This window comes from Ruminiclostridium cellobioparum subsp. termitidis CT1112 (assembly GCF_000350485.1).
Lineage (GTDB): Bacteria > Bacillota > Clostridia > Acetivibrionales > DSM-1351 > Ruminiclostridium > Ruminiclostridium termitidis.
Window position 1 is genome coordinate 57,672 of record NZ_AORV01000058.1, and the last position, 57,671, is coordinate 115,342.

Consider the following 57,671-nt stretch of genomic DNA (forward strand, 5'->3'; position numbering starts at 1 on the left):
CCTTTTGGGGCCTGGATGTCCTGGGGCATGACCAGCAGCACCAGATCTCCTTCCCTGACAAGGTGTGATGTAATGCTCTTGGCCTCAAAATCTTCAGGCACTGCCCTTACCAGCTCTTCTCTCACTCTGTCCAGACCTGTCTTTTCCTTTGCGCTTATAATTATCGGGGAAAATCCGAGAGCTTCCTTGGCGGCATCGGCAATTTCGGCTGAATTGACAATGACATCGGCTTTGTTGATAACCGGTATTATGGGAATCTTTCTTTTCCTTAACTCGGCAACCCATTCCTTTTCATAGGAAAATTCGGTGCCGCAGAAAAATACTATTGCAACATCGGTCTTATCAACCGCTTTCCTTGTTTTCCCGATCCGCATTTCTCCCAGAGTTCCCTCATCGTCAAATCCGGCCGTATCAATAAACATGACCGGACCGACGGGGTGCAGCTCCATAGCCTTGTAAACCGGATCGGTAGTGGTTCCGGCTATTTCTGATACCAATGCAATATCCTGTCCGGTTATTGCATTTATTAATGAAGATTTACCGCTGTTTCTTCTTCCAAACAGGGCAATGTGGAGCCTGTTTGCTCCCGGCGTGCTGGTAAGACTCATATTAACCTCCATGAGCCGCATAGCGGCCACAAAATGTAATGAAAACTTATATCCTTTATCGCAATGTGGCGAATAAAGGAGGTTAATTGGCCATGTGCGCTTTCAAAGTATTGGTAAATACTTTGAATATTTCGCACGGCCATAAATTCACAGGTTAGTTTGGAATACGAGCATTGGCGAAGTCTTTCAAGCTAACCTCCTAAGCCATTGAGCCGCTAAGCGGCTACAAACTGTAATGAAATTTGTTCAAATACTTAAAATCTGAAATCTCTCTTGCCTTCTCTAAGCTCGCTTAAATGCTCCCTGACTATCCTTTTCACATCAGGATTCCTCAAAGTCTCAACCTCGTCGCTTATCATCCTCTCACCGTGGTTTTTGGTATCTTCGGAGGCGTAATCCTCAAGGTATTCCTTTAGAGTCATCAAGGCGTTAGGCTGACAGACATTTGCTATGGCACCGCTTTTTACAAGTCTCATAAACCTGTCTCCGGTCCTCCCCTCACGGTAGCAGGCAGTGCAGAAGCTTGGAAGATACCCCAGCTTTATGAGCCAGTTGACGATTTCATCCAGTGTCCTGGTGTCGTTGACTTCAAATTGGGCGGTATTTTCCTCTTCCTTTTCCACATAGCCTCCCACACTGGTGGATGAGCCTCCGCTGATTTGGGAAACACCCAGTTTGAGACATTCCGCACGGGTCTTTTCCGATTCCCTGGTAGACATGATAATTCCTGTGTATGGTACGGCAATACGGAGTATTGCTACGATTTTTTCAAATATCTCATCAGGAATGGCGTTGGAGTATTCATTGAGGTCCACGTCATCGGCAGGCCGTATTCTCGGAACACTTATGGTATGAGGACCAACGCCCCTTGCATCCTCAAGATGCCGGGCATGCATCAGCAAGCCGACAAAATCATACTTGTAAAGATTTAACCCGAACAATACGCCCAGCCCTACATCATCAATCCCTGCTTCCATGGCTCTGTCCATGGCCTCGGTATGATATGCGTAATTGTGCTTGGGCCCTTTTGGATGAAGGTACTCATAGGTCGGCTTGTGGTAGGTTTCCTGGAACAGGATATAAGTGCCTATTCCCGCCTCCTTAAGCTTTTTGTAGTTCTCGGCTGTCGTGGCGGCAATATTTACATTGACCCTCCTGATGGCTCCATTTTTATGCTTGATGCTGTAAATGGTTTTTATGCTCTCAAGAACATATTCGATAGGACAGTTTTCGGGATCTTCACCGGTTTCCAGAGCCAGGCGCTTATGTCCCATATCCTGGAGAGCTATAACTTCCTTTACTATATCCTCCTGGGATAACTGCTTTCGTGCAATATGCCTGTTGGAACCGTGGTAGGGACAGTAGCGGCACTCATTTATACAGTAATTTGAAAGATAAAGCGGTGCAAACATTACTATACGGTTTCCGTAGAATTTTTTCTTTATATGTTCTGCCAGAGAAAACACACTGTTTTTTACATCCTCCAGCTCACATTCAAGAAGCACCGCGGCATCTCTGTAACTAAGTCCTTTAAACTGTCCCGCCTTTTCCAGAATTTCCTCCAGCAAAACTCTGTTTTCCCTGTTCCGGCTTGCAAATTCAAGCGTTGCCAGAATTTCTTCATCATCAATAAATTCTGTTGCCATATTTGATTTACTGTTATACATACAAAGCTCCAATCCGCTGCATGCAGCGACAATTAATAATAAAATAAAGACTAAACCTTGGAATATACGGTTTTTATATTGACACCGGGAACCATTCCCAGTTTACCTGAAAGCGAGCTGATTACATCATTGGGTGCATCTACGACAATGCTTATTATACATACAGCCTTTTCCCGGTATGGAATCCCCATTCTGCCTATTATGTATTTACCGAAATCGTGCAGTATGCTGTTGAGCTTGTCGGTGGATGAAACATCATCTACAATAATACCTATTAATGCAATTCTGGTTTCCATAAACATGCCTCCTTTTTGTTCAAATACCAAAAATATGACAGTATTAACCTTTCGTACCGATTGACGCCATTAGCCTTTCGGACAACAAAAAAACCTGTGTCCGGAATGGCACAGGGCTGCTTTCAATTCCTGCTTCCAGGCATGCAACGTTGAGAATTTCACATAATCCTTAAATGAAATCACACACTGCAAAAAACGCCTCAAGAAGCTGTCTAATAGCACCGTCTTACCATTCGGGACTAACCCTCATGCAAATCAGAACGATTGATTGTAATTATTCTTCGCTCTCAGCCTGTTGGCTTTGAACTTGGAATAGGCGGAATGGCTTGTGTATAAGTCAGTCCGTTATATTGATAATATTTTAACATACTTCGGTATAAAATTCAAGAATTTAAACCTCATTAAATTTATTATACCTGATATCAATATCTATGAATTTATTATGAATTTTTTAAAGTAGTCTTGAAATTTTGTTGCAGCAAAACTAAAATTAAATAAAATGTATTAATAGCTGGTTTGAATGAGTATAATTACACCGGGTTCAATAATTTTTTTAAATACTTTAAATACTATACTTAAGTTTCGGAGGGCGGTTTATGAATTGGTTCAGAAGGTTTATGCTGGGTAGGTACGGAGTTGATCAGCTGTCGGTGGGACTGCTGTTTCTTTCTTTTTTACTCTCCATAATATTTTATATTTTTCCGGTCGGCATATTGAATTATTTAGTTTATGTTCCCTTCCTTGTGTTTCTGTTCAGAGCGCTTTCTAAAAATCATATTATGAGGAGAAAGGAAAACACTGCTTTTTTAAAGCTGTGGAATCCGGTCGCAGGCTGGTTTTACAAGAAACGCAGCAGAATAAGCGCCCATAAAACCCACAGCTACTTTAAATGCCCCGGTTGCAAGCAGGAAGTCCGGGTTCCCAAAGGAAAAGGCAAGATACGCATTACCTGCCCCAAGTGCAAGCTGGAATTTATTAAAAAGACTTAGAATAAAGGCACTGCCGGACTCCGGCAATGCCTTTTATTGTTTGCTCCAATTTTCCTCTATCGTATAAAATTAGTCCAAACACGCTTTTCTATCTGGGGCAGTGCTACATGCTCCCTGCTGTATTCAAGGGATTTCATCAGCCAGGCCATTTTCTGACCCAGTGTCTGCATGATTTGCACGCCTTCCCGGTCCTGCATTACCTCTTCGGCATTTGAACCGTGGATCACATTCCAGTAATGTGAAGGTGTTGTTATAACATTGGCAAGGTTAAAGTAGTTGTTCATCTGATGAAAGGTATCCACACCGCCGGAACGCCTTAATGAAACCAGGGCCGTTCCCACTTTGTACTGCAGATGTGCTCCCGAATAGAACAATCTGTCCAGGAAGGATTTCATCGTACCTGCAATGCCCGAATAATAAACGGGTGAACCTATGATTATCCCATCTATCTCTTTTGTTTTTTCGATAACCTCATTTACTATGTCATCATTGAAAATACACTTTTTGTCGGCAGACCTTGAACAGGAATTACAGGCTGTACAGCCTCTGATGATCTGATTTCCCACATGAAGTATCTCGACTTCAATGCCTTCCTTTTCAAGCTGTTCGGCCATCAGCCTTATAGCTGTATATGTACATCCGTTCTTATGCGGACTTCCGTTGATAGCCAATACTTTCATACTTAATTTCCCCTTCCTGAATTGAGTACATATAATTAATACTAGCTTTTGAACAATTTTCTGAGACCTGTCTTTTCCCGTTTGCAGTAAGGCAGGTATTTGGGATTGACCGTATGATACTCCACACACTCTTTACATTTGCCATGGCGGGGACAGGCTTCCTTTTTACAGTTGCAATTTTCCAAACCATTCTCAAGCAGCATGAATTACATTCCTCCATATAAATATAAAATAATTATATCAGGAAAAGATAAAAAAATCACTTGTATCTGGTAGTCTGTAACATCTAAATTCATATATTGCCGTCGGTTAAATTTCCTCAGGATTTGATTCCCGTCATCACAATACCTTCAAGTATGTATTTCTGCCCAAACATAAATACCACCAGGCAGGGCAGGACCACTATGGTAGAAGCGGCCATTATTATATGCCAGGCCGACACATATTGCCCCTGCAGCTGCTGCAGGCCGATTGCAAGTGTGTACTTTGTATCGTCGCTCAAATATATCAGAGGATTAAAAAAATCATTCCAATGAAACATGAATGAGAATATAGCAACCACTACTATGGCCGATTTACTCAGGGGAAGGATTATCCGGGAGTAAATACTTGCATACGAAGCACCGTCCATTACGGCCGCTTCATCAAGCTCGGCAGGTATTGACATAAAGAATTGCCTGAACAGGAATATGTTAAAAGCTCCTCCTCCCAGAAAACTTGGAGCGATAAGCGGAACAAACGTATTATAAAACCCCAGTGTCTTCCAGCCAATAAATTGTGGTATCAGTGTAACCACGCCCGGCAGCATCATTCCGCTGAGTATAACACTGAAAACCAAATCCCGACCCTTCCATTTCAGTCTTGAGAAACCAAAGGCGGCCATTGTGGCTGTGAGTATTGTGCCAAATGTGCCAAACACCAAAATTATTACGGTATTGAGCGCATATAATCCAAACGGAGCCATTGTTGCAGCTTCAATGTAATTATTCAGTGTGAAGGGATTTGGAATCCATTCGGGAGGCAGGATAAAAATCTGAGCAATGTCCATAAATGAACTTCTGATCATCCACACCAGCGGCAGTATGAAGGTTATCCCCAAACCGCATAAAATAATATATACTGAAATATTTCCAATAGTCTTTTTCATTTTCAGGCTTTCTCCCCCTCATAATATACCCACTTGTTCTGTGTTTTCAAAATGATGGCTGAAAATACAACAATTATAATAAAAAGAATCCATGCAAGGGCAGATGCATATCCCATATTGGATCTTTGAAACGCCTCACGGTATAAGTAAAATACAAAGAATAAACTTGCATCATTTGGTCCGCCGTTAGTCATTATGTATGCCTGCGTAAAAATCTGGAATGAGCCTATAATGGCCATAATGGCATTAAAAAAAATTGTTGGAGTCATTAACGGTATGGTAATGTTGAATAACTTATGAAATGAATTTCCCCCATCGACATCAATAGCTTCGTAATAATGCTTCGGTATGTCCTGAAGCCCTGCAAGAAATATCACCATAGTTCCTCCGGTACCCCAGAGTCCGATAAGTACTATTGTGGGAATTACACTTTTTTCATCAAAGAGCCAAGAGCTCACCGGAAGCCCCAATTTCATTAAAAGGGTGTTGACCAGTCCGAAATCGGGATTTAATATCCACAGCCAAATTACTGCCGTTGCTACCGCCGGTACGATAGTCGGTATGTAAAATACCGTTCTGAAGAATGCTCTGAACTTTATATCGCTATTCAATAACAGCGCAATAGCGAATGAGAATATGATGGATGCAGGTACACTGAGTAATGTATAATATGCCGTCGCCTTTAAGGATTTATAGAAAAACAGATCCTCTCCCGAAAACATCTTTTGATAATTTGCCAGGCCTGTAAATTTGGGCATGTTGAATCCGCTGTAATCGGTGAAGCTGAGAAACAGGCTTACTATCATAGGTATCAAGGTTAAGGCAATAAATCCTGTTATTGCAGGAGCGGTAAACAATATTCCATGTATAGCGTCACTTTTTAGCCTTCTGCCGGATTTTATATGGGTTTCATAGTCTGTCGTCATTGTAATATTCTCCTAAATAAGTTGAGCAATGACCGATAGACATGCTAACCGGCCATTTGCTCAATAAAATCTCACTATTTATATCACCTTATATCAGCGTTCTCTCTTACCCTGCACCAGCGGCTGGGCTTTGGCTTCTGCGGCCTTCATTGCCTCTTGGGCAGTCTGCTGTCCAAGCCATACCTTGTCAAGAGCGGGATTTACAATATCTATTATTTTATTGAAGTTTTTGACCGTACCTGTAGGAGTTGGAACACTGTAATTCAGAAGCATGCCTACAATTCCCTGGACATATCCGTCGGGGCGTGCGGTAGTATTGGTGGTCCACTGGTCCAGCTTATCCTTTTCGGTAAGCCATGGTTTTGTAACAGGCATCAGATTGCCGTTTTTGTAAAGTGTAATATCCTGTCCCGGGTCAACCAGATAGGTTGCCAGCTTCCAGCTTGCTTCCGGATTTTTGGTATTGGCATAAATGGAGAGCATCCCTGTAACAGCTTGAGTTTTCAGTTCCTTCATTTTCGGCAGTACTCCGCTGCCAAAGTTAAATTTTGCCGAATCTATAGGCAGATGCACCCACTGGCCATCTATTGCCATTGCCACTTTTTTTGTCTGAAGGGCGATTTCGGTCCCCGGCAGTCCCTTCTCGGCAGTTGGGGTCGGAGCCACATGGTGAACATTGATCAAATCCGCCAGTTTTTGAAGCGCTTCCACGGCCTCCGGCTGACTCAGCCCGAACTTGCCGTCCTGGGTTACGTAATCCCCGCCATTTGAATAGATAAAGTTACCCCACAACCCCCACCATTTAGGAAAGGATATACCGTATTGGACGATCTTTTTGGGGTCAAAGGACGGATCCAGAGCATTTTTACCATTTTTGTCCACTGTAAGCTTTTTAGCGGTTTCCACAAACTGGTCCCAAGTCCAGGCCTTTTCGGGATCGGTTGGAGGAGTCTCAACGCCTGCAGCCTGTATCATGTCCTTGTTATAGAAAAGATTAAAAACCTCAAGCCCGTTTCCCACTCCGATTATTGTATCTTTATCGAGATAGAATAAATCCTCGGGTACGAAATCGGACAACGGTGTTTCAGAATTTTCGGCTATTGTTTTCAAATTCATCAGTTTCCCCTGTTCGGCAAGAGGATATGCTATGGTGGCCGATTCCAGCTGTGAGATATCAAGGGGCTCATTAGCCGCAACCATTGTGGTTATTTTAGTGTCATAGTTGGCATTGGGTATAACCATTGTTTTTACTTTGATCCAGCTGTTTTCCTGCTCAAATTTTGCAATGGTGGCTTCGGTGGCTTTCTTTTCGGTAGCCGAACCCCAGCAGGTATACACAATTTCCACAGGTTCCTTGGGTTCTTTCTTCTGAGCCTGCTGAGTACCCGAAGACACCTCTGATGCGGTGCCGCCCGACGTGGTGTCACTGCTCACGGTATCCGAAGTGCTGCCGCAGCCAAACAGAGCAGTCGCTAACATCAGGCCTGTTAAAATAACTGCTGTTATTTTAGAATAATTTTTCATTGAATGTCCCTCCAAATTATTAATAATCTGATCATCGATGACATTTTTATTATAGCTGCAAAAAATCCACCATAGAATTCTAACATTTACCGAATGGTGGATTCTGTTTCAAACATTTAATTTAACACGTTGTGCTAATTAAAACTTTGTGCTTTGCAGATAGATTTATTAATCAGCACAATCCGTTAAATTAACGGCAGTGTGATCTCAACCTGTGTTCCGCTCCCTATGACAGATGTGATATTCACCCCGTACTCACTTCCAAACAGCAGCTTTATCCTCTGATCAACATTTGAAATACCTATTGAATCGGAAGTTCTTTGGCCGGTATAACTCACAGTATCGGTACTCATACCTTTTCCGTTGTCAATTACCCTGAAATAACTTATGCCGTTTTTCGCCAACCCCTCTATTTTTATTTTCCCACCCTGTACGATGTCTTCAAACCCATGGATAATTGCATTCTCCACAAAGGGCTGCAGAAAAAGCTTGGGAACTTTTGTAAGGTTCAGCTCCTCAGCAATATTGTATTCCACCGAAAATTTGTCGGTATACCTTGCTGACATTATAAAAACATAGCATTCCAGCCAGTGCAGATCATCCTTGAAATTCACCATGTCCTGCTTATTTTTAACGGTATAGACCAACATATGGCATAAATTCATTATGATATCACTTATTTTATCGTTCCCTTCCTTAATGGCCATCCAATTGATTATATTCAGCGTATTATAGAGGAAGTGCGGGTTCAGCTGCAGGTTAAGAGCCATTATCTGAGTTTCCTTCTCTCTGATTTTCACAGCGTAGTTCTCTTCAATCAGATTCTCTATCTGTTCCCTCATTTCATTGAATTTGAGAACCAGATAACCAAATTCGTCTGCCGAGTCAATTGGTACTATACTTCTGAAATCACCTTTGGCCATATTTTTCATAGCCTTTGTCAGCCTGTTGATAGGTCTTGTAATCATGGCGGAAATTACCAGGGAGAGAACTATGGCCGTAATGATAAAAATAGTTGATAATGTAATTATGGAGTAGACAATCGACGGTACAAAAGTACTTGCTATTTCGGCCGTGGGTATTTCCGCAACAGTCATCCAGTCGGTCACAGTCGATTGATCGAAACATATAAGAGTATTATTGATATTCATGGTTCCGGTTTTCCTTGCAAATACCTCATCCAGCCAATCCGGTTCATATGTGCTTCCGATCAATTCCCTATCGTTATCCGACACTATTTTTCCCCTGCTGTCAATGATATAGTATTTAGCTCCCTTTATTGGTATGGAGTCCCGGAATATTTCATCTATAAAATCCTCTTTAAAATAAATGGTAAGGATGGGTTTTTCAACGCTGTCATCAAGTACCTTTAAAAGGCTCTCATCTATATAAAAACTATTTATGACTCTGGACGCGGAGAAAACATTTTGAACCTCAAAGTCAAATTCCTTTAACTCATCATGTCCAAACATTGACAAATAGTTATATGTGGGCTCCCAATTCATCTTACCGTTTAAATTTACGGTGTCCCTGTACAATTTTGACTTTACATAGCTTTCTCCATCCAGCATTGTAAAATTATTTCCGAAAATAAAATAGGAGGTAGCTATTTGAGCGCCGTATACATAGTTAATAAGAGAAAAATTATCATTGATTATCCGGGTTACCTTTCTGTCCATGGACAGTACATTGCTTTTGTTTGTATTTATGTCATTGAATATCTCAAATAGTTCACTGTTTCTTATTAAGGCCAGGCTGTTCTCCTCTATTTTTGATAGCTTGATATCCAATATGTTGTTTTTGCTTTTAATGATTTCATATGTATTTTTGGTTGTAAGCTCCGAAGTGAAATTAAGACTTGAGGTATAATAGTGTACTTCAAAAACAAGCACACTGATAGTCAAAAGCAGGATATATGAAATAATCAATTTCGTTTTGAATTTAATACTTTTGATTCTGAATATTATATTTTTCATAAGTTGATTCTCCAAGGTTAGATATCAAAGTTCACCTGTATCTACAGCAATTTGTTTGCAACGAATTTTCTGAACTCATCCGGAGACATTCCATATGTTTTCTTAAAGACCCTTATAAAGTATTTCACATCCTTGTATCCTATCTTTTCTGATATTTCGTATATCTTCAGCCTGTTATTTTTCAGATACTCCTTTGCTTTTTTCATACGGACGCTGAAAATATATTCCGACAGATTCATATTTGAATAATTTTTAAACAAGGTGCTGAAATAATTTGAATTAAAATTAAATTTATCAGCCAGATCATCCAATTTCAAATCCTCCATGTAATGCTTATTAATATATTCCTTACAGTCAACAAATATTTTTTCGTACCTCAAAGCTTTGTTGGAACCCATTATGTCAACAAATTTCTTCAAATAATCATCTGCCAGTGCCTGCAGCCCGGTAAAGCTCTGTACTCTATGTATGTCTTCCTTTATTGAATTGATTAATAAACTATATTCATCCTCTCTTATAAAACTTTGACACAATCTGGAGGAATTATATAAAATAAAAACCACTATTTCCTTGAGACTTTCAGGATCGGCAAACTGCTCCCGGGTAAACCTCTTCAGAATATTCCCAAGGGCGGCCGACGCCGTCATGTAATCGACTTTCTTTATTGCATCGTACATTTCGTTCTCTTCAACATATTTGCCAAAGGCGTTTGAGAACCGCACAGGCTCAATTTGCCCCGAAGCCAGTATTGTGGAATTCTCAAAGAAAAATGCATAATTTACCGTCTTTACGGAATCCATATATGAGTTTATTATGCTCTGTGAATCAATATTGAACCTGCTGCCTATTCCAATTGTTATGTCTAAACTGAATTGTTCTTTCAGCTGTCGGGCAAAAGGCTCCAATAGGTCCAATAGGTTGGAAATCAACATATCCTCAATTCTATTTGAGACAGTGCTGTCTTCCTTTGTCAAAATAGTAACCATAATATTCTCATTGTCCTGGTCAAAAAACGATATGGAATGAAAAACCGGATCCAAAGCGGTCTTTAAGAGATATTTAATGTCGGCTCTGCAGGAATCTGTTTCGTCACTGCTGAAACGGCTGTAGTTTTTTATTTTTGTCGTAATGACAAAGCCAGTTTTATATTGCTCAAATAATTCCAGAAGTTCCTGGCATTCAGCTTTTTTCAAACGGCCCTTTACAAATTTATTCAACTGGTATTCCAGATAAAACGGAAATGAAATGCTATAGAGCTTGCTCTCCTCTTCAGCTCTTTTGGCTTCATCAATTTTCTTTTCGGCCCTGGTTAATAACTCATCAACTTTTGCTTCATTAACAGGCTTGAGTATATAGTCAAAAGCTCCAAGGCTGATGGCCCTGTGCGCATATTCAAAGTCCGCATATCCGCTCAGCATGATCACTTGCATTTTGGATAACATATTGCCGTGAATCTCCTCAAGGAAGGACAACCCATCCTTGACCGGCATTCTTATATCTGTAATGGTTATATCTATATCCCTGCCGTTTACAATATCCAATGCCTCCCTGCCGTTGTTTGCCGGAATTATTTCGGCAGCAGGCCTGAGTTTTCCAATCATTGCTATAAGTCCGTCCCTGTGAATCGGTTCATCATCTACAACTAAGATTCTATTTGACACTGTATTCAACCTCCAAAGAAATCAAGCATAGATTTTAAAAAATAAATTATTTATGACAATGTGGAGTTGCCGGAACACGAAGTGTGCAATCATAAATCATACCGAATTTATAATATCATAAATCAAATGTCACATATATTCCACTCTTTTATAAATGGTGGAATATATTCGGAGGTTTTATTTCATTTGCCTGAATTTTTTAGGGGACATACCCGTCTTTGCCTTAAACCTGTTTGAAAAATAGTGTTCATCGGTAAAATTCAATTTAAAGGCAATTTCCTTTACCATTAAATTTGTATTCTTCAGCAGCAGTTTAGCGGTTTGAATCCTCTTTTCCAGCAGATATTCATAGGGGGTCTTGCCGAATTCTCTTTTAAACAGGCGTATTACCTGGGCCGGGGATCTGAATATTTGCCTGCCCAGATCCTGAAGGCTGATATCATCCTCCAGATGCAGATCCAAAAAATGTTTTATTTTGAAAGCCTCGCTGCTTTTTACAGCTTTATTCTGGTTTACCCACAGGTGTATTTGCTGGATTATTTCATGGAACAGGACAGCGGCTCTGGACAGCAGCTCTTCACTGCCGCCCTTTTTTGATTGTATTACCCGGTACATTTCATTGAACAGCAGCTCCAGATTGAGCCCTTCAATGTGATTGACACTGCCCAGTTCATAGGCCTCAATCAAATGTTTTATCAGGCGTCCCCTGGCATTGAACCAGATCTTGACCCATGGATCCTCCCTGTCTGAATAATAGACATGATTGCTCCCCCGATGCAGTATGTATATATCACCTGCCGCGGGGTGAAATATTTCTGAATTGTACACTACCGTCCCCTGACCGCTTAGAATAAATTCAAAAACATAAACACTTGAATTTGTCCTCTTGATTTTGTAGGTTCCGTCACAATACGATATACCGGCCATTTCTATATGGAACAGGCAATTGTCATTATCATTATCATTTAACGGTAAACTTACTATTTCTTCTTTGATGTTAATATACCTCACTTATTTGATCATTTTGTGCATTTATAGCTCTGTTTATTATCATTATAATACAATTAATAAACTTTGTGTATGTGGAGGTATTTGCTATGAAAAATAATTTCAGACCGGCTGCTGTTCCTCTTGTGACAGTTGATCCATATTACAGCGTATGGTCCATGTCGGACAATCTTATGTACGACCACACCAGACATTGGACTACAGCGCCCAACGGAATGGTGGGAATGATCAATATTGACGGAAAAGTGTGGAAGTTCATGGGGAGACTGGAGCCCGACGCCAAACTCTATGAAACCAAAACAGACCCCGATGGTATGGAGCAAAAATCCCTGTCGGTCAGTCCCCTTACGACAACATATGTTTTTGAAGCGGCAGGTGTCGGTCTGACGGTTAAATTTACCACGCCCCTGCTGCCCGATGATCTGCAGCTCCTGTCCAGGCCTGCGTCCTATATAAATTTTTCAGTTTATTCAACCGATAACCGCACTCACCAGGTAAAAATTTATTTTGATGTAACAGGAGAATGGTGTGTGAATACTGCCGATCAAAAAGTAGTATGGTCGGGTGAAAGACATGCTGATATTGAAATATTGAGGATGGGCACTGAAGAACAAAAAGTCCTGAACCGTTCGGGAGACGACCTCAGAATCGACTGGGGCCACTTATATCTGGCTGTTCCCGGCAGCAGCGCCTCCTCCTTTATGAAACCGTATACCGTAAGAAAAGAATTTGCCGGAACAGGCACAGTGAAGAGGGACAGCGAAAACTGCATCCCGGGGAAAGTCAGCGACAGCATGCCGGTAATAGGCACCGTTCTGGATTTTGGAACAGTCGGCGAACACCCTGGTAACCGGTTTGTTCTTCTGGCATATGATGATGTATTTTCAATCGAATATTTTAACAGACCTTTAAAAGCATACTGGAAAAAGGATGGACTTACGGTGCAGGATATAATTGCCCAGGCAGTATCCGGTTTTGATAAAATCATTGCCAGGTGTGCCCAATTCGATGAAAAGGTCATTACGGCCGCCACACGGGCCGGCGGAGAAAAGTATGCACAGCTCCTTGCTCTCTCCTACAGACAGGTAATTGCGGCACACAAGCTGGTCCTGGATGAAAAAGGTGAAATTCTGTTTATATCCAAGGAGTGCTTCAGCAACGGATGTATGGCTACAGTCGATGTGAGCTACCCCTCAATTCCCATGTTTCTGCTGTACAATCCCGAGTTGGTTGAAGGAATGCTGAGGCCCATTTTTGAGTATTCCCGCAAAGAGGAGTGGATTTTTGACTTTGCACCCCACGACATAGGCACATATCCGCTGGCAAACGGTCAAAAGTACAGTCATGACGGTAAAAAACTCATAGATACCTATCAGATGCCTTTGGAGGAATGCGGCAATATGCTCATAATGACGGCTGCCGTTTCCCTTGTACGGAATGATTTCCAGCTGGCACGGGAAAACATGGACCTCCTTGAGAAATGGGCCCGCTACCTTCTGGAATACGGAATGGATCCGGGTGAACAGCTCTGTACCGATGACTTTGCAGGCAAGCTGGCACACAACACCAACCTGTCCATTAAGGCAATAATCGGCATAGGGTGTTACGCTTTGCTGCTCAGTCAAATGGGGAGGAAGGCAGAAAGTTCGGAATACATGCAAAAAGCCGGAGAAATGGCTATAAAATGGGAGGTAATGGCCTCCGAAGAGGATCATTACAAGCTTGCCTTTGATACTGCCGGCTCATGGAGTTTAAAATACAACCTGGTCTGGGATAAATTGCTGGGATTAAATCTGTTCGATGATAAAATCAGAGAAAAAGAAGTGGCGTATTACCTGAAAAAGCAGAACAAATACGGAACCCCGCTGGATTCAAGACGGGCTTTTACAAAATCGGACTGGCTGGTCTGGGCGGCATCACTTGCTTCATCAAAAGAAGATTTTGTCAATATGATCAATCCTTTATGGGATTTCGTAAATGAAACCTCCATACGGACACCTTTTACCGACTTTTACGGCACTCTTGACGGATTGCAGAGGGAGTTCCAGCACCGCTCGGTTTTGGGAGGAATTTTTATAGGTTTGCTCAATCCTGCATTATTTAATCCCACGCGCTGATTTTAAAGCAAATCTTTACGGCAGCAGCACCTTAAAGTCAATTGCAAGTATTCTAAAAAGCCGGGCAGTGTTGCGCTCCCCGGCCTGCTGCCATTACATTATACATTATGCTTGTATCGTATCTGCAACCGTAATCATATTTTTGCCAGCCTCCCGGCAAGAATATTCCTGCTCCTTTTTACTTCCCCGGCAGTATTTCTTTTTTCGGCCAACTCCATAACCTTGATGGGAATTCCCCTGATAAGCTCCATATAAGCTTCAAGCCCATTACCGTGGACAAACGGACACAAATGGTCAATAGTCCCTTTTGTGTCATGAATATGTACTCCTATGATTTTATCCTTGAGTTTCGTTGCCTCTTCAAGGCTGCTGAACATGCCCATATTTTCCAAAAGCATGCCATGTCCGATATCAAACCAAAAATATACCGGGTATTCTTTTAAGGCATCAATCAGCATTTGTGCATCGTGAAATAAAGATATCTGATGGCATGACATCCTGTTCTCCAGGCCAAGTGCGGTCCTGTAACCCTTTTTCCCCATGGCCTCACATATGGCCTCAAGGCTTTGCCGTATCAATTCAATATACTTTGGCTCGTTTTTTTCCCGCTCCCTCATAAATTCATCAAATAAATTTTTATAGAAACTGGTATTTTTGTGTCCCTCAGCAAGCATTTGTGTCAATAAAGAGTTATAGTCCCTTGATAACGGAACTTCACCGGCATGGATTACAACTGCTTCAGCATTAAATCTTTGAGCTTGTTCCACTGAATTAAACGTAACCTCAATGGCTTCATCACGTGACTTTCTGTCGGGATGTCCCAGCAGAAGCGAATCTGTATGAAATTCCTTTATTTCATTGTAGGGGAATACATTATGTACACTTGAAATGGTTATCTCACCGGCTTCAACCATTTCAGCTATTTCATCAGCCATTTCTTTTGTTACATTGTAATTCAGCTCCACCCGGGAAAATCCAAGACTTTTCAGCTCTTCAACCATGGCCTTCCCGCTTGAGTGGCGCCCTACATTCCAACAGGTAGAAATCGAAAGCATATCAATATCATTTACAGCTTTTCCGTCTCCCATACTGCAAACCCCGCAATCATTCAACATGTATCCAACTTCATAGATCAAACACTTACAACCTGCTTTTTCCCCGGCTCTATCTCCAATGTCAGAAAGGATATGGGCTTCCCATCCAATCCAATGTCTGACTGCGCTGCTGTTTTCCGGCCGTTATGCTTAAGATACTCCCTTTTTCCGGGAAAAGCAACCTTCCAGATTAAACTTCTCCCTGTACGGTTTTCAAATTCAGTTGCTTCATCACCTGTATGCCTGACCGCAATTTCATTGTTTAAGATGGGCATATCCCTGATTTCAGCCCATTCAACCCCGCTGCCAAGGTTTGAAACAGTTGAAACCGTATTTCGGCCCTCGGCATTGATACCCAGCAATCCCATCACATAAGTTGACACTACGGCAAAAGACACCTCGGGATACTCGCGTCTCGGCAGTTCGGGATGGATAAGCTCCATAAGAACTTTCCAGGCTTCATTTTTCATTCCATAGCGGTAATATATCTCAGGAACATAAGACATTCCTTCCACATTCAATGATCTGTCTATAAGAGCCGCAGCGCTTCTTAAGGATATATCCAGCTTTTCATCCGTGGGTACGATACCATAAAACAGCGGCAGGAAATTTGCTTCATTATAAATATTCTTATAGAAAGTTCCGTCCTGTTTCATAGCACCGTAAAACCTTTTGTTTTGATCATCCCACCACTTTTTCAGATAGATATTCCTGACCTGCTCAGCCCTGCGTATAAATTTCTCAGCTTCTTCATACCGTTCCTGACTTTTAAGTATTTCGGAATAGCTCACTAACCCTGCATATTGTATGGCAGGCATATCCCCGCCCATGAGGTAATTAAGATCGGCTTCATTGTAGGATGCAATACCTCTTCTGCCATAACCGGCATAATGCTCCGGTATGCCGTCCTTGTCCCTATCCCATGTATCTGTGTATTCGTATACTGTTTTACTGTAAAAATTGTCAAACCTTTCATCGGATATATAGGTTTTGTCACCAGTCCAAAGATACTGAAGATAACATGACCTGATAAGATCAAAGTTTGCCGGAAGGTTATACCAGAAATCCCCGTCGTTTGTGTAGTCAACGGGTGTCGGTTTGCCTTCGCGGGTAATTTCCCAAAATGTACAATAGTCCCTTGAGCTGTCCATATTAATCATAAACTTTAAAAGCATATTTTTTGTATGCTCTCTCAGTCCGAGTATATTTGCTCCTATGCTCTGATGGCAGATATCCCTGATGCAAAATGAATCCCTGCCCGGCAAGGCTGCTTCATACCAAAGCCCCACAGGGTCTTCTCCAAAATGGACATATTGCATTGCCTGCCTTTTTGCCCATTCAAAACCGTTATTCAGCACCGTACTTGAAGAGTCGAATTTAACTTTTGCAGCATTGGCTTTTAGTTGTTCATTATATGACATGGTATCCTTCCCTTATTAATTATTAGTTATTACTCTTTAATTTTTAAAACATTATATTTGAGAAATTATATTGGTCAGAGCTCCTAGCCTTTTACCGCACCAATTGTAATTCCGCCGATGAAATATTTCTGAAAAAACGGATATATGAATACAATCGGCATTGTGACCAATATGGTGGTGGCAGCTCTTAGTGTCACTGTGGACATGTTCCGGAATTTTTGATACTGCAGTTGAGCATCCCTCAATTCCTGCTCCCCCTGTACCTCGTTCAGCAATCTGTTCAGCATTATCTGAAGATTGTCCCATTTCCGGTTTGAGTTATATAACTGAACATCGAACCACGAATTCCACTGGCTTACTCCCACATATATGGCTATGCACGCGAACACCGGCAGCGAAATGGGGGCAATAATCTGAAAGAATATCCGGAGATCACCTGCCCCATCCATAGAAGCAGATTCGCTCAGGGCTTCGGGAATATCCTGGACATACGAAGCAATTATAAGCATATAGTAGGCATTCAGAATATGAGGAATCCAGTATACATTAAAGCTGTTTATGAGGTGCAGCTTTAAAATAAGCAGGTATGTGGGAATTAAACCTCCGCTGAAATACATCGTTATAATAAATATTACTCTCATGAACCTTCTTCCAGAAAAATTTCTGACACTGACAACATAGGACAGCAAGCCGGTACCCAGCAGACAGGTCACTGTCCCTGCCACAACTCTTAAAACCGATATAACCGCACCTTTTAGTAAATTCTTATTTTGAAGCATATAGGAGTAAGATTCCAGAGAGAACTTCCTCGGCCAGAAATATATTCCACCTTTTGCGGCATCTATTCCGTCATTCAGGGAAACAGCCAGCAGATTTATGAAGGGATAAACCATCAGAAATGCAAAGAGTATCATAAACAAGGTGTTTGCCGCATCAAATATATTGCCGCCTATGCCATTTTTGTAGTACGTCCTGTTCATATTTATTACCTCTCAAATTGTATAAAAATGTCATGTATTAAGAGCGGCTATATTATAGACAGCCCCATAGCCTTCTTTGATACTTTGTTGGTCAGCAGCACCAAACCGAGACCTATAACCGATTTCATAAGGCCAACCGCAGTACCGTAGGAATACCTTCCCATCTGGACTCCAAATCTATATGCATAGGTGTCTATAACATCCCATACCTCTCTTGTTTGAACATTCCCTATCAGAAGCTGCTGTTCAAAGCCCGCATTCAGAAGTCCGCCCACTGCAAGTATCCATAACAGGATTATGGTTGGCCTGATGCCGGGGAGGGTAATATGCCAAACGGCACCAAACCTGCCCAGGCCGTCAACTGCGCCGGCCTGGTACAATTCCTCATCAATTCCGGCAATAGCCGACAGATAAATAATTGTTGACCAGCCAATATTCTTCCATATGTTTGCAGCCGTTATTATTGTCCAAAAATACTTGCTTTCCCCCAAAAAGGATACTGATTTATTCAGCACTCCCAATCTCATCAGCATATCATTCAGTATGCCGTCATTACCCAGAAAGCTGTATAAGAGACTTGCTGCTACAACCCAGGATATAAAATAGGGCAGATATGAAATTGATTGAATGGTTTTCTTAAAATATTTATTTCTTATCTCGTTAAATAATATTGCCAAAAGAATGGGCGCCGGAAATCCTATTAACAGGTTTAAACCGCTGATCACCAGCGTATTTCTCATTATTATGCCAAAGTCAGGCGATGTAAAAAACTCCATAAACCATTTGAACCCTACCCATTGGCTGCTAAAAATCTCTTTGCCGGGAATATAGTCTACAAATGACATAAATACACCGTACATGGGATAATAAGCAAAAATAGCCACCCATACGATCATCGGAATACTTATAAGCCATAATTCCCTTTCGCGTCTTAACCGCCTGAAAAACAGATTCAGCTTTGATTTACCGTTTTTGCTGTCCTTGTCCAGAAGTATGTTATCTGCTGCGACCCTACTCATTTTTCTCCCCCATTTCACAGTAAATATCAGGTGTTTAGTTGAGAAGAGACATATAAGTCTATATGTCTCTTCTTATTAATAATGACTGCTGATTTATTACTTCCAGGCTTCAAGATTTTTCTTGTATTCTTCGGTTCTGAATTTTTCAATATCATGTAAACCGGCCTTATTCATCTTATCTCTCAACTCATTGAAATTAGCTGTACAATCTTCTTCCGTTTTACTGAGAACCGCCTTGGCCCAACCGGTCTTTATGGAATCCTCAATCTGCTGTTTTACGGGAGTTAAAGGATTTTCAGGTGTAAAGGTTATCCTTCTGGCAGTGCTATCCCATATTGTGCCTTTTAGATTATCATTAAACATTTTCTTCCACTTGCTGTCCTGGTTGAAATTCTGATCATACCAGCAAACGCTTGTGTTGTCATCGGGAAGAGGTGACTGTTGAACACCGAACCAGAACTGCGATCCTCCCAGCAGGTCATGTTTTGTATAATCATAATTACCGCTTAGCAGACTTTGCTTTGCAGTCTCGTCAAAGCTCCACTTTCCATCGCCGTCATATTTCCAGTTTGAATCGGCAGTATTAGGTACTCCCCAGGATACAAGCCTTGTACCGATTGGCGTCATTGTAAAGTTTATGAACTTCATTATTTCCACAGCGTCTTTGCATTTATCGGTTATGACAGTATAGTTCCATCCGAAGGTATCCTTGGGGGCAAGGTAAGCATTTTCGGCCTGAGGTGCTTTTATTTTTATCTGTACATAGCGCTGATCCTCTTTCCAGTTGGGATCGCTCTTCTGCCAGATTTCATGTCCGGCATTCCAGGACTCCCACCAGTTCCCGATATGTCCCATTATCCTCTCATTTGAAAATTTGGTTTTCCAGTCATCAAATTTATTGATAAAGGCATCGGGATCAAGCATACCTTCTCTGTAGAATCTGTTGAAGTATTTTGTGAATTCCAGACCCTCAGGAGTGTTGAGCCAGTGTGTGAGATTATGGTCTGCAGCCTCCTTGTAGCCATCCTTTAAACCCCAGATGGCTGCAAGGGTCTCAATATTGCAGTTCTCATTCCAGGAAATGGCGTATGCCTTTTCGCCCTTGGAATTCCTGGAATGCTGTTCAAGCATCTTTTTCAAAACAGTATAATAATCATCGGGAGTTTCTATTTTGGGAGAACCCATTTCATTGTACCAATCCCACCTTATATGGGCGGAACGGTCAGGCAAAGGAAGCAATCCCCAGCCTCTCGGAATTCCATACAGCTTTCCGTTTTCATCAAGATACCTTTTGTATGTATCTCCAAGTGCAGTTTTTATATCAGAACCCACTTCATCCACATATGGGGTAAGTTCCTGAATTTTTCCCTGGGATTTCCACTTAGACAGGTTATCGTCATTCATTGCTATAATTACATCCGGATAATCATTTGAAGCCAGCATCAGGTTCAACTTTTCATTTGGATCGATATCCAACTGTGTTTTATTTATTTTTACATTAAACTTTTCCAATAAGTATTGGTTAATCAATTCAGTATTTTTTGCAACAGTATCAGGATTACTCTTATCAGCCTGGTATGCGGTTATCTCCAGGGTTTTTTCAGGAACTGCCCAGCCGTACTCATTGACCTTCTGATTTGCCGAAGTTGAAGCAGCAGCAGATGAAGGTGTTTGTCCATTCGTATTTCCTGCATTTTCGTTGCTTCCGCATCCTGCAGCCAAAGAGGCAATTAATGCAAAAGACATAACTGTAGAAATAATTTTTTTCATATTTTCCTCCCATTAAAAATCATTAATAAAGTTATACTAAGTTTTTTGTGTAGTACGGCGCCGTGACTACTTATACTAAATTAAAACATTACCATGCTTCCAGATACAGAGTAATTTTTTATCAAACAGGGTATAATCGATTTTTACCATCTAAAAATATTGATGGTATTTTTCAACTTTTATATTCTTTTCTTGAGAAACTATAATTTCCTGAACTTGTGGTCATGATATTCTCCCGGCGTTATTCCTTCATACTTTTTAAAGATATTTATAAAGGATTGAGTATTTGGATAGCCTACCTGCTCCCCGATTTCCTTCACTTTTAAGCTGCTGGTTTCCAACAGGCTTTTTGCTTCAATAATACGTCTCTCGGTAATATACTCCTTGATGGATTTACCCGTAAAGTCCTTGAAAAGCTTCGCAAGATATGAAACACTGAAGTCCAGATATTCTGAGATTGACTCAAGACACATATCACTTGAATTAAAGTTTTCATTTATATAATCAAGTGCTTTTTTTATTATGTCCTCCGTCTTATTATTCTTCTTTGTACCAATATAATCAATGATTGTCTGAAACAGGTTTTTAAGCCAGGAATTCATGGCCGCTAAAGACTTTTGTGAAAGCAGTTCATTGAATAAATTGGTTTTTTCGGGGAAAATATCATTAATATTAATAGCCATATCCAGGCAGCACTTCAATGTTGAATCCAACAAATGAAAATGAGTATACCTGATGATGGTGTAATCCGAAATATTTTTTTTGGAGTATTCAAAATAGCTGTCAAGGGCCTTAAATACTTCCTCCTTATCGCCGGCCCTTACATGTTTGAAAATTTTCTTTTCAATGTCCACAGGCTGGACATAGTACCATTCCTGAACTTTGGGTATGTCATTAATATAAATGATTTCGTTTGGCCCTTTAATTATTTTATAACCATAAGCCGAGCAGGCTTCTTTGTAAGAAAGCACAAGGTCATCGATTTTATGGCAGAAAGAACTGATACCAATGGTAACAGTGTACCGGGCGTTTTCAACTATCCTTTGCTGAATTTTCCTTATGAGCCGTGCAATTTCATCCTCACCCTCTTCCCGGCTTTCTACAGAGCTGCTCACAATCAGCGCCAGTTCATGGCTGTCAAGTCTGACAACCTCAACAGCAAGGTTTTGCTTTTCACTGCTTATCTCATATATGATACCCGTCTGGTATATCTGAAGCATTCCTATCTGCCTTTCGGAATATTCCTGAGAAAATGAGTCGAAATCATCAATTCCAAGCAGGCAGACATAATAGCCCGCAGCCTTTAATATATTACATTTATAGAAGCTGAGCTTTTCCCATAATTGCTCATCTACCGCAATTGTACTTTTAAGAAGATTGTTAAGAAGTGTATTCTTCAGCAGTGTAAAATTCTCCTCAAATAAATCCTCAAAGCTTCTGTTTCTATCGATCAGCATTTGTATTCTTTTACCTATATAATCAATATCATTTTTTATATATTCGTTTGTGACCTTTGAGCCGTCCTTTACCGTATTTATGAGATTATTTATAGGATTGTAAAGCCTGGCTGCCAGCAGATATGAGAAACCGACTCCCAGCAGCATACAGATCAAGGATATGAGAGAAGTATATATAATTGAGAATTTGATATTCTTATACACTTCTTTTGCAGGAATGGTGTAAATGTATTTCCATCCATATTCCTCGGATTGTGCAAAGGAAACAAGGGTATTCTCCTTTTCTATAACAGCATTAAAGCTCCCTGATTCCTGATCCATTTCTTTTAAAATATTATCGGTATATTGTTTATCTATGAGCTTTAAAAATCTGTCATCTATATTGGATACGGCCTTTCCATTCTTGTCAAGAATGAAAACATGAGCTTTGTCGTTTATTTTTGTATAATTCAATATATCACTAAAATAAGAGGCGTCAATTGTGAGTACCAGGATGGCTTCAGGGTTTTGTGCCGCTGAATTTATGGGCTTTATCACTGTTATGATATTTTTCCTGCCCGAAGTGTCCAGGTTATAGATTTTAAAATCCTTTTTGGGGTTCTGCTGCTTAAAACATGCCCTGGCCTCCTTCAGGAACTCCAGCTCATCCGCCTGATATATACCGCCGTACTGGAAGGTTTCACTGTCATTTATGTTCTGTATCCTTCCGGTCAGTACATTTACCGAAATTCCGCTGCTCATGTAAATAATATGACAGGAATTGAAATAGTTATTATACGCAACCGCACTATGGGTACTTCTAAGAAAATCTATTATGTCAACGATATCCTTATTGGCATCATCGACATTCCAGGCCATAAAATTTGCCACTCTCGGGTCCAGGGCCAGCTGCATCAGAGACCGGTTTGCATCTTTAAGCATTATTTCAGTGGCATTTTTCAGCTGGACAACGGTATTTCTGCTTGCCTCCGTTGTATGCTCCTTCAAAGTTTTCTCCATGTAAACATAATATACGGCATTAGCAGTAATAAGAATTATTACCGTCAATAAGGAGAGGGACAAAAACAATTTCACCTTGTAGCTGGAACCTCTTTTTAACATTAATACCTCCAGAATATAAGCAGCGCTTTTTTAATTAAGTTTTTGCAGTTATGATTTAATCTGAATTTTTTTAAAATTCAATGAAGATAAAATGATAAATTACATAATACCACATTAGCATTGTATTTTTCATTATAAAATAGAAAGGTACTATAAAAATTAAAAAATACTATCCGCCGAAAACTGTAATCCCGGAAAATACGCTAAAAAGCCGGGCAGCATTGCGCTCCCCGGCTTTTACATTTTATCCGCCTGTTTCCTTATTCTAAACCTCACAGTATCTTGCAGGCTCCTGCAAATCTATCTGTCTATAAGACTGTCCAGCGCATTATCGGCATGATAGGAGCTTCTGACAAGAGGTCCCGACGTAACATGGCTGAAGCCCAGCCTGTAAGCCGAAGCCTTATACTTTTCAAACATTTCAGGTGTAATAAATTCTACAACCGGATAATGCTTCAGGGATGGTGCAATATATTGCCCTATTGTGAGAATATCACAGCCATATTCCCTCAGATCCCTGAAAACCCCGGTCACTTCTTCCGGCTTTTCTCCCAGACCCACCATGATCCCCGACTTGGTGTATATCCGGCTGTCTTTTTCCTTCACATTTCTCAAAAGCCGGAGTGATCTGCTGTAATCTGCCTGTGGCCTGACTTCAGGGTAAAGTATATGGACAGTCTCAATATTGTGGTTAATTATGTCCGGCGCTGCCGAAACAACTGTGCCCAGGGCTGCCTCATCCCCTTTGAAGTCAGGGATGAGAACCTCTATTGTTATACCTTCACAGCTGCTTCTCACCTTTTCAATAACAGAGGCAAAATGTCCTGCTCCTCCGTCGGGAAGATCATCCCTTGTAACAGATGTGATGACCACATGCTTTAATCCCAGTGTCCCCGCAGCCTCTGCAATTTTTTCAGGCTCCTCCCTGTCTATGTCCATGGCCGTGCCCTTTTCCACATTGCAAAACGTACAATTTCTTGTACAGTGATTCCCCAGAATCATAAAGGTTGCAGTTTTTCTGCTGAAGCATTCCATGATGTTGGGGCAGGCAGCCTCTTTGCACACTGTATGGAGTGAGAGGTTTGCCAGTAACTTTTCCACCTGGGTTCTGTTTTTCCCGCCTATGGTCTTTATCTTAAGCCATTCTGGCTTCCTCTGATACATGGGATGCACCCTCCTTCTTCATCAGTTCCTCCGGTTTTGGTCTTTCAAGGGTTTCATATCCAAAAGCACAGCAGAAATACTTTATTACAAGTTCATACATGCTTTCCATATCCAACTCATGTCCCACAAGCTTTTGAAGGGAGGTAACACCCCTGTCGGTTATTCCGCAGGGATTTATCCAGCTGAAATGCTCCAGGCTTGTATTTACATTAAAAGCAAAGCCATGCATTGTAACCCACTTCTTCACTGCTACACCTATTGCAGTTATCTTTGAATTTCCAACCCATACCCCGGTATATTCCCTTTCGTCCCGGCGGGCTTCAATACCGTATTCCTCTTTCAGCAGAGAAGTAAATACATCCTCAATTTTATAAACATAATCCTTAATGCTTTTATTCCGGTCTTTAAGGTCTACAACGGGATAACCTACAAGCTGTCCCGGACCGTGATAGGTAACATCTCCGCCCCGGTTTACTTCAAAAACCTTCACTCCTCTTTGCAGCAGTTCCTCCCGGGAGAGGAGAATATTCCGGTATTCCCCTCTTTTGCCCAGGGTGAGCACAGGAGGATGTTCCAGGAGCAGCAGGGTATCCTCTATCTCGTTTCTCTGGCGCATTGCCAGTATGCTCTCCTGTATTTCCAATGCAGACGAATATTCAATTTTCCCAAGCCTGACTATGTTTAATTTACTCATACCAACCTCCCTTCCCCGGCGACTTTTTAGGAGCGGCATGCACAGCTCTGCCGGTACTTGCCAGCACTGCCTCATAAAAGGCTTCGGACAATGACGGATGCGGGTGAACGGTAGCTGCAATGCTGTTTACGGTAAGCCTGTTCCTTATTGCCAGCACCCCTTCTTCAATGAGCTCCCCGGCATGAGGCCCTAAAATATGCACTCCTATTATCTCCTCGGATTCTGCAGCCGTCAGGACTTTTATAAAGCCCTCCTCCTCGCCCAGTGTCATTGCCTTTCCATTTGCCCCAAACATGAACTTACCTGTATTGTACGGTATTCCACTGCTTTTTGCCTCTTCTTCGGTAAGTCCTGCCGAAGCCGTCTCGGGAAATGAAAACACACAGGCCGGCACCGGTTCAATCGAAGCCTGATCAGAGCAGCCCAGCAGCTTTTCAACGGCCCTTTTCCCCTCTTCTGCCGCAACATGCGCAAGCATGATGCCTCCGGTAACATCTCCGGCCGCATATATGCCGGGCAGATTTGTGACCCCCGCCTCTCCGGTTCTGATTCCTCTGTCATCGAACTCTATTCCGACTTCTTCAAGGCCTATATTCTTCACATTAGGCCTTCTACCGGTTGAAATCAATACATTCTCGACCTCGGCAGAAACTGCTCCGTTTTTGCCCTCATAATTAACCCTGATTCGGTCTCCCGTTTTCTCAAAGCCGGTCACCTTTGCTCCTGTTTCCAGGGCTATACCGGATTTTTTAAGGAACATGGCAAGCCTTTTGCTTATTTCTCCGTCAAACCCGTTCAGAATGCCGGGCAAATACTCTAATACGGTAACCCTTGACCCCATCTGGTTGAGAATTCCGGCAAACTCAATGCCTATAACTCCGCCCCCCACTATTACTACAGATTCAGGCACCCTCTCCAGGTTAAGGAGCTGGTCACTGGTCATGACACCCGGCAGCCCGGCACCTTCTATGGGAAGCATTGCAGGGCTGGACCCTGTGGCAATTAGGATACCTGTACCCCTTATCAGTATTTTTTCATCCTTGCAGGTGACCTCTACCGTATTTCTGTCAACCAGCCTGCCCCAGCCGTTTAAAACTTCTACCCCATTGGCTTTAAGCAACTGCCTGATTCCGTCGGTCAGCCTGCCAACCATATCCTGCTTTCTCTCAAGCATCTTTTTAGTGTTTACGGAAAATCTGTCAACGTCAATCCCAAATCCGGATGAAGCCTTAATGTCCCGTATGAGCTGAGCACTCCGGTATAGGGCTTTTGTGGGGATACAGCCTTTATTCAGGCAGGTGCCCCCCAGCTTCTCCATCTCAACAAGTGCTACCTTCGCTCCCAGCTGGGCGGCCCTTATAGCGGCATTATATCCCCCCGGGCCGCCACCCAGAATAATTATGTCTTTTTCCATATTGGCCTCCATTTTACCCATATTACCGGAAAACAGGTTCAAAAGTGCACCTGTACCCGGGAATGCATTTTTCACCATACCTCAATTTATATATCACAGCCGCAAAGCGGTACATAACTTAAGACAGGATTTCTTGCGGCCTTTGCTTCATCCAGCCTGGCCACCGCCGTAGAATACGGGGCTCCCCGGACCAGTCCAGGATCATTTTCAGCCTCCCCGGCGATCTGTACCATTGCGGCAATAAATTCATCCAGGGTTTCCTTGCTTTCGGTCTCTGTGGGCTCTATCATCATACATTCCTTGACTATGAGCGGGAAGTATATCGTCGGGGGATGATAGCCGAAATCCAGCAGTCTCTTTGCAATATCAAGAGTCGACACACCAAGCTCCTTCTGTCTCTGCCCCGAGAATACCACCTCGTGCATGCAGGCAGTATCATAGGGCAGATTGTAATAATCTTTGAGTTTGGCCATAATATAGTTCGCATTTAAAACAGCAGTTTCCGAAACTTCCCTAAGCCCTTTTGCCCCCATGGTCAATATATAGGCATATGCCCTGACCACAATTCCGAAATTGCCGTAAAAACTCTTCATTCTCCCGATGGATAAAGGCCTTTCATGGTTAAGGTAAAACCCATCCTTCCCTTTTTCCACAAGGGGTCCCGGCAAAAAATCAATCAGCTGCTTCTTGACTCCCACGGGTCCCGAACCCGGGCCCCCTCCTCCGTGAGGCGTACTGAAGGTCTTATGGAGGTTGAGATGCACAACATCAAAACCCATATCTCCGGGTCTCGATATTCCGAGAATGGCATTGGCATTGGCCCCGTCGTAATACAGCAAGCCCCCGGCCTGGTGAACAATGTCGGCTATCAGTCCGATATTTCTGTCAAAAAGCCCAAGGGTATTGGGATTGGTGAGCATTAAGCCTGCAACCTCATCACTCATGGCGTTCTTCAGGCTCTCCAGATCAACTCCGCCGTCAGCCGCCGACTTTACTTCCAGCACATCAAACCCGGCTACCGCTGCAGATGCAGGATTTGTTCCATGGGCCGTATCGGGTATGACGATTTTTTTTCTTTTAAAATCCTGTCTGTGTTCATGATAAGCCTTGATTATCATAAGGCCTGCCAGCTCTCCGTGGGCTCCGGCAGCGGGCTGCAATACTACCCTGTCCATCCCCGTTATCTCAGAAAGCATCCCGTCCATATTGTACATCAGCTCCAATGCCCCCTGAATGCTTTTAGGGTCCTGGTAGGGATGGATTTTTTCAAAGCCAGGCAAAGCTGCCGCATCCTCATTTATCTTGGGGTTGTATTTCATTGTGCACGAACCCAGGGGATAAAAGCCTGAATCAACGCCGTGATTTCTCTTTGAAAGGGCCGTGAAATGTCTTATAACATCTACCTCACTGACCTCAGGCAGATTTGCAGGCTTTTCCCTCAGCAGTTCAGCCGGGTAAAGCTCATTTATATCCTTCAGGGGAACATCGCATTCGGGGAGTGAGAAGGCCTCTCTGCCCGGAATACTTTTCTCGAAAATCAGAGATATATCTTGATGCATACTATAAACCCACCTTTCCTGCCAGAATGTCTATTTCTTTCCTGGACCTCTTTTCGGTTACAGCCACAAGCCAGGTATTTTCAAGTTCCTTATAGAATAAGCCGGCTTCCAGGCCGCCTATTATTTTCTCCTTCATGAGCTTTTCATTTAACCCGCCTACATTTCCCTTGTACTCCAGAATAAACTCCTTAAAAACCGGAGCGTTGAAAACAGGCTTGAAGCACCCCGTCTCCATGAGCTTTTTGCGGGCATAGGCCGCTTTTCCGGCACAGAGCAGTGCCACCTTTTTAAGCCCTTCCTTCCCCATTACCGACAGGTATATTGTTGCATTAAGAGCATTCAAGGCCTGATTTGAGCAGATATTTGATGTAGCCTTTTCCCTTCTGATATGCTGCTCTCTGGTCTGAAGCGTCAGTACAAATCCCCTTTTGCCGTTTTTATCGGTGGTTTCTCCCACTATTCTGCCTGGCATTTTTCTCATCAGCTTTGCCGTAGTTGACAAAAAAACCAAGGGAAGGTCCTCCGAAATTCATTGCATTCCCAAGACATTGCCCGTCACCAACGGCAATATCGGCCCCCAATTCTCCGGGAGCTTTGAAGAGGGCCAGTGATATAGGATCACATATGACTATGAGAAGTGTTCCTCTCTTATGCAGCAGCTCGGCCAGGCCGGCATAATCCTCCACTATGCCGAAAAAATTGGGAGTTTGAATTATCACTGCCGCAGTATCCCCGGTAAGTTTGGCCTCCAGGTCATCCCTGTCGATCCTGCCGTCCTTGTACCCAAAAACATTCAGGGCTGTTCCTCTAAACCTTGAATATGTTTTCAAAACCTCTCTGGTTTCAGGCTGCACCGAATATGCCGTCAGGATGCTATTCCTTTTTGTGGCTCCGCAAGCCATTGCCGCTGCCTCTGCTGCAGCTGTGGCTCCGTCGTACATGGAGGCATTGGCCACCTCCATTCCCGTGAGTTCCTTTATCATTGTCTGATACTCAAATATTGCCTGCAGAGTGCCCTGGCTGATTTCAGGCTGATATGGGGTATAGACGGTGTAAAATTCCTGTCTTGAAGTCAGATGCCTGACCACGCTGGGTATATAATGATCATAGGCTCCTGCTCCCAGGAAGCAGGTATATCCATCGGTATCTGCATTTTCCCCCGCCAGCTCCCTCATATGGGCCATAAGTTCAATTTCCGAAAGCGCATCGGGCAGCCGGAGGCTTCTGTTCAGCCTCAGACTGTGGGGAATGCCCGAAAAAAGCTCTTCTACCGAACCAATACCTATATCCTCCAGCATTTCCGCCCTTTGCCCCGCAGTATTGGGTATATAACGCATCAGTCTTCCTCCTCTTCACAGAATTTTTCATATTCCCCTGCCCCCATCAAAGTATCAAGCTCATTTACATTCCCGAGTTCTATAACAGCAATCCAGCTTTCGTAGGGACTGTTATTTACATTGCCCGGACTGTCCAGAAGTTCTTCATTGATATCGGCCACTGTTCCTGAAACGGGCGTGTAGATATCGGAAGCTGCCTTTACCGACTCTACAACTCCCAGAGTATCGCCCTCTGCCAGCACCGTACCTTTTTCAGGCAGCTCCACATATACTATTTCTCCAAGGGATTTCTGGGCATAGTCGGTAATTCCCATATATGCCCTGTCTCCTTCAACTTTCACCCATTCGTGCTCCTTTGAATACTTTAACCCTTCAATGACCTTAAACATGTAAAATACCTCCGTTAAATTATTTTTTATATTTTTTGCTATAAAAAGGCAGGCTTATTATTTTAGCCCTGGCGCATTTTTTTCTTATCTCAATGTCGATTTCATTCCCCTCAATGGCATATTGGGAATTTATCAATGCCATCCCTATATTGCTTTTCAGTGTGGGAGAATAGCTTCCAGTGGTCACGAAACCCTCTGTTTTTCCGTTTAGCTTAACCTCATAATGACTTCTCGGGATTCCTCTGTCCACCATTTCAAAACCCACCAGTTTTCTTTTGAGACCTTTGTCCCTTTGCTCCTGAAGTGCTTCTTTTCCGATAAAACCGTCTTTCCCAAGATTAACAAATCTCTCAAGTCCTGCTTCAAGGGGTGAAATTTCTCCGGATATTTCCTGCCCGTACAAGGGCAGCGCAGCTTCAAACCTCAGGGTATCCCTTGCACCAAGTCCCACCGGAACCAGGCCTTCCTCCTTCCCGGCCTCAAGAATCCTGTTCCACAGGGCCTCGCCGCTGCCGGCTTCCAGGTATACCTCAAAACCGTCCTCTCCCGTGTATCCGGTCCTGGATACTATTGCATTGAAACCACCCACCAATGTCTGGGGCAGGAAATGAAAGAACCTTATTCCGGAGAGGTCGGTATCTGTGAGCGACTGCAGAATACTTTCAGCTTTCGGCCCCTGAATTGCCAGCTGGACAAAGTTCTCCGACACATTGTCTATTTCAACCTGCCCCCCCTTGTTTTCAGTCAGCCAGTCAAAATCCTTAAGGGTATTTGATGCATTTACCACCAGCAGATAGTATTCCCTGGAATACTTATATACAAGCAGATCATCAACCACACCTCCATTGGGATAACACATGGGTGAGTAGACTATCTGGTTCTCCTTTGTCTTTAAAATGCTGTTGGTTACAAGACCTTCGAGAAATCCCTCGGCATCGGGCCCTTTCACCAGTATTTCCCCCATATGGGATACATCAAAAATACCCGCTGCATTTCTTACCTTTTGGTGTTCTTCGATAATTCCTTCATACTGGACCGGAAGCTCCCATCCTCCAAAATCAATCATCTTTCCGCCAAGTTTTACATGTGCTGCATAAAGCGGTGTCCTTTTCACAACAATGCCCTCCCTTTTCAATATTTTGATTTTTGCATTGGCCAATTTTGGTAATAAAAAAAGAAGACAACAAAAAATGTCATCTTCCTCTGTTTCCAAACCTGAGAGATTCCTTCCCGTCAATACGGGTCGTTGCTCCTTCGGTGCCGGTTCCTCCGGCTTTTCAGAGATATGTCCGAAAACAGTCCTTTTACCTGAAAGGTTCACTGCAATACGACCTATTGCAATTTTCTTCTTCGGTGCCGAAAACGGTCTCTCCTGCCTCCATCATCCATACTTCATTATATTTTGAAATTCTCTACTTATTCTATATTTATTCTAATATTTTATATCAAAACTTATTATCAAGCTTTTTTCAATCAATTCCTATAATACATTATATCATTATCCTAATCTTAATAAAGCAATTTATTTGAAATTTTATCCTACTCTGAACACTGAATTTCATTTAAAAACTGAAAAAAACAGACAGCCTGGATTAGTTCAGACTGTCTGCTTTTCAACTGCCAATTATTTTTTACTGTCAAACCAACAAATTTAAGTATTTATCATTTACTATTTTGACAATAAATTATATAAAATCTGTGCCATTTGCGCTCTGTTTGTAGTCGCTTTTGGTGTAAGCATGTTATCGCTGCCGCCCACTATTCCTGCTTCTACAAACACCGTCATGGCCTCCCTTGCCCATGGTGCGATGCTTCCTGCATCGGAAAAGTCGTTTAACGCTTTCCCTTCACTTCCAGCAGGTTGTTCACCCATCAGCTTTAACGCGTTGTACAATAATGCGACCATTTCCTGCCTGGTTATTTCCTTGTTCGGAGCATACTTATTGTCCCCCACTCCTTCCGATATACCAAGTCTCTTTGCTGCTGCCAGATAACCCGTATAATAGGTATTTCCTGCATCAGAGAAGTTATCTCTGGGATTTTCATCAGGTTTCTGTCCGTATGCTTTCATTAACATTACCAGGAACTGTCCGCGTGTCAGCTTATCTGCCGGACCGAAGTTGCCGTCGCCTGTTCCGGTTGTGATGTCCCTTGCGGCCAAAAATGTAACCGCATTGCCGTACCACGCATTTGCTGCAACATCCTTAAATGTCACCTTGTTATAACCTAAGACATACTGAGAGCTGTGGTCGGTACTAAAGGTAATCTTTTGAGCTTTAATATCATACGCACAATTACTGACTATTTCTGCTTTACCTTCCGAATTGATGCCGTAGATAACAATAGCATTTTTATCTTCACCCAGTTTTAGTGTGTACGGTATTTCTATTTGTACATTACCACCAAATTCTGATATGGTTCTGTTATCAATTTTTACACTTAAATCATATACCGGTATGTCTCCAACGGTTTTTTTCACTTTTCCTGATAGTGTAGCTGCATCTACTTTGCTGACTGTAATTTTCACATCAGTCCCAGTTTCCTTTGAAATGCCGGAGAGCGCCTTCTGATCCAATGTAATCTCTGCAATCGGTGTTGTAATAATCAGTTCATCAATCTTGTTATCATTGATCGTTCTTATGGCTGCGACAGGTATACTTGTCTCAACCGATTTCACATCGCTTTTTGCATTTACTTTTATTTCAACTATCACAGCTGTTCCAGGTGCACTTTTAGCCGCTTCTGCTGCCGCCTTGGTTACAGCTTCGGTAATCTGGCTTTTTGTTACAACTGCAGCCGCATTTCCGTTTGAATCAATCTTTGCTTCAGTTGTAGTTTTGCCTACCACGGATGTTCCATTCTTTTCCGTTGATACTACAGGCGCAGGCACCGTTGTTGGTGCAGGCGTCGAGGACGAGCCGCCGCTTGATGCAGAAGGTAAACCGTTTCCTCCGCCTGTTGAGCCACCATTGTATGTCCATTCAGCTGTAACAGTCACATTCCTGGCAGGCATTGTAAATGTAGTAGTGGCGTTACCTGCGTTGCCAAATATCACACCCTCGTTTGAACTCCAGCCACCAAACCTGAAGTTGCTATAACTGCCTGCATTTATTGTAACAGTTTCACCTTCCGGATAGCTGCCCGCCCCCGAATCGGACGCGTAGCTGCCTTTTACCGTAAGGCTGTATTTTGCTGTATTGTTTTCCTCAAATATTGGTTTTATAGTAACTACCACATTCGGCATTGTGAAACTATTCCCGTTAATGGTCAACCCTACCGGGCTGATGACCTGCCACTCCTTTAAGTGATAACCGGCATCGGGTATTGCTGTCAGGGTGATTTCGGTACCGGCAACAGCTGAAGCTGCGCTGGCATTTGCCGTACCGTGTTCACCGTTCTGGACTGTAATACTGTGGCTGACCTGTACCGAGCTGTCAACAAAGCAGACGCTGAACGTAACCGGGTTCTCTTTATCAAAGAAGATTTTAAATTCAGCAGTCTTACCGTTTTCAAGTCCAAGATTGGCCAGATAGCCGCTCTTTATGGTCAATGCACCTTCAGAAGTAACAGTAATAGCCGAACCTGTCACACTTTCAGTGCCATAAACCACATCTGTTACAGAACTTGCACCGTTCCATGTGATGTAAGTGCCCACATCTGCCGGAGCACTAAGGTCATAGTCTGCACTTTCCGGATTGATTACCGGCTGATCCCTGCTGATGAATACTGCCTTTACAGTCACCGCCTCATCAGGCATGGTGAAGGTATTTCCGTTAATGCTTAAGCCTGCGGGACTGATGACCTTCCATCCTTTGAAGATATAACCCTCCTCAGGTGTGGCTGTTAATACAACCTTTGTATCCTTTATTGCTGAAGTAACATTGGCAGCTGCTGTGCCGCGGCCCTCTGTTTCGACTGTTATACTGTTTTTAGCCGGTGCGGAGCCTTCAATGAAATTAACAGTAAACTTTGCAGGATTTCCCTTATCAAAGGAGATTGTAAATTCTGCCTTATTTCCGCCTGCAAGTCCAAGACCGGCCAGATAGTCGCTCTTTATAGTCAATGCGCCTTCCGTGGTAACAGCTCCCGGGGCAACAGAGAAATTCGGTTCTGTCACAGGATTTCCGTTGTATACTATTCCCTTTACAGAGCTTGCTTTATTCCATTTGATAGTAGTACTTACATCACCGGGTGTGGCAATATAATAGTTGGCACTCTCGGGAGTGATTTCGGCATTGTCATTGGTTACGGTGATAGTAAAGTCCTTGGCATAATTAACACCGACCTCACTTCCTTCTTCGATGGCTGCGGTTACAACAACTGTTCCTGATTTCGCTGCGGTAAGTATATTACCTTCTATGGTTGCTCCGGTGGTACCGGCATCCTTCACACTCCAGGCAATACTTTTGCGTGTTGCGCTATCGGGTGAAACAGTACCAAAAAGCACTGCTTTCTCCCCGGCCTTCACCGCCGCCGGAACATTGGTAATATCGGTCACCGCGCGGAATTCACTGTCAACAAGGTTACGAATTTCAATTCTCATTCGTTGATTATCTTTACCCTGGTCATCAGCAACCATTACCTTGGCACCATTATTAACAGATTCTTCTACAGTCATTACTTTTCCATTACTTTTGTTAATAAGCTTATAGCAGTCACCGTCTTTTTCCAATTTCCACTGATTAGTATCAGTTATTGAACCATCCTCAAGTTTTGCATTTTGACAGATTTGCTCTATGGGTGAACCGGCAAGAATGTCGATTAGACGACCGCTTTGAACCGACTGTATTTGGTAATAGCCTGTACCGAGATCAATGAATCTCCATAACTGATTATTTCCATCGCCATTTGCCCATTGGTTTATCACCGCTCCAGGATCACTTGAAACCCTGTCAACATCCAAGGCTTTTCGGCTGTGCTTTGGTTGAATTTTAACCATCTTTTCGGGAATTATTTTATCAGCAATCGAACTCATATATCCACCGCTGAATTTGTCTATTGTGAGGCTGTCGATATTAAATCTTCCGGTATCATTCTCTTCACGTATGAATTCAATTACATTTTTTCCGGCCTTCAAGTTTACTGACTCTGTTGCATCATTCCAGGAATCCCAGTTTGCTGTCGGAGGCAATATAACCTGTTTTATAAACTCGTCGTTAACATACATGCTCATTGTTATATTATACTGCTGTACTCCGCAATATCTCACGGTTGAAGTGTATGAAGCAGTATTGGGTACATTTACTTCAAACTGAATTGAATCTCCTTCGTCCTCAAAACCACCTACAAATCCGTTACCATCATACCATAGGTGATCCTGTACAACTTTTAGGTTGCCTGAACGGGTTGCTGTTTCAGCCTGATACTTCCAGGGAGTACGTTTGTTAAGATGAATATTGTCAACACTTATAATACCTGAATTATCAGTTTCACATTTATAAGTAATAGTGTTCTTTCCCTCTTTCAGGTTTAAAGTCTCCAGCTGCTCAGTCCAAGCAGTAGGTCCTCCGGTAACCTGAAGAGTTATATCTTTAACTTTTACGCCATTCAAATAAAGCGCTAAGTTTTTACCTGCGGTTTCGTTTGCATATCTCAGCTTTATATCATAGGACGCCGCATTCTCAACATTTACTGAATATTCCACTGATGAATTTGCTTTTGACAGCCCTTCTACATAACCGAATCCCGTATTGCCGTCATTTGCCTGAACTATTTTAGCATCTTTCGATCCCGTAGTTCTTGCACTTTCCGCCTCATAATGCCAGGTAGTTGCTTCAGTAACAGTTATGTAATCAAGATTTACATTACCGGTGTCGCCATCGTCATATTTATATGTTATTGTATTGTTTCCCTCTTTCAAGAAAACATTGTCATAACGGTCAGCCCAGCTGTCCCAGCTTTTTAAATCAAAGAATACTATTTGCTTGACTTTTTTGCCATTGACATACATGCTCAAGGTTCTGTCTATGCTGTCACCAAACCCTAAACTGTAGCGCGACTTAATGGAATAGCTGCCAGCATTGGCTACGTTTACATTATAGGTAATCGAAGATTCTGAAATCCATAAGCCTCCTACAAAACCAGTTCCGCTATATCCTGGATGGTCAGTATCCATTTTTGCATTCCCGGACTTCTCGGCATCTTCTGCTTCATACAATAAGCTTCTTTTTATAGTCATGGCATCCAGAGCCAAGGCGCTGTTACCGGATAGACGGATCTTGTTGCTTCCGGCTCTAAGCTTAACATTATCAACTCTTTTAATGTCGAAATTTGCATAGGAGCCTGCATTGGACGCAAATGAAATATTACCTGGTGCGTCCTGGTTGACTTCCAATTTCATGTCAGCAGCACTCGCCGTATTATTATTGTATCTGAAGTCCAGTGAGTAGGTTCCTTCCGAGTTGGTGTTTACCGTAAACTCTGTATAGTCATTGTCGCTGCTGTTATTGTATTTTACATATATTGCACCCGAAGCAAATGCACTTTGCCCGGATATTTTTGTGACTCCTGATAACTTTGCATCTTCAGCTTCATAAATTTCGCTTTTTTCCTCTCCTGAAGGCCTGTTGAGAACAGTCCCGGGATTTGACGGAATTCCGGGATTTATGAAATCATTTTCATCCCAGTTTATAAGCTGAGCCCTTATTCCTCTGTTTCCGCCGCCCTGTCCATGTGTCGGTATTCCATGGTAAATAATCCAATCCTCCGAACCGTCTTCGGACTTAAGGAATAAAGGTGATCCCGGTCCGTAAGAACTGTTTTCATCCGATCTTTTCATTATTGGCTGTTCATATTTTTTCCACGAATCAGGGTCCATAACATCAGATGTTGCATCAGCTACCGATACGCCCACACAATAATTATCATTCATGAAACTGCTTGCAGAATAGGCAAAGTATATCTTACCGTCTTTTTCAACTACGGCACAGCCCTCATTTATATTGTCGTTCTTCTTTTCCCAGTCAAACTGAGGCCTTGCCAATGTACATTCCGGCCCTGTCAATGTCCAGGGGTTCTCCATTTTTACAATGGTCGGGCATTCATCAAATTTTGTTTTTGCAGGATCTTTCGGGTCAGGGAAATAGTAGTATTTTGTATATGTAAAATATCTTTCTCCCTTAATTGTTATAACGCCGCAGGCCAAACCGTAGCCTTCGGTATTCAGAAGTCCCTCCTTCTCGGTAACCTGTCCGTCTGCGTCTGCATTGGCGGATTTTCCCTTGAGCACCCAGGTTCCTTCAAAAGGATCGGGATTTGAGTTTTCCAGGACGTAGGAACTCGGATGTCCATATCCAAAATCATTCTCCGGACCTGAAGCAAAATAAATATACCATTTTCCATCCAGTCTATAGATGTATGGACCCCACACATACCCGAAATCAGCAGGTTTTTTCCAAACTAATTTACTTTTTGCGGTTGATATTCCGAGAATTGTTTCACTTCTCTTTAATGTGATATTATTATCGCCGGAAAAACAGGCATAATAATAACCATCTGCGGCCCTTGCGATTGTGGGATCAGCGCCGCCCATTAGCGGGTTTACATAGTTGTTAGTCACTTCGGCATAAGAAATGCTTGTCAGCAATAATGAAAATATCATTGCCAATGATACCATAACTAAACTTTTTTTCCTCATAATATTCTCCTTCTTTTAAATTTTTTTATATTCTGAGTATTGAGAAGTACCTTTTCAGACTTTTTATAAATGTTAACATAATTATATAACTCATATTTAGAGAACAAAATCAGAATGTTCTTACTTTTCTTGTGTTATTTTTACTTGTTTTAATTGTATTCCATCAGCGGCTTTCCTTGCCATGCACTACCTGCCTGCCGCTTCGATCAGATCTTCCAGCAATAGAATTGATGAAATGTTTGAGGCTGCACCGATAATAATCCACGAATCAGCTTGTTCATATGGCTCCAGATATGCCAGTTCACCATCGATGGCTTTCTGCCTTAAGGAATTGGGCCTTGTCCTGCATGGTTCCAGAGCATACATGGGAGTCTCATCGGCTCTCTTGGCAATCAACGATCTGGGAAAGCTTCCCAACGGCCTTATAACAAAAGCTGCTTTATCCTTTTGGGCATTTACTATCATTTCAGCCGTAATTTTGCCGCTTTCCTCAATCAAATCCAGATAACCGTTGAGCTCTTTGACCTTTTTCAGGCAATTTACCGGTTCAGGCACGTACTGATAGCACCTTATGGGATCAAGAGGCAAACTGAAGCCGTATATCTCAAGAGGATTTTCCTCTTTCGGCGCCGAATCCCGGAGCAGCATTTTATCCACGGCAACAGGCAGAATATACCTTCCTCCTTTTGAAACAAAACCTCCTGCCGGCTGGATATGAAAACCGTCATCCAGCGGCTGCCTTTCACCGGTTAAATTCCTTGTTGAATCTTTTCGGACCAAGAGGGAGGAGTTGTATCTTGTGAAAATTTTGATATTTTTTTCATAGACAGGTTCTGCCCGGTAACCCTTTATGGGAACAATACCTTTCAGACAAATCTGCTCCCTGTCCCATGAAATACTTATGGATTCCAATATTGTCCTTGAATAGGAGCCTGTCCCGTGTACCGTCCTGACTTCGTCGGGAGTACCGAAAATCTCAGGACCCAGAGCCGCAACAGCGGCGTAAAAGCCCTTTTCCCAGCCCCCGTTTTCGCAAAGATTTACATTGTCAGGATGAAGAAGATATTCCTCTCCCCTGTCCCATGTGATTTTTTCCTCACCCAGGAAGATTTCTCCCATATCCATCCCCCTTTCGGAAATAGCCGTAAAAGTCAATAATCCGTTGGATATACGCAGGATATTGATACTGCTGCCATACCTGTCTTTAAATATCCTCTTTTCCATAAAACCGCCATGTGGCAGTTCTCTCCGGGCACCTGCCGCCAATTCCCCAAAATGAATTATATTTTCCTTACACATGACCATACTCCATTGCACAGGTGTCCTTCAGCTCAATGCAGCTTAACAGGATTACCGGTTCTATTTCCGGAAACCCGCTCACAACGATTTCGGCCTTTTGCAGGATGTCTCTTTTTCCTATTCCTACAACTCTCATACCGGCCCGTTTTGCGCCTTCCACCCCCGCCTGTGCATCTTCAAATACAAAGCATTCGGACGGATCGATCCCCAGCTTTTCCGCCGCCTTCAAAAACACTTCGGGATCGGGTTTTGCCTTTGAAACACTGTTCCCGTCCACAACAGCATCAAAGAGCTCTGTTATGTCAAGCTTTTCAAGTATTATAGGGGCATTTTTGCTGGCCGATGCCAGGGCAGTCCTTATGCCTCTGCGTCTCAGATACTCCATGAAATCCCTTGCCCCGGGCAGTATATCCGCCGGGGTCATTTCATAGAGATATTCCTTATACCATTCATTCTTTTTAGCAGCAAGTTCCTCTTTTTTCTCCGGGGATAAATTTGTACATCCACCCACTTCAAGGAGTATCTCAAGAGATTCCATACGGCTCACGCCCTTCTGCCGCTCATTATCCTTTTCTGTAAATTCAAAACCCAATTCCTGTGCCAGCCTTTGCCAGGCAAGAAAATGAAATCTTGCCGTATCCACAACCACGCCGTCCAGGTCAAAAACGGCCGCTTTAAATGGCTTCATGTGTTACCTCCAGTTCTTATGCTTCAAGTTGATCCTGCATTTCAAAAATCTCGTACTTTTCTTGTGTAATAGCAGCCTTATACCATTTGCCATGCCATGCCAGAGTAAACTCAAGCTTTTCCCATTTTTCGGGAAGATGCGGCTCCAGGCGTATTTCACTGCACCACATGGCGCTCTTCAAGCCTGCAAAACCATATACAATCATCTGCCACAGGCCTCCGCAGTTTGCAATGTGAATACCTTCGGCAGCTCCCTTTTTTTCAATGGACATGTCGGTTTCCATAACTTTTTTAAGGAATTTTCCGGCCTCCTCCAGCCTTCCCAGCCAGGCTGCCGTGATTCCGTAAACCGATGCCGAAAGCGATGAGTCGTGAGTGGTGATGGGTTCATAGTAGTCATAGGAAGCAGACAGCTGCTCCCGTGTGAAATCCCCGGGATAAAGCATTATCAATTGAAGGACATCGGCTTGTTTTAATGCCTTGGAACGGTAATTCCTCTCTTGGGATATAAAGTGTCCGAAAGGCCTTGTCCTGTCCTTCCAGATGGTGTCAAAATCCAGATCGGCATAATCCTGAAAATCGTCCGACTGGGGAATTATCAGGGTGTTTGCATCAAAAGGAATTTTCAATTTCTCTCCCACATCCTTGAACCGCGCCATATCCTCCGGTGTGAGAGCAAGCCTTTTTTCAATATCCCTGTATTTATTTGCGTCCTGTTTCCTGACGGCTTCCAGGTATTCCACTGTTTTGTCCAGGCTGAACTTAACCATCCGGTTGGTAAATGCATTGTTCCTGGTCATGGGCAGGTATTCATCCGGCCCCATAACGCCTAAAAGCTCATAATAGCCATTTTTATTGATATCCACCCGCTCAACCCAGTACCTGGCGGTTTCAACCATTATATCGATGCCATGATTCCATATAAATTCCAGATCCCCAGTACCATTTACATAATGGCACAACGCGTATACAATGTCTGCGGTAATATGTATCTCATGATCGGCATATTGCCAGCATGGGCATTGCTCCTCTCCTGAAACCGAAGACTCCCAGGCATATCTTGCCCCCTGGTAGCCGTAAGCCCCGGCATTTTTACGAGCCCCCTCCAGCGTGTTGTACCTGAACATTATCAGGTTTCTGGCAGCCTTTGGATTTGAATGGATAAAAAATGGCAGCATGTTTATTTCGGTATCCCAGAAATACCGGCCAAAATATGCTTCACCTGCATATCCCTTGGCACATATGGCAACCCTGGGGTCATTTTCACAGTTAGACCGGATCAGGTGATATATGGATGTACGCAGCGCCAGCTGCGCTTCAAAATCTCCGGTAATTTTTATGTCACTGTATTTCCACTTTTCGGTCCAGACTTTCGCATGATTTTCATAGAGCTTTTCCCGGCCCTCAGCACCGAAAGCCCTTAAATATTTAAGGCCTCTCTCCAAAAGCTCTCCGGCCTCATTGTCCCTGCCGGTAACAACTGAAACTGCTTTCTGAACCTCCAGACAATCTCCGGCTTTCAAAAGTTTTGATCCCCAGAAAAAAACATTTTGATCCTTCTGCTGCCTGCTCCATAAAATATTTTGGGAGGCCTTTACACTGGACAGCATTAAAATCCTGTCCCCGCCATCGGTAAGAGTTTCTGCCGAAATACAGCCGGTCTCAGGTTCTGCTGTCAATACCTCCCGGAAATGGTTGTAACCGTTGGTCCTTACGCCGGCATCTATTCCGCAGGCAATATCAACAACGCCCTGTCCCGACAGTGCTTCAATACCGAGCTGCTGCAGGCACAGATGCTCATGGGACATACTGATGAAGCGCATATATGTGAGCCTCAGACTCAATCCGGCTTTTGTTTCCCATATGAAGGTCCTGTAAAGGCAGCCGTTTCTCAAATCCAGCCATCTTCTATATTCCTTGACATTACTGAGTTTCATATCCAGCTTTTCGCCGGCAATAACCAAATTCATACTTAGAAAATAAGGAAGATTAATTATTTCTTCTTTAAGCAGCGGGTGTTTACCAACGACACCGGGTATGAAGGTGCCCCATTTGGATTCGGGATGCCTGGGTTTTTCAAGTGTGACATTTGCCGGCATCCGCAGGTATTCTTCATCCTGGGCTGCTCCTTCAAGCCCTTCTTCAAAACTCCCCCTGACATGCATATAGCCGTTGCCCTGGGTAAAAAGTCCTTCATAGTGCTTGGTGGTTTCACCGCTGAACCTGTCTTCTTTTATACACCATAATTCATCTATATCAAGCAATTGCTTCCCTGTATTCATTAAAATTCAATCCTTTTTCAAATAATGAAGTTTTTCAGCCTTTTACGGCGCCTGCCGCCAGTCCTGATACAACCTGCTTTTGAAGCAGCATATAAACGATTATGCTTGGAATGATTACAATAACCGTAGCTGCAAACATTACACCATAGTCACTGGCAAACTGGCTTTTAAAGTAGTAGAGTGCCAGAGGAAGTGTCCGGCTTTTGTTACCTGTTGTGAGGGTAATTGCAAACTGGAATTCATTCCAGCATAAAAGAAACTGCAATACGGCTGCCGTTCCAAACCCGGGCTTTGCAATTGGAAGAATGATTGAGACAAAGGTCCTGATGAAACCCGCCCCATCCAGGCTGGCCGATTCTTCCATTTCCTTTGGTATTGTCTGAAAATAGCTGGATATTATATAAAGTGACGCGGGAAGTCCAAACCCTGCATAAACAATAACCAAACCAATCAGTTTGTCATACAGTCCCAATGTATTCACTGTCAGATACAATGGCTGCAGCATTGCGGCGCCAGGTATCAGCAGAGATAATGAACAGATACCTACTATGGCTTTTTTTCCTTTAAAGTCAAACCTTGCAATAACATAGGCCGACATCCCTAAAATAATCAGATTCAATATTGTACCGAAAATACCTACGATAACACTGTTCAGGTAAAACTGTGTCAATGGTGCTATTTTAAAAGCCATCAGATAATTTGATATTTTGAAGCTTTGCGGCCATCCAATGGAATAATTGAGAATCTCCGCATTGGTTTTGAACGAAGATATGAACACCCATATAAACGGTCCGATTGACAGAACTATTATAGTTAAAACAAACAAGTATTTTAAAATTGATAAAAGAAATTTCATTCCTTTCAAGCAAGTCACTCCTTTCATGTATCAGAATTGCCTATTTTAAATATTCTCCTGTAGAGTAGTACCAATACAATTCCAAATACAACAAGGAATGTACCAACAGTATTTGAGTATCCGAAATTATTGTCCATTAAAGCTGTCTTATAGATATACATTGGAAGATTCATTGTCTGATTTCCAGGCCCTCCGCCTGTGGTCATCATGATAATATCCAGCTTTTGCAGCATACTTGTACCCGACAGAATTACACAGGTTCCGATAATGTTTCTGAGCAGCGGCAGTACAATATACAAATTTACTTTTATTTCACTGGCACCGTCAATCCTGGCCGATTCGAAAAGTCCCTCCGGAATTGCCGCTATTTCAGCCAGAACCAGAATGGTAACTACGGCGGCATAGGGCAGCCAGGTCATGGTTACCGAAAAGAAGGATGTCCTGTAGTCCATAAACCAGTTTTGTGAAAAATCCTTAAAGCCAAATAACCTGATAATACTGTTTATCGCGCCAAACTCAGGATTTAATATGCATAAAAACAGCATTCCCACGGCAGCTCCCGAAATGATATTCGGTATCATAAATACCGTTCTTGCAAACTTCCAGTAAAATTCCTTCATATTGAGAATAATGGCGAACAATACACCAATAAAAACATGAGCAGTGGACTGCAATATAATCCATATAACAGTATTAATCAAACTCCGGGTAAAATCCGAGTCATCGGTAAACATTTTTATATAATTGCTTAAGCCGATGAAAACAGGTTTTGTTCCGGTGGCCCATTCTGTAAAAGAAGTACCGGCAAGTATAACAATTGAAACTGCATAAACTACTACAAACAGTATAATTGTCGGAATCAGGAATAAAGCTATGTATCCTTTATTTTTCGCCATTTCATCATCTCCTTAAATGCAATTCTCCCCGGAACCTTCCGAGGAGAATGCATTACAACTTCTATTAAATATTCAGCATTCATTTAAGTTATTTGTTCTTTGCAGCCACCTCAGTAAGCTTCTTGGCAAACTGTTCGGCAGTCAGCTTATCGAAAGCCAATTCCGGATATAAGTTCTTCCAGGTATCAGTTACATTTGGGAATACTATAGTGTCAAAGTACTGGTACTTCACTTTTGCACTATTTCCTACATCAATGGTCTCTACAAATACCGGATATTTTTGTTTGAATTCTTCCGAAGGCTGTACCTTGTCTGAAACAGGTAACACGTTACCGAGTTCCAGTGCTATGGATTGCCCTTCGGCACTGGTCTTGTACTTGATGAATTTAGCTGCGGCATCTTTTTTATCTTGAGCATCCGAGCCAATCATGTACCCGACTTCATAGGACAAAAATGCTCCGCTTCCAGGGTATGCGGCAACACCCACCTTCTTGTCAAAACCCTCCGGAGACTTGCTCTTGTCACTGAAATCACCGATCATCCAGGGACCGTTGGCAATAATAGCTGCTTTTCCCTGTTCGAAATTATTTGCCGCATTTGCATATACTGCTCCTATGGCATCCTTTGTTGTGTACTTCTTCAGCATTATCTGTATTTTCTTCAATCCTTCGATCATTTCAGGAGTTTCAAAACTTGCAGGATGAAGAGTATTCATAAATTTATTTCCGGCTTCTCCGCTTGTACCTACAATTGAGGAAAGCATAAGGTTGGTGGTCCATGCATTTTCACCTGTCATCAAAGCCAGAGGGGTAAAACCTGCCGACTTTAATTTATCGCAGTTGGCCAAAAACTCATCCCAGGTTTCAGCAGGTTTTATGCCTGCCTTTTCAAACATCTCCTTATTATAGAAATACCCTATAACCTGTTTTTGATCACTGATGGACCATACTTTTCCGTCACGTGTATTTGCGGCAATTGCTTCATCGCCGATATCAGCTTTCCATTCTGAATCCTTATCCAGGTATTCATTAAAAGGTGTTGCCAGATTGCCTTTTATCAATATTTCATTTATTCCGTTTTTCCCCATGACAACATCGGGAAGATCCCCTGAAGCAGCTAAAATTTTCATCTTGTCGTTATATGCCGTATCGCTTGGAATCTCTTCTACCTGGACTTTTACTTCATTACCGAACTTTTCATTAAACTTTGCGATCTGCTCCTTCTCGAAAGCAGCAGAGTAATGAGTACCTACCCTGTATGTAGGATATTTTATTGTAACCGGGCTCTTTGCCTCTGCACCGGTCTGTGCACTGGTTTGTGTACTGGTTGATACTGCGGCGGATGTTGTGCTCTCGGAAGCTGTATTTGTACCGCATGCAGCTAAAGAAGCAACCATTAATGAAGCTAATAATAAAGCTACAGGTTTTTTCATCTCAATTCCTCCTTGTATGTTCAAATCATTCACTAGTAGCGCTACGATTACATTATAAGATGCCGGGCCAAATAAGTTAATTTATTATTTGTACTTGTTTTTGTAATATTTCTAATTAAATTCCTCTATGCAGGAAGATTAACAGTCAAATTCCAAATTAATTGTAATATCTTTACTATTGTATGATTTTTTTGACTTCATATTTTCTATAGCCAAAAAGTGCACCTCAATATAATAGAAACATTTGGTTTACTATCATTTGGGTGCACTTTTCAGTTCAGGTCATTTATCTGGAAAGCAGGTTATACAGTACCTGTACAGCCTCCGCCCTTGATGTATCTTTTTTAGGCTTCAATTTATTGTCATCTCCCGAAACAATACCTGCCTCAACAAATAACCGCATTGTATCTTTTGCATAACCGGATACATCCTTTGAATCGCTGAAGCTGTCAAAGCTTCCTGTTTTTGCAGCCGGTAATTCACCAAGTATATCCAATACACGATAGAGTATAACAAGCATATCCTGTCTGCTTATAGCAGCATTCGGCATGAATTTGTTATCTCCGGTACCTGAAACCAGGCCCAGGCGTTTTGCAGTACCAAGGTAATCAGAATAGTATTTGCTGCCTGCATCTGCAAAGTTGTCGGTTACCGCCCTATCAAGCTCAACGCCGTAAGCGTTCATTACCATTATGAGGAAGTCAGCTCTTGTAACCTTATTCTGAGGAGCAAAACTGCCGTCCCCCACACCATTTACTATACCTCTGGCCGACATGAATCCCACCGCCCTGTCAAACCAGTCCTTTGATGTAACATCGTTGAATTTAACCTCATTATAACCTACGGCATACTGTGAACTGTCAGCGGTTATAAAATCAACCGTGCCTGTCGCAGGATTATATATACTTCTTACAACTTTTGAGTTTCCGTCATTGTCTATTTTGTATATTATGATAGAGTTATACTTCTCATTGGGTTTTGGAGCATATGGTATACTTATCCGGGCAGTTCCTTCGCCAAACTCTGATATAACTTTATCACCAGTCTGGACTGAGAAATTATAAACCGGCCGGTCACTTACTTTAGCCTTTATTTCTTCCGGCAGCAAAGAATTCTCCGACTTTTTCAGGATGATGCTTACTTTTCCGGATGCAGCAGAAGCACTGATCGAAGCTATTGCTTTTGCATCTAAAATAACGCTTCCGATTCCTGTACTAAGCTTAATGGAAGTTCCGGCTATTTCTTTAAGCGCATCTGCCGGGAATCCTACCTCGACAGACTTTGTATCCTTTGCAGAGTCGAGTTTTATTTCAACAATAGCTTTCTGTCCATTGCGTTCAGCTTCCCTGGCTTTTTCTGCAAGACTATGGATAGCAGCTTTTTCTACATTGGCTACGGCTTTTCCCGATTCATTGCCGGCTTTTATTGAAATGGTCAGTATTGTTTTATCACCGCTTATAGATGAACCAATTGGATTTACAGTCGTTTCTTTATTTCCCGAACCGGTATTTCCAGTATTACTTCCGGTACTGCCACCGTTATTACTGCCGTTGTTACTGCCTCCGTTGTTTCCGGTATTGCCTCCGGGCTGATCGGCAGGAGTTATGGTAATACTTAAAGCTTTACTTTCACTTAACACAGGATTGCTGCTGTCCCGGACCTTTAAGCTGACACTAAAGGTACCTGCTGCAGCTGGAGTGCCTTCTATCACCCCGGCATTTGTAATTTTCAGTCCCGCCGGAAGTCCTTCAGCACTCCAGGTGTATGGCAATGTTCCGCCTGCTGCGGCTAATGCACTTGAATACGCCGCCCCAACCTTACCATTGGGTAATGATGTTGTATCTATTGACACCGAGCTTCCCAATAAATCTTTCAGCACAATAGTAACTTCCTTTGTTTCTATCGGAACTGTAACAATACCATTGGCATTGTCCGCTTCTCCGGCAGAAACCCATGAGATATTGTCTACCATGGCTGGCAGTTGAATACTCCATTGTTCTGCAGTACCTGCAGCTATTTTGGAATTTTCCCTATTGCAGTTCATGGTAATTTTCAGTTTGCTGCCGTTTCTTTCAATTGTATAGCCTGCTCTGCCGCCTTGAAGAACCGGATAATTTTCTATTGCCGCAACTATGTTATTTTCCCTGGTGGCATTTGTTACCCATTCTTTAGGAATACCACGGCCGATAATTATTTCTACATTTTTGTTATCATTAAAAATTCTTTCGGCTATAAGTGCATCATACAAAACTTTGGATGCTGTTGCCTGTCCCCACATGTGCTGGTTGGAACCACCGCCTCCGGCCGCATTATCACGGTTCCAAAGCGGAGTTGAGGGATCCTGGTCGGGATAATTTGTCGGTCCTACACCTTCCCACCAGCCAAAGGGCGAGCCCATGGCACTGTTTATCTGAAATTCATAAGCTTTTATTCCCATATCTCTGTAAGCTTCACCCCGAAGTGCGGCAATACCGTACCCTGCATTGTAGGCACTTGAATACCATCCATGAGGATAACCTCCAAAATTATAAGGTGAAGCTTCCGGCAGGCTTTTACGCCTTTCAATGCCATATGCATAAGTCTGGTCGATCATATCTATATTGGCTCCTGCTTTGGTTTGATCTGCACCATACAGATGCCCGTCCCAGGGGAATGATCCAAATAACAGCATTGATGCCCAGTTTGCATCTCTGATATCATTGCATCTGTTTTTAGTGTTCGGTTCAACTATTGAAGCCGGAATATAGTTTAAGTTATTACTGCTGATTGTATTTTCAAGTGTCTCGGTTACTGCTTTTAACAAACTGTCGTATTCGGCATTTGCCCACTGAACTTCTGTTAAATAATAGTCTTTTTTGTTCGGGTCGGTTTCCTTTAAAGCCAATTCATTACAGATATATTTATACGCTGTAAGCCCCATAAGTGCAGCCTGGTCATCAACTGTCCACTGGCCGTAGGAATCAATGGCCAGGGTGCTTTTCATAATTCCGTCATGGTTTGCACCTGTACGGTCGTCATGAATAGAATGAGCCATTTTTTTAATTACACCTTCAAATTTTGCTTTTATGTAATCAAGATCTCCCGTTTTGCTTAAATATACGGAATATGCCCATGGCAATTTCCAGTTTGCATCCCAGTATAAATCGGGATCCACCTTACCGTTTTCAATGTTTATACCTCCGGTCATGGGAACACTTTCAAGATAATTTTTTGCGTCCTTGAAATCACCGGCTGTAATAAGGGACTGCAATATTCCGATTGTGTCATGTGAAAACAACCTGTCATAGCCATTTTCACCAACATGCAGGAATGTGTCGTCTTTGATAATAAGAGTATAGATATAACCTGCCTTATATGCGTTTACCAAACTGTCTCTATTATTTGCATCCTTGCTGTTGGGCAGCTTTATATCTATTATTCCTGCAAGTCTGGTATCCCAGTAAATCTTCATGTCAGCATAGTTATTTTCAAAGATACTGTCTTTACCTGTATCTGTGACACTCCTTGCGGCTTCAATGATCTTTTGGTCAGTGGGGAATTCTGCTTTAGGAGATACTTCATGCTGATTTCCTGTATGCCCCTCATTTTCAAATCTATCGGCTTTAATTGCATATTCTCTTACAACTGTTTCTCCGGCATTAATGACAAATGCAGATTCAGCTGCTTTATTCAAAGGCAGTAATTCCTTTGAAACAACAGGAAGCAATCGTTTCTCACCTGAATTGTTTGTGGCCGTCATTTTTGCATACGCAACTTCCACGGGATTGCCATCAATGATATGCTTATTGGCAAACTCTTCAATTTTATATGAAACATTATCTGCCGTATACTCACTTACATAGCAGGGCAAATATCCGTCCCTGTTGTACCAATCGACTGAAACACCTTTTTCCTTAAGGCCTGCCACACCGAATCTGATCATCAGGTTTCCCCTGCTGGCAAGCTTAAAGGAGCCATCAATAAAAGCAATGGGAGCATTCATATCACCTTCAAAACCAAAAGAACCGGTTAATCCGCCGTCTGTTTTTGATGAATATTCTCCTGATACCTGAAGTTTTGCAATAGCGTTCAGAACATCGGCGTAGGCCTGCAGCTTTTCATGCTCGGAAGCAATGCCGCTCAATTGTTTTGCATTTGCAATTGCACCTGTTAATACTGCTGCCGAAGCGGCAGTGTAGCCCTTAACTGCCACATTATCAAAACTTGAAACGAAAGCATTAAAATCAGATATGTTTATATTTGTGACCAAATTATCTTTTGCGGCTTGAAGTTTTCCGGTTTCAGCATCAATTTCCTGCTGGGTGGCATCGAAGTTATTCAGGCAGCTTCCTGCGGATTCCGCAGCACCCGCTAAAGCCAGCCAGGATTCCACCGTATAAATTTTTTCATTGTAGCTGCCTGTCTCGGATACCAAAGCCTCCAGTGCGCTTCTATCCACATTTACTTTTTTAATTGATTTTCATCAAACCTGTTCCAAGCCATGCCTCAGCTACAAAATTTCCTGAAACAGTCTTACCGTAGAATTCATTTTTTGTATAATAATTTTTGGGCATGACTGTCCAGCAATATATACCGTCCTGGAGAGCAGTCTGAGTTACATCAATTGCATATCTTTTATTTGCGCTTAAATCATAACCAAGCTTGACGGTGGTTAATCCTCCGCTTACAACAGCTTTTTTGCCGACGGTAGTTTGTGCAAGTACAGCTCCCGCAGGCAATCCATTGCTATCTGCCGCATACAGCTTTACCACCAGATCGCTTCCGTCATCCGATGCTTTTGTCAATCCAAGCTGAACATATTCCATCCTGAAAGCTTCACCGGCTGTAAAGGTCTGGTATCTGTCCTGTTGATCCTTGAGATGACCCAGGGCATAACTTAAGCCCCTCTGATCGCTTGTGTAGTCTATCATCACATTGGTGTCCTTTTTTACAAGCTCACTCTGGGCTTGACTAAGCGCTGCTTTTGCATTATCAGCCTCTGCCTGTGTGATGTCAATTTTTTCAAGAATTGCCTTTGCCGCAATTTTTGCATTATTAAATTTGTTCCATGAAGCATCTGTAAAATAGCTTTTGGTTATTCCGTCAAATTCATCATAAAGAGCTTGTAAAGCTGACTTGTCAGCAATTTCCTTGCTGCTTACTGCTATATTTGACAGTGATGAGTTACCATCACGTGCATTTTTATATTTTTGTACACCTTCAACTCTGAGCTCCTTATTTGCCGGAACAACAACCTGATATTTGAATACCTGGGCAGTACCGCCTGCTTCCATATGTTTGGCAGCAGCATATTTGCCATCCAGATAGAAGTTTACATCTGCTTTTGCCTGCCAGATACCCGTACTGAATACTACGGTTGTTTGAGTTGGCTGTGCTGCTACTGAAAAGTTCCAGCCGACATTTTCCTTGCAGGCGCCGGGATTTCTATCCTCCGGTAAAGGCAGGAAAACGCCGAAGCCAGTATCATTTGCCAAGGATTCATAACCTGTCATTCCATCCGTCCATGACGCAGAAGCATGGTTGGCATCACCATTAACCTCTTTTCCCTCAGGAACAGTATTCGCAAGTGCACTGAATGAAATTGCGTTCTGAGCATTCTTCCTGATCTGTATAATTCCGTTTGAGCCATTCCCTTTCAAATGCAGCCAGTCAATATTTCCAACTGCAGTCAGATCAATGGCAAACACACCACTCATCTGGCTTTGTGTAATGCCCAGTTCATTTGTATTGTACTCAAGGGCACTCTGAGCCTGTACCAATGCGGTTTTTGCACTGTCAATTGCAGACTGTGCTGCAGCCGGATCGTCAAGAACAGCTTTTGCAGCAGATCTTGCATTATCAAAAACCGTCCATGTTGTATCTGTATACGAACCCTGAACTAAATCCTTAACTTCATTATATAAGTTCTGTAAAGCCGTCTTATCAATAGCCGTTTCACTGCTGACCGCTATACCTGAAAGTGAAAAGTTACCCCACTGGGATAAAGTCTCCTTTTGTATTCCCTCAACCTTCAATTCTATATTTGCAGGTACAGTTACCTCATATTTATATGCCTGGGCGCTGCCACCGGCAGATATGGTTTTGGTATCATACAGCGCACCATCCTTATAAAATTTTACATCTACTTTTGCCTGCCAAAGTCCCAGGCTGAATACTACCGTTGCTTCCTTCGGCTGTGCCGCTGCCGTGAAAGTACAGCCCACATCATTCCCCCAGACAGCCGGGCCTCTGTTGCTTGCCGGGAAGAAAACCCCAAACCCGGTATCCTTACTGCCGGTTTCATAGCCTGCCATACCGTCATACCAGCTGTAGGACATACGGTCTGCGTCACCATTGTTTTCTTTGCCCTCGGAACCGGTATTTGATAATGTACCGAAAGAAATTGTACCTGGAGAAGCTGCTTTCCTGATTGGTACGATATTGCCGGAACCGTCTCCCTTCAAATGCAGCCAGTCAACATTTCCGGCAGATGAAAGATCAATTTCGGCTTCACCGCTCACCTGGTTTTGTAAAATATTAAGTTCATCGGTACTTCCCGTAGCAGCAGTACCCACAGCTATGTTTGATATTGAAGAATTGCCGTCCTGCCACAAGATATCTGTTTGTATGCCTTCAACCCTCAGTTCCCTGTTTGCAGGTACCGTCACCTGATATTTAAAGGTTTGTGCGCTGCCACCGGCAGATATACTTTTCACATCAGCCGGCATACCATCCATGTAGAAGTTTACATCCACATTTGCCTGCCAAAGCCCTACAGTGAATATTACCGATGTCCGGACAGGCTGCGGTGACACTAAAAAATTCCAGCCAACGTTGTCGCTGCAAGTGCCGGCACCTCTATTTCCTGCCGGTGGTAATAAAACAGCAAACCCGGTATCATCCATACCTGATTCATAGCCTGCCATACCATCGGTCCAGGTGCTGGCTATACGGTCTGGATCGCCATTGCTAACCTTGCCTTCCGGGACTGAATTTGGGAGTATATCAAATGATATGGCACCCGGAGTAGTTGCTTTACCAACCTGTATAACACCTCCTGAGCCATTGCCTTTGAAATGCAACCAATCAATATCTCCAGCCTGCGTCAGATCAAGATCATACTGACCGCTCACCTGGCTTTGATCAATAATAAGGTTTGCATCACTGCCGGCAGCATAAGTCATCCCGCCCTGCAGTACAGCCGAAAGTAGCATGCAAACACATAATGCTGCCGAAACCATTTTTAAAACAGTTCTCTTTAACATTTTTTCCCTCCGTTAAACTTTTTTAAATACCTTATTTTTATAAAATGCTACATTTAAGTATATTGTCTATCTTGTATATAGTTAATGAAAATTAAGTACATGTTTTTGTGATATTTTGCTATATTCGGTCTTTAGATCAGCCCAATAAATTCAACTTGTATTATCTTGAGAATTCTTTAGTTTTTTTTACTACTTATGAATTTTTAAAGGAATTTGCTGGGTTATGTTGAACTGGCATAGTTATGTTACTGAATTTTATTTTAACTCGTAGTGTTAATTGGAATTTTGTATTGCTTTACAGATAAGTTTAATTAGGATCAACTGGATTACCGCAAGTATTTTGGGTGCGCCCTTATTTTATGAAGTCAGTACGGAAGTGCCAGTTAATTTAAAAAATTACACGGGTAAAATATAAATTAAATTAATCAGCACAACAGATTAACTTAATTGTAATATCTTTACTATTGTATGACTTTTTTTACTAACTTTTTTTAATTAAAGGATTATAAAGTATTTTGTTGAATTATGTAGAATTATATGGTCATTGTATTATACAATAATGTGTGGCACATGTTGATAAGGAGTTGGAAAATTTCTAATGAGTAAGCTCAAAAGACTGTTTAAGCCCCGACATAAATTACAAATATTGCGATACATTCAAAGAGCACCCATAAGGCACAAGATCACATTGGCCATAGTTCTCCTACTTCTGCTCCCCATGTCCATTGTCGGTTTTTATTTTTATTGGAACATGGCAGCAGTACTGACTAAAAATGCCAATGACAATCTGAGCCAGCTTATACGGCAGGCCAATGAAAATATAGAAAATTCCTTTAAGATAATCGACACAACCTCGCTTCATTTTCTCTCCAATAAAAATATAAGATCCTGGACTTCAGGCGATACGTCTTTTGACGGAGACTTCTACAACCTTTTCATCAATAAAAGCCTTATTGAAGAAGACCTCAGGTACAGCCTTATGTTTAACAATGCCTGGGATATGAACCTTATCTCCACAGCCTACGTGTTTTTGAACGAGGACATTTATTGCTCCATATTCAAATCCACACCCAATATCGACCTGATAAACAACAATAATATTAATGTTTTTAAGAAAATCAGCGGCAGTAAAATCAGGGGCAAGACAATACTTCCGCCGTCCTTGACAGACAGAACCATTTATTTCACCCGCATTGTCACCAACATTAACAATCCTAAACAAAGGCTGGTTATGATTTTCGGAATCGAGGAAAATGAACTCTATAAAAAATATGCGGAGCTTCTGTCATTTGAAGGTTCAATGGTATATATCACCGACGACCGGGGTGCGATCTACTCCAGCTCGGACAGGAACCTGCTGGGAGGCACCGTTGCTTCCTCCATTCTCAATCTTAACAATGACACCGATGTTTCCGAGGTCACATTGGGAAATACCACCTATCTGGTCGCCCATAGAAAAATAGGTGACACCGGCCTTAATTTTATCGCAGGAATTCCCAGGAACCAGGTTCTGGCAAAGCTGTCGGACAGTATGAGAAACTACATAGCAATTACCTTTGTAATCATATTTGTATCCGTATTCGCAGGAGTTCTGGTTTCACTCAGGTTCACACGATTTATAAGGGACCTGCTTTCGGTCATCAATAAAGTGAAGGTGGGGAACTATGAAACTAAAATGCCCGCTTACAAAGACCGTGAGCTTAAACTGCTCAGCAATACCTTCAACAATATGACCGATGAAATAAAGTACCTTATCAATCAGGTATACGAGAAGCAGCTGCTTTTAAAGGAAACGGAATTCAAATTCCTTCAGTCCCAGATGAATCCGCATTTTCTTTTTAATACACTCATTACTATCGGCTACAAAGCCAGACTGTCAAAGGATGATACCATATATAAAATGGTTACCTCCCTTACCGAACTGCTCCAGGCAGGCATCTATACAAACAGCCGGGCCAAAGTTCACATAAGACAGGAACTGGAATTCATTGAGTTTTACCTTTACCTGCAGAAGATGAGATTTGAAGACAAATTGGAGTATATCATCCATGTTTCCGACGAGAGCATTTTAGACCTTTTGATCCCCAAGCTGAGTATTGAGCCTCTTGTAGAAAATGCGGTAGTCCACGGCCTGGAGGAAAAAATGGGAAAGGGCACCGTTGAAGTGAACATTTACAGGAAAAATGAATCGGTATATATTGATGTCACCGATGACGGTGCAGGTTTCGAAAGTTCAAATATCAACCTCGATGACTTCGAAACCGTAAGCATGCGCAAGAAGGGACACAACAGCATCGGCCTTATCAATACCCACAAGAGGATCAGGCTGATATATGGAGAGTCTTACGGCATCCAGATTGAAAGCCGGATCAACAAAGGCTCAAAGGTAACAGTACATATTCCCGCAGACAGGAGTGAAATAATAAATGTATAACATTATGATAGTTGATGATGAGCCGGTGATCAAGCAGGGGCTCTTATACTTTGTCAATTGGGAAGCACTTGATTGCCGGGTAGTTTGTGATGCTCAGAACGGAATTGACGCAAAGGAAAAACTCAGCTCTCATTCTGTGGACATTGTACTGACAGATATTAAGATGCCCGGAATGGACGGCCTTGAATTGTCAAAATATATCCATGAAAACTATCCCGCTATCAAAGTTATCATTCTTACTGCCTTTGCAGATTTTTCCTATGCCCAGACCGCCATAAAATACGATGTGATAGATTTTATCATTAAAACAAATCCTACCGAGAAAATACCCGACGCCATTAATAAGGCAAAGGCCCTGATCAGCCAGGAAAAGGATAAAGATGAGAAATTAAAGCTCATGGAGCAAAAGGCCAATCTGCGCTTGTCGGAAATCTGCGAGAAGTTTTTCAAGGATGTGTTTAACGGAATCATTGTGGACGACATGCTCATTGAAAGCAAATTGACCGAGCTGGAGATAAAAATTGAAAATTATTTTGTTGTTCTGTTTGACATTCACAGTGTTTCAAACGAAAATTCCCTGATCAGCCCGGAGGACTATAACAAATTCATGCACTCGGTGAGCAATCTTCTTTCAATGGCTTTTAAAAACTATCCCCATTATACGGTGGCAGTTGACAGAGCTTTGCTGGCGGCCATAATTTCCTTCAAAAACCGCAATATCCCTCTCTGCACTCAAACCCTGCTCATGACCTGCAACGAGATTCTATCCATGGCCGATAGTTTCATGCGTTTTACCATCAGCATAGGGATAAGCCAAATGCAGCAAAACATCCCGGCCCTGCCAGTTGCCTATCAGGAAGCAAAGGATGCACTTAACGGCGGTTTTTACAATGACAACCACGTTTCTGTTTTTATGCCCAACACGTCACCGGTCACCTCATCACCCGGACAGCCCCATTATTTCGCTGAAAAGATCGTAGACAGCCTCCAGCTGCAAAATCCCTCCGAGGCATTAAAAAGCCTTGAAAACCTTTTGGAGGAATACAGACGCAACAAGGAGCCCATAGAAAATATAAAGGTATCCTGTATGCTTATCGCCTCCTATTGCTACAGACTTCTCGCAGGTTTCAGGCTGTTCACCCCCGAGCTTTCCGACAAAGAGCCTGAAATATACAAGCGGATACAGTCAAGCAGAAACATCCAAAGCCTGGCGGCCATTTTAAGACAGTTGATAGAAAGCATTTCGAAGGTTGTAGTCACCAATGAAAATAAATTCAGTTATCTTATAAAAGAAACGCAAAAGTATATAAGGGATAATTTCCACAAGAATATCAGCCTCCAGACCATTGCTGACCATATCCATGTCAACAGCAGCTATCTCAGCCGGTTGTACAAAAAGGAAACGGGGGAATCCATTGTGGATGCCATAAACAAGTACCGGATCGACCATGCCAAAAAGCTTTTAAAGGATCCGGCCAACAAAGTGTTTGAGGTTGCATGTGCCGTAGGTATTGAAGATCCCGCCTATTTTACCCATGTTTTTACAAAGTATACCGGAATGAGCCCCAAGGAGTATAAGGCAAGTAATATCAGCTGACCGGTTCAAGTGCAAAACTATTTTGAGTTCGCGGTCTATACCATTTTGTCCATAAATAACCAACAAAAGCCGGCAGCTTCACGCTCCCGGCTTTTTGCTCAATTGACAGCTTTATCCTCTATGTAATTTTTCTTTTCAGTGTAAACTTCATCCAGGTAAACTTTGCATGGGCCTCAATCTCTGTGAATACCGGTGTATGATGCCAGGCCTTAAGCACACCTCCGCTAACCATTCTATGTAGCTTCTTTTATTTCGCAGCAATGTGTCAGTTTCAGATTCATAGCAGAATATGTGATTACTCCGGGATCTCAGGAATTCTTCTTATATCCGTATCGGTAAAAATATCAAATTCATCTCTGCTCTTTGTTGAAAATTCAGAAACAACAGCACCCTCCGGGCCTGCCTGGAACCAGTGCTTTGTATTTGGAACCAGTGTATATTGCCGGCCAGGTTTAAGGATTATTTCGTGTGACACTGTATAGGTTTTTTCTTTGCCTTTCGGAAGTATGGCTTTGGGTGATCCTGACGGCTCTCCTTCCACATAAAGATATACTTCTCCCCACCTGCAGCGGAAGGTTTCTTCTTTGCCGGGTTCCCCTAATACAAAAGGGTGAATATGCTCAGGGCAGGTCTGGTGCGGAAACAAAACCAGCTCTTTTGAACAACATCTGTCGGTGTTAACATATGTAATAAGTTCCAGACCAGTCTGTTCAAGTTCATTTAATCCAAAGTCGGCAACCTCTATTCTTTCTGTCTCTTCTTTTGTTAATACAATATTTGCCTTTCTAAAATACTCAAGTGTCTTGCTTTTTGCTTCATTATACTGAATATTAGTTAACATAAAATCACTCCAATTTGCAAACGGTTTTGGTGTGTTTTTTTAGCCAGAATACTGTCTCTTAAAGCTTATACTCCGACAATATTTTTTCGGGCTTGTCTGCACTGTTTGCTATAATCTTTTCTTCATTTGTTACGAAATGCAATAAAGCATCTATTACAACTGTTTCATTTAAACGGGAATAACCTTTATAATAATTAAATCCCTGCCCTTGAACATTAGTTAACAGGTAATAGTCAGATAACTTTGAAACCGGAGAATACTCTGACCCTGTAATCGATATGATTTTCAGTCCCTTTTCCTTTGCCAGCTCCAGTGCTTGAATAACCTGCTTTGATTCTCCGGATCGCGAAATGGCAATGACCACATCATCAATGTCTGCCAGATTCACATAATTCATCCAGTACTCAGGAATCATACTTGATGTACACTTGACCCCCAACCGTCCAAGCCTGAAATCCATATACATTGC

38 protein-coding genes, 1 pseudogene and 2 riboswitches (2 of these 41 cut by a window edge) are annotated in these 57,671 nt (G+C 42.4%); of the genes and pseudogenes, 4 read left to right on the forward strand and 35 right to left on the reverse strand.

The window, feature by feature from the left end:
- From hydF to CTER_RS20265, 3 genes are all read right to left on the reverse strand, one after another.
- Positions 1–608, reverse strand: partial view of a [FeFe] hydrogenase H-cluster maturation GTPase HydF gene (gene hydF / locus CTER_RS20255; RefSeq protein ID WP_004628782.1) — the 5' portion only. Its footprint begins 583 nt before the window's first position; 608 of the gene's 1,191 nt are visible here — the first part of the coding sequence; its start codon is at positions 606–608; its stop codon lies off the left edge, out of view.
- Positions 609–862: 254 nt separating this feature from the next.
- Complete coding sequence (gene hydG / locus CTER_RS20260) at positions 863–2,275, reverse strand: [FeFe] hydrogenase H-cluster radical SAM maturase HydG (RefSeq protein WP_004628773.1); 1,413 nt, start codon at positions 2,273–2,275, stop codon at positions 863–865.
- A 50-nt stretch (positions 2,276–2,325) separates the two neighbouring features.
- The gene (locus tag CTER_RS20265; protein WP_004628883.1) at positions 2,326–2,571 is read right to left on the reverse strand and encodes a TM1266 family iron-only hydrogenase system putative regulator; all 246 of its coding nucleotides are present in this window, start codon (positions 2,569–2,571) and stop codon (positions 2,326–2,328) included.
- Positions 2,572–3,167: 596 nt separating this feature from the next.
- On the opposite strand from CTER_RS20265, the gene CTER_RS20270 reads away from it, so the two are divergent.
- Positions 3,168–3,560 (forward strand): hypothetical protein, encoded by a 393-nt coding sequence (locus CTER_RS20270; RefSeq protein ID WP_004628793.1) that lies wholly within the window; start codon positions 3,168–3,170, stop codon positions 3,558–3,560.
- A gap of 56 nt (positions 3,561–3,616) precedes the next feature.
- Here the strand turns inward: CTER_RS20270 and CTER_RS20275 are convergent, their stop codons facing one another.
- The 8 genes from CTER_RS20275 to CTER_RS20305 all read right to left on the reverse strand — a co-directional run bounded on the left by CTER_RS20275 (position 3,617) and on the right by CTER_RS20305 (position 12,485).
- Positions 3,617–4,240 (reverse strand): flavodoxin family protein, encoded by a 624-nt coding sequence (locus tag CTER_RS20275; protein ID WP_004628748.1) that lies wholly within the window; start codon positions 4,238–4,240, stop codon positions 3,617–3,619.
- Positions 4,241–4,281: 41 nt separating this feature from the next.
- The gene (locus CTER_RS28420) at positions 4,282–4,443 is read right to left on the reverse strand and encodes a hypothetical protein (RefSeq protein WP_004628927.1); all 162 of its coding nucleotides are present in this window, start codon (positions 4,441–4,443) and stop codon (positions 4,282–4,284) included.
- A gap of 116 nt (positions 4,444–4,559) precedes the next feature.
- Positions 4,560–5,387: a carbohydrate ABC transporter permease gene (locus tag CTER_RS20280; protein WP_004628792.1), complete on the reverse strand. Its 828-nt coding sequence runs from the start codon at positions 5,385–5,387 to the stop codon at positions 4,560–4,562.
- 2 nt (positions 5,388–5,389) lie between these two features.
- Positions 5,390–6,313: a carbohydrate ABC transporter permease gene (locus CTER_RS20285; RefSeq protein WP_004628923.1), complete on the reverse strand. Its 924-nt coding sequence runs from the start codon at positions 6,311–6,313 to the stop codon at positions 5,390–5,392.
- Positions 6,314–6,406: 93 nt separating this feature from the next.
- A complete protein-coding gene (locus CTER_RS20290; RefSeq protein WP_004628881.1) occupies positions 6,407–7,837 on the reverse strand; it encodes an ABC transporter substrate-binding protein in 1,431 nt (476 codons plus the stop codon).
- 185 nt (positions 7,838–8,022) lie between these two features.
- Positions 8,023–9,813, reverse strand: a complete 1,791-nt coding sequence (locus CTER_RS20295; protein ID WP_004628763.1) for a cache domain-containing sensor histidine kinase — start codon at positions 9,811–9,813, stop codon at positions 8,023–8,025.
- Between the two features lie 41 nt (positions 9,814–9,854).
- Positions 9,855–11,474 carry a response regulator transcription factor gene (locus CTER_RS20300; RefSeq protein ID WP_004628857.1) on the reverse strand — a complete coding sequence of 540 codons (1,620 nt, stop codon included), beginning with the start codon at positions 11,472–11,474 and terminating at the stop codon, positions 9,855–9,857.
- A 177-nt stretch (positions 11,475–11,651) separates the two neighbouring features.
- Positions 11,652–12,485, reverse strand: a complete 834-nt coding sequence (locus tag CTER_RS20305; RefSeq protein WP_004628846.1) for an AraC family transcriptional regulator — start codon at positions 12,483–12,485, stop codon at positions 11,652–11,654.
- Positions 12,486–12,571: 86 nt separating this feature from the next.
- Here CTER_RS20305 and CTER_RS20310 point away from each other — a divergent pair, with 86 nt between their 5' ends.
- On the forward strand, positions 12,572–14,599 hold the full coding sequence (locus tag CTER_RS20310; RefSeq protein WP_004628770.1) for a glutaminase family protein: 2,028 nt from the start codon (positions 12,572–12,574) through the stop codon (positions 14,597–14,599).
- A 134-nt stretch (positions 14,600–14,733) separates the two neighbouring features.
- Here CTER_RS20310 and CTER_RS20315 read toward each other — a convergent pair whose 3' ends face one another.
- The 22 genes and pseudogenes from CTER_RS20315 to CTER_RS28930 all read right to left on the reverse strand — a co-directional run bounded on the left by CTER_RS20315 (position 14,734) and on the right by CTER_RS28930 (position 52,330).
- Positions 14,734–15,687: a sugar phosphate isomerase/epimerase family protein gene (locus tag CTER_RS20315; protein WP_207636342.1), complete on the reverse strand. Its 954-nt coding sequence runs from the start codon at positions 15,685–15,687 to the stop codon at positions 14,734–14,736.
- Positions 15,688–15,731: 44 nt separating this feature from the next.
- Positions 15,732–17,114, reverse strand: a complete 1,383-nt coding sequence (locus CTER_RS20320; RefSeq protein WP_004628739.1) for a glucosidase family protein — start codon at positions 17,112–17,114, stop codon at positions 15,732–15,734.
- 83 nt (positions 17,115–17,197) lie between these two features.
- Positions 17,198–18,094: a carbohydrate ABC transporter permease gene (locus CTER_RS20325; RefSeq protein WP_004628731.1), complete on the reverse strand. Its 897-nt coding sequence runs from the start codon at positions 18,092–18,094 to the stop codon at positions 17,198–17,200.
- A 47-nt stretch (positions 18,095–18,141) separates the two neighbouring features.
- On the reverse strand, positions 18,142–19,113 hold the full coding sequence (locus CTER_RS20330) for an ABC transporter permease (RefSeq protein ID WP_004628814.1): 972 nt from the start codon (positions 19,111–19,113) through the stop codon (positions 18,142–18,144).
- Positions 19,114–19,209: 96 nt separating this feature from the next.
- Positions 19,210–20,883: a type 2 periplasmic-binding domain-containing protein gene (locus tag CTER_RS20335; protein ID WP_004628801.1), complete on the reverse strand. Its 1,674-nt coding sequence runs from the start codon at positions 20,881–20,883 to the stop codon at positions 19,210–19,212.
- Positions 20,884–21,083: 200 nt separating this feature from the next.
- Positions 21,084–23,441: a helix-turn-helix domain-containing protein gene (locus CTER_RS20340; protein ID WP_004628812.1), complete on the reverse strand. Its 2,358-nt coding sequence runs from the start codon at positions 23,439–23,441 to the stop codon at positions 21,084–21,086.
- 300 nt (positions 23,442–23,741) lie between these two features.
- Positions 23,742–24,605 carry a lipoyl synthase gene (gene lipA / locus CTER_RS20345; protein ID WP_004628758.1) on the reverse strand — a complete coding sequence of 288 codons (864 nt, stop codon included), beginning with the start codon at positions 24,603–24,605 and terminating at the stop codon, positions 23,742–23,744.
- Positions 24,577–25,299 carry a lipoyl(octanoyl) transferase LipB gene (lipB, locus tag CTER_RS20350; protein WP_004628760.1) on the reverse strand — a complete coding sequence of 241 codons (723 nt, stop codon included), beginning with the start codon at positions 25,297–25,299 and terminating at the stop codon, positions 24,577–24,579. Before lipB ends, lipA begins: the two co-directional genes overlap by 29 nt.
- Complete coding sequence (gene lpdA / locus CTER_RS20355; protein WP_004628756.1) at positions 25,292–26,713, reverse strand: dihydrolipoyl dehydrogenase; 1,422 nt, start codon at positions 26,711–26,713, stop codon at positions 25,292–25,294. Before lpdA ends, lipB begins: the two co-directional genes overlap by 8 nt.
- Before the next feature lie 86 nt (positions 26,714–26,799).
- Positions 26,800–28,272, reverse strand: coding sequence for an aminomethyl-transferring glycine dehydrogenase subunit GcvPB (gcvPB, locus tag CTER_RS20360; protein ID WP_004628903.1), 1,473 nt, complete (start codon positions 28,270–28,272; stop codon positions 26,800–26,802).
- Between the two features lies 1 nt (position 28,273).
- Positions 28,274–29,612 (reverse strand): annotated as a pseudogene (gene gcvPA, locus CTER_RS20365) (aminomethyl-transferring glycine dehydrogenase subunit GcvPA).
- Positions 29,609–29,998 carry a glycine cleavage system protein GcvH gene (gene gcvH / locus CTER_RS20370; protein WP_004628783.1) on the reverse strand — a complete coding sequence of 130 codons (390 nt, stop codon included), beginning with the start codon at positions 29,996–29,998 and terminating at the stop codon, positions 29,609–29,611. Before gcvH ends, gcvPA begins: the two are co-directional and overlap by 4 nt.
- Before the next feature lie 19 nt (positions 29,999–30,017).
- The gene (gene gcvT / locus CTER_RS20375; protein WP_242835034.1) at positions 30,018–31,064 is read right to left on the reverse strand and encodes a glycine cleavage system aminomethyltransferase GcvT; all 1,047 of its coding nucleotides are present in this window, start codon (positions 31,062–31,064) and stop codon (positions 30,018–30,020) included.
- Positions 31,065–31,191: 127 nt separating this feature from the next.
- A riboswitch (glycine riboswitch) is annotated at positions 31,192–31,284 on the reverse strand.
- Positions 31,285–31,383: riboswitch (glycine riboswitch) on the reverse strand.
- Positions 31,384–31,667: 284 nt separating this feature from the next.
- Positions 31,668–37,634: an InlB B-repeat-containing protein gene (locus CTER_RS20380; RefSeq protein ID WP_004628742.1), complete on the reverse strand. Its 5,967-nt coding sequence runs from the start codon at positions 37,632–37,634 to the stop codon at positions 31,668–31,670.
- A 186-nt stretch (positions 37,635–37,820) separates the two neighbouring features.
- A complete protein-coding gene (locus CTER_RS20385; RefSeq protein WP_004628798.1) occupies positions 37,821–38,933 on the reverse strand; it encodes a DUF4432 family protein in 1,113 nt (370 codons plus the stop codon).
- A complete protein-coding gene (pgmB, locus tag CTER_RS20390) occupies positions 38,926–39,621 on the reverse strand; it encodes a beta-phosphoglucomutase (protein ID WP_004628884.1) in 696 nt (231 codons plus the stop codon). Before pgmB ends, CTER_RS20385 begins: the two co-directional genes overlap by 8 nt.
- Positions 39,622–39,637: 16 nt before the next feature.
- The gene (locus tag CTER_RS20395; protein WP_004628808.1) at positions 39,638–41,902 is read right to left on the reverse strand and encodes a glycoside hydrolase family 65 protein; all 2,265 of its coding nucleotides are present in this window, start codon (positions 41,900–41,902) and stop codon (positions 39,638–39,640) included.
- Positions 41,903–41,936: 34 nt separating this feature from the next.
- Complete coding sequence (locus CTER_RS20400; RefSeq protein WP_242835036.1) at positions 41,937–42,758, reverse strand: carbohydrate ABC transporter permease; 822 nt, start codon at positions 42,756–42,758, stop codon at positions 41,937–41,939.
- 23 nt (positions 42,759–42,781) lie between these two features.
- Positions 42,782–43,654, reverse strand: coding sequence for a carbohydrate ABC transporter permease (locus CTER_RS20405; RefSeq protein WP_004628764.1), 873 nt, complete (start codon positions 43,652–43,654; stop codon positions 42,782–42,784).
- Between the two features lie 88 nt (positions 43,655–43,742).
- Positions 43,743–45,086, reverse strand: a complete 1,344-nt coding sequence (locus CTER_RS20410; RefSeq protein ID WP_004628879.1) for an ABC transporter substrate-binding protein — start codon at positions 45,084–45,086, stop codon at positions 43,743–43,745.
- A gap of 286 nt (positions 45,087–45,372) precedes the next feature.
- A complete protein-coding gene (locus tag CTER_RS28925; protein WP_004628865.1) occupies positions 45,373–49,524 on the reverse strand; it encodes an S-layer homology domain-containing protein in 4,152 nt (1,383 codons plus the stop codon).
- 10 nt (positions 49,525–49,534) lie between these two features.
- The gene (locus tag CTER_RS28930; protein WP_004628928.1) at positions 49,535–52,330 is read right to left on the reverse strand and encodes an FIVAR domain-containing protein; all 2,796 of its coding nucleotides are present in this window, start codon (positions 52,328–52,330) and stop codon (positions 49,535–49,537) included.
- A gap of 598 nt (positions 52,331–52,928) precedes the next feature.
- Between CTER_RS28930 and CTER_RS20420 the strand changes: the two genes are divergently transcribed.
- Both CTER_RS20420 and CTER_RS20425 read left to right on the forward strand, forming a co-directional pair.
- Entirely contained in the window at positions 52,929–54,764 is a 1,836-nt protein-coding gene (locus tag CTER_RS20420) for a sensor histidine kinase (RefSeq protein WP_004628835.1), read from the forward strand.
- Positions 54,757–56,361, forward strand: a complete 1,605-nt coding sequence (locus tag CTER_RS20425; protein ID WP_004628772.1) for a response regulator transcription factor — start codon at positions 54,757–54,759, stop codon at positions 56,359–56,361. The genes CTER_RS20420 and CTER_RS20425 overlap by 8 nt, the downstream gene beginning before the upstream one ends.
- Positions 56,362–56,656: 295 nt before the next feature.
- Here the strand turns inward: CTER_RS20425 and CTER_RS20430 are convergent, their stop codons facing one another.
- The gene (locus tag CTER_RS20430; RefSeq protein ID WP_004628892.1) at positions 56,657–57,202 is read right to left on the reverse strand and encodes a D-lyxose/D-mannose family sugar isomerase; all 546 of its coding nucleotides are present in this window, start codon (positions 57,200–57,202) and stop codon (positions 56,657–56,659) included.
- Positions 57,203–57,260: 58 nt separating this feature from the next.
- On the reverse strand, positions 57,261–57,671 hold the 3' end of the coding sequence (locus tag CTER_RS20435) for a MurR/RpiR family transcriptional regulator (protein ID WP_004628925.1). 435 nt of this gene lie beyond the right edge of the window; 411 of the gene's 846 nt are visible here — the last part of the coding sequence; its start codon lies off the right edge, out of view; the stop codon is at positions 57,261–57,263.

Excerpts from the sequence above, each read along its gene's own strand:
- hydG (WP_004628773.1), bottom strand. The coding sequence starts at position 2,275 with ATGTATAACAGTAAATCAAATATGGCAACAGAATTTATTGATGATGAA.
- CTER_RS20265 (WP_004628883.1), bottom strand. The coding sequence starts at position 2,571 with ATGGAAACCAGAATTGCATTAATAGGTATTATTGTAGATGATGTTTCA.
- CTER_RS20270 (WP_004628793.1), top strand. The coding sequence starts at position 3,168 with ATGAATTGGTTCAGAAGGTTTATGCTGGGTAGGTACGGAGTTGATCAG.
- CTER_RS20275 (WP_004628748.1), bottom strand. The coding sequence starts at position 4,240 with ATGAAAGTATTGGCTATCAACGGAAGTCCGCATAAGAACGGATGTACA.
- CTER_RS28420 (WP_004628927.1), bottom strand. The coding sequence starts at position 4,443 with ATGCTGCTTGAGAATGGTTTGGAAAATTGCAACTGTAAAAAGGAAGCC.
- CTER_RS20280 (WP_004628792.1), bottom strand. The coding sequence starts at position 5,387 with ATGAAAAAGACTATTGGAAATATTTCAGTATATATTATTTTATGCGGT.
- CTER_RS20285 (WP_004628923.1), bottom strand. The coding sequence starts at position 6,313 with ATGACGACAGACTATGAAACCCATATAAAATCCGGCAGAAGGCTAAAA.
- CTER_RS20290 (WP_004628881.1), bottom strand. The coding sequence starts at position 7,837 with ATGAAAAATTATTCTAAAATAACAGCAGTTATTTTAACAGGCCTGATG.
- CTER_RS20295 (WP_004628763.1), bottom strand. The coding sequence starts at position 9,813 with ATGAAAAATATAATATTCAGAATCAAAAGTATTAAATTCAAAACGAAA.
- CTER_RS20310 (WP_004628770.1), top strand. The coding sequence starts at position 12,572 with ATGAAAAATAATTTCAGACCGGCTGCTGTTCCTCTTGTGACAGTTGAT.
- CTER_RS20315 (WP_207636342.1), bottom strand. The coding sequence starts at position 15,687 with ATGGGAGACGGAAAAGCTGTAAATGATATTGATATGCTTTCGATTTCT.
- CTER_RS20320 (WP_004628739.1), bottom strand. The coding sequence starts at position 17,114 with ATGTCATATAATGAACAACTAAAAGCCAATGCTGCAAAAGTTAAATTC.
- CTER_RS20325 (WP_004628731.1), bottom strand. The coding sequence starts at position 18,094 with ATGAACAGGACGTACTACAAAAATGGCATAGGCGGCAATATATTTGAT.
- CTER_RS20330 (WP_004628814.1), bottom strand. The coding sequence starts at position 19,113 with ATGAGTAGGGTCGCAGCAGATAACATACTTCTGGACAAGGACAGCAAA.
- CTER_RS20335 (WP_004628801.1), bottom strand. The coding sequence starts at position 20,883 with ATGAAAAAAATTATTTCTACAGTTATGTCTTTTGCATTAATTGCCTCT.
- CTER_RS20340 (WP_004628812.1), bottom strand. The coding sequence starts at position 23,441 with ATGTTAAAAAGAGGTTCCAGCTACAAGGTGAAATTGTTTTTGTCCCTC.
- lipA (WP_004628758.1), bottom strand. The coding sequence starts at position 24,605 with ATGTATCAGAGGAAGCCAGAATGGCTTAAGATAAAGACCATAGGCGGG.
- lipB (WP_004628760.1), bottom strand. The coding sequence starts at position 25,299 with ATGAGTAAATTAAACATAGTCAGGCTTGGGAAAATTGAATATTCGTCT.
- lpdA (WP_004628756.1), bottom strand. The coding sequence starts at position 26,713 with ATGGAAAAAGACATAATTATTCTGGGTGGCGGCCCGGGGGGATATAAT.
- gcvPB (WP_004628903.1), bottom strand. The coding sequence starts at position 28,272 with ATGCATCAAGATATATCTCTGATTTTCGAGAAAAGTATTCCGGGCAGA.
- gcvH (WP_004628783.1), bottom strand. The coding sequence starts at position 29,998 with ATGTTTAAGGTCATTGAAGGGTTAAAGTATTCAAAGGAGCACGAATGG.
- gcvT (WP_242835034.1), bottom strand. The coding sequence starts at position 31,064 with ATGATTGATTTTGGAGGATGGGAGCTTCCGGTCCAGTATGAAGGAATT.
- CTER_RS20380 (WP_004628742.1), bottom strand. The coding sequence starts at position 37,634 with ATGAGGAAAAAAAGTTTAGTTATGGTATCATTGGCAATGATATTTTCA.
- CTER_RS20385 (WP_004628798.1), bottom strand. The coding sequence starts at position 38,933 with ATGTGTAAGGAAAATATAATTCATTTTGGGGAATTGGCGGCAGGTGCC.
- pgmB (WP_004628884.1), bottom strand. The coding sequence starts at position 39,621 with ATGAAGCCATTTAAAGCGGCCGTTTTTGACCTGGACGGCGTGGTTGTG.
- CTER_RS20395 (WP_004628808.1), bottom strand. The coding sequence starts at position 41,902 with ATGAATACAGGGAAGCAATTGCTTGATATAGATGAATTATGGTGTATA.
- CTER_RS20400 (WP_242835036.1), bottom strand. The coding sequence starts at position 42,758 with ATGAAATTTCTTTTATCAATTTTAAAATACTTGTTTGTTTTAACTATA.
- CTER_RS20405 (WP_004628764.1), bottom strand. The coding sequence starts at position 43,654 with ATGGCGAAAAATAAAGGATACATAGCTTTATTCCTGATTCCGACAATT.
- CTER_RS20410 (WP_004628879.1), bottom strand. The coding sequence starts at position 45,086 with ATGAAAAAACCTGTAGCTTTATTATTAGCTTCATTAATGGTTGCTTCT.
- CTER_RS28930 (WP_004628928.1), bottom strand. The coding sequence starts at position 52,330 with ATGTTAAAGAGAACTGTTTTAAAAATGGTTTCGGCAGCATTATGTGTT.
- CTER_RS20420 (WP_004628835.1), top strand. The coding sequence starts at position 52,929 with ATGAGTAAGCTCAAAAGACTGTTTAAGCCCCGACATAAATTACAAATA.
- CTER_RS20425 (WP_004628772.1), top strand. The coding sequence starts at position 54,757 with ATGTATAACATTATGATAGTTGATGATGAGCCGGTGATCAAGCAGGGG.
- CTER_RS20430 (WP_004628892.1), bottom strand. The coding sequence starts at position 57,202 with ATGTTAACTAATATTCAGTATAATGAAGCAAAAAGCAAGACACTTGAG.